The 51860-nt window shown below is 71.3% G+C and carries 48 protein-coding genes (1 of these 48 running past the window's edge); 25 read left to right on the plus strand and 23 right to left on the minus strand.

Annotated elements, in window-relative coordinates; genetic code table 11:
* The 3 genes in view from ACT3T9_RS08165 to ACT3T9_RS08175 are tightly spaced (at most 31 nt apart) and all read left to right on the plus strand, a layout consistent with a single transcriptional unit that may run on beyond the window.
* Window positions 1–968, plus strand: partial view of an alpha/beta hydrolase-fold protein gene (locus ACT3T9_RS08165; RefSeq protein WP_193115774.1) — the 3' portion only. Its footprint begins 325 nt before the window's first position; 968 of the gene's 1293 nt are visible here — the last part of the coding sequence; its start codon lies off the left edge, out of view; it ends in the stop codon at window positions 966–968.
* Between the two features lie 31 nt (window positions 969–999).
* Window positions 1000–1452 (plus strand): hypothetical protein, encoded by a 453-nt coding sequence (locus ACT3T9_RS08170; protein ID WP_193115775.1) that lies wholly within the window; start codon window positions 1000–1002, stop codon window positions 1450–1452.
* Window positions 1449–2366, plus strand: a complete 918-nt coding sequence (locus tag ACT3T9_RS08175) for a hypothetical protein (RefSeq protein WP_444606278.1) — start codon at window positions 1449–1451, stop codon at window positions 2364–2366. Before ACT3T9_RS08170 ends, ACT3T9_RS08175 begins: the two co-directional genes overlap by 4 nt.
* Window positions 2367–2477: 111 nt before the next feature.
* Here the strand turns inward: ACT3T9_RS08175 and ACT3T9_RS08180 are convergent, their stop codons facing one another.
* The 5 genes from ACT3T9_RS08180 to ACT3T9_RS08200 all read right to left on the minus strand — a co-directional run bounded on the left by ACT3T9_RS08180 (window position 2478) and on the right by ACT3T9_RS08200 (window position 9733).
* Window positions 2478–3587, minus strand: coding sequence for a hypothetical protein (locus tag ACT3T9_RS08180; protein ID WP_444606279.1), 1110 nt, complete (start codon window positions 3585–3587; stop codon window positions 2478–2480).
* Window positions 3588–3887: 300 nt separating this feature from the next.
* On the minus strand, window positions 3888–5207 hold the full coding sequence (locus ACT3T9_RS08185) for a hypothetical protein (RefSeq protein ID WP_444606280.1): 1320 nt from the start codon (window positions 5205–5207) through the stop codon (window positions 3888–3890).
* Between the two features lie 34 nt (window positions 5208–5241).
* On the minus strand, window positions 5242–6672 hold the full coding sequence (locus tag ACT3T9_RS08190; protein ID WP_444606281.1) for an MFS transporter: 1431 nt from the start codon (window positions 6670–6672) through the stop codon (window positions 5242–5244).
* Between the two features lie 83 nt (window positions 6673–6755).
* The gene (locus ACT3T9_RS08195; protein WP_444606282.1) at window positions 6756–8057 is read right to left on the minus strand and encodes a M48 family metallopeptidase; all 1302 of its coding nucleotides are present in this window, start codon (window positions 8055–8057) and stop codon (window positions 6756–6758) included.
* 218 nt (window positions 8058–8275) lie between these two features.
* Window positions 8276–9733 (minus strand): aldehyde dehydrogenase family protein, encoded by a 1458-nt coding sequence (locus ACT3T9_RS08200; protein ID WP_444606283.1) that lies wholly within the window; start codon window positions 9731–9733, stop codon window positions 8276–8278.
* Between the two features lie 152 nt (window positions 9734–9885).
* Here ACT3T9_RS08200 and ACT3T9_RS08205 point away from each other — a divergent pair, with 152 nt between their 5' ends.
* Window positions 9886–11028, plus strand: coding sequence for a DoxX family protein (locus ACT3T9_RS08205; protein ID WP_444606284.1), 1143 nt, complete (start codon window positions 9886–9888; stop codon window positions 11026–11028).
* A gap of 36 nt (window positions 11029–11064) precedes the next feature.
* On the opposite strand, the gene manA is transcribed toward ACT3T9_RS08205, so the two are convergent.
* From manA to ACT3T9_RS08235, 6 genes are all read right to left on the minus strand, one after another.
* Window positions 11065–12267, minus strand: coding sequence for a mannose-6-phosphate isomerase, class I (gene manA, locus ACT3T9_RS08210; protein WP_444606302.1), 1203 nt, complete (start codon window positions 12265–12267; stop codon window positions 11065–11067).
* A 2-nt stretch (window positions 12268–12269) separates the two neighbouring features.
* Window positions 12270–13316 carry a hypothetical protein gene (locus ACT3T9_RS08215; protein WP_444606285.1) on the minus strand — a complete coding sequence of 349 codons (1047 nt, stop codon included), beginning with the start codon at window positions 13314–13316 and terminating at the stop codon, window positions 12270–12272.
* Between the two features lie 97 nt (window positions 13317–13413).
* Window positions 13414–15165, minus strand: coding sequence for a pyruvate dehydrogenase (locus tag ACT3T9_RS08220; protein WP_444606286.1), 1752 nt, complete (start codon window positions 15163–15165; stop codon window positions 13414–13416).
* A 117-nt stretch (window positions 15166–15282) separates the two neighbouring features.
* Complete coding sequence (locus ACT3T9_RS08225) at window positions 15283–15798, minus strand: hypothetical protein (RefSeq protein ID WP_444606287.1); 516 nt, start codon at window positions 15796–15798, stop codon at window positions 15283–15285.
* A gap of 65 nt (window positions 15799–15863) precedes the next feature.
* Window positions 15864–17198, minus strand: a complete 1335-nt coding sequence (locus ACT3T9_RS08230) for a hemolysin family protein (RefSeq protein ID WP_441444835.1) — start codon at window positions 17196–17198, stop codon at window positions 15864–15866.
* A gap of 81 nt (window positions 17199–17279) precedes the next feature.
* Window positions 17280–18278 carry a serine hydrolase domain-containing protein gene (locus tag ACT3T9_RS08235; RefSeq protein WP_444606288.1) on the minus strand — a complete coding sequence of 333 codons (999 nt, stop codon included), beginning with the start codon at window positions 18276–18278 and terminating at the stop codon, window positions 17280–17282.
* A 194-nt stretch (window positions 18279–18472) separates the two neighbouring features.
* On the opposite strand from ACT3T9_RS08235, the gene ACT3T9_RS08240 reads away from it, so the two are divergent.
* From ACT3T9_RS08240 to ACT3T9_RS08250, 3 genes are read left to right on the plus strand one after another with little or no spacing between them, the layout of a single operon-like run.
* Window positions 18473–19561 carry a hypothetical protein gene (locus ACT3T9_RS08240; RefSeq protein WP_444606289.1) on the plus strand — a complete coding sequence of 363 codons (1089 nt, stop codon included), beginning with the start codon at window positions 18473–18475 and terminating at the stop codon, window positions 19559–19561.
* Entirely contained in the window at window positions 19558–20313 is a 756-nt protein-coding gene (locus ACT3T9_RS08245) for an ABC transporter ATP-binding protein (protein WP_444592160.1), read from the plus strand. The genes ACT3T9_RS08240 and ACT3T9_RS08245 overlap by 4 nt, the downstream gene beginning before the upstream one ends.
* Window positions 20310–21515: an ABC transporter permease gene (locus tag ACT3T9_RS08250; protein WP_442332768.1), complete on the plus strand. Its 1206-nt coding sequence runs from the start codon at window positions 20310–20312 to the stop codon at window positions 21513–21515. Before ACT3T9_RS08245 ends, ACT3T9_RS08250 begins: the two co-directional genes overlap by 4 nt.
* 58 nt (window positions 21516–21573) lie before the next feature.
* Here ACT3T9_RS08250 and ACT3T9_RS08255 read toward each other — a convergent pair whose 3' ends face one another.
* Entirely contained in the window at window positions 21574–22656 is a 1083-nt protein-coding gene (locus tag ACT3T9_RS08255; RefSeq protein ID WP_444606290.1) for a CAAX protease, read from the minus strand.
* Window positions 22653–23675 (minus strand): class II glutamine amidotransferase, encoded by a 1023-nt coding sequence (locus ACT3T9_RS08260; RefSeq protein ID WP_444606291.1) that lies wholly within the window; start codon window positions 23673–23675, stop codon window positions 22653–22655. Before ACT3T9_RS08260 ends, ACT3T9_RS08255 begins: the two co-directional genes overlap by 4 nt.
* A 219-nt stretch (window positions 23676–23894) precedes the next feature.
* On the opposite strand from ACT3T9_RS08260, the gene ACT3T9_RS08265 reads away from it, so the two are divergent.
* Together ACT3T9_RS08265 and ACT3T9_RS08270 are read left to right on the plus strand one after the other, a co-directional pair.
* Window positions 23895–24317 (plus strand): VOC family protein, encoded by a 423-nt coding sequence (locus tag ACT3T9_RS08265; RefSeq protein ID WP_444600893.1) that lies wholly within the window; start codon window positions 23895–23897, stop codon window positions 24315–24317.
* Between the two features lie 144 nt (window positions 24318–24461).
* Window positions 24462–25148 carry an NADPH-dependent F420 reductase gene (locus ACT3T9_RS08270; protein ID WP_442332849.1) on the plus strand — a complete coding sequence of 229 codons (687 nt, stop codon included), beginning with the start codon at window positions 24462–24464 and terminating at the stop codon, window positions 25146–25148.
* A gap of 26 nt (window positions 25149–25174) precedes the next feature.
* Here the strand turns inward: ACT3T9_RS08270 and ACT3T9_RS08275 are convergent, their stop codons facing one another.
* Window positions 25175–26230 carry a lysostaphin resistance A-like protein gene (locus ACT3T9_RS08275; protein WP_444600892.1) on the minus strand — a complete coding sequence of 352 codons (1056 nt, stop codon included), beginning with the start codon at window positions 26228–26230 and terminating at the stop codon, window positions 25175–25177.
* A gap of 141 nt (window positions 26231–26371) precedes the next feature.
* Between ACT3T9_RS08275 and ACT3T9_RS08280 the strand changes: the two genes are divergently transcribed.
* Both ACT3T9_RS08280 and ACT3T9_RS08285 read left to right on the plus strand, forming a co-directional pair.
* The gene (locus tag ACT3T9_RS08280) at window positions 26372–27655 is read left to right on the plus strand and encodes a sensor histidine kinase (RefSeq protein ID WP_444606292.1); all 1284 of its coding nucleotides are present in this window, start codon (window positions 26372–26374) and stop codon (window positions 27653–27655) included.
* Window positions 27640–28362, plus strand: a complete 723-nt coding sequence (locus ACT3T9_RS08285; RefSeq protein WP_444592156.1) for a response regulator transcription factor — start codon at window positions 27640–27642, stop codon at window positions 28360–28362. The genes ACT3T9_RS08280 and ACT3T9_RS08285 overlap by 16 nt, the downstream gene beginning before the upstream one ends.
* 109 nt (window positions 28363–28471) lie before the next feature.
* Here the strand turns inward: ACT3T9_RS08285 and ACT3T9_RS08290 are convergent, their stop codons facing one another.
* Window positions 28472–29767, minus strand: coding sequence for a mannose-1-phosphate guanylyltransferase (locus ACT3T9_RS08290; RefSeq protein ID WP_444592155.1), 1296 nt, complete (start codon window positions 29765–29767; stop codon window positions 28472–28474).
* Window positions 29768–29796: 29 nt separating this feature from the next.
* A complete protein-coding gene (locus ACT3T9_RS08295) occupies window positions 29797–29973 on the minus strand; it encodes a hypothetical protein (RefSeq protein ID WP_441444848.1) in 177 nt (58 codons plus the stop codon).
* Between the two features lie 415 nt (window positions 29974–30388).
* Here ACT3T9_RS08295 and ACT3T9_RS08300 point away from each other — a divergent pair, with 415 nt between their 5' ends.
* The 3 genes from ACT3T9_RS08300 to ACT3T9_RS08310 are packed head-to-tail and all read left to right on the plus strand — an operon-like array spanning window position 30389 to window position 33013.
* The gene (locus ACT3T9_RS08300) at window positions 30389–31690 is read left to right on the plus strand and encodes a hypothetical protein (RefSeq protein WP_444502380.1); all 1302 of its coding nucleotides are present in this window, start codon (window positions 30389–30391) and stop codon (window positions 31688–31690) included.
* A gap of 37 nt (window positions 31691–31727) precedes the next feature.
* Window positions 31728–32486 (plus strand): glycosyltransferase family 2 protein, encoded by a 759-nt coding sequence (locus ACT3T9_RS08305; protein ID WP_444502379.1) that lies wholly within the window; start codon window positions 31728–31730, stop codon window positions 32484–32486.
* Window positions 32483–33013 carry a hypothetical protein gene (locus ACT3T9_RS08310; protein ID WP_444502378.1) on the plus strand — a complete coding sequence of 177 codons (531 nt, stop codon included), beginning with the start codon at window positions 32483–32485 and terminating at the stop codon, window positions 33011–33013. Before ACT3T9_RS08305 ends, ACT3T9_RS08310 begins: the two co-directional genes overlap by 4 nt.
* Before the next feature lie 18 nt (window positions 33014–33031).
* Here the strand turns inward: ACT3T9_RS08310 and ACT3T9_RS08315 are convergent, their stop codons facing one another.
* The 4 genes from ACT3T9_RS08315 to ACT3T9_RS08330 all read right to left on the minus strand — a co-directional run bounded on the left by ACT3T9_RS08315 (window position 33032) and on the right by ACT3T9_RS08330 (window position 36471).
* Window positions 33032–33454, minus strand: coding sequence for an organic hydroperoxide resistance protein (locus tag ACT3T9_RS08315; RefSeq protein ID WP_441444852.1), 423 nt, complete (start codon window positions 33452–33454; stop codon window positions 33032–33034).
* Between the two features lie 10 nt (window positions 33455–33464).
* Window positions 33465–33950 (minus strand): MarR family winged helix-turn-helix transcriptional regulator, encoded by a 486-nt coding sequence (locus ACT3T9_RS08320; RefSeq protein ID WP_441444853.1) that lies wholly within the window; start codon window positions 33948–33950, stop codon window positions 33465–33467.
* A 144-nt stretch (window positions 33951–34094) separates the two neighbouring features.
* Window positions 34095–35120: an aldo/keto reductase gene (locus tag ACT3T9_RS08325; RefSeq protein ID WP_444606293.1), complete on the minus strand. Its 1026-nt coding sequence runs from the start codon at window positions 35118–35120 to the stop codon at window positions 34095–34097.
* 70 nt (window positions 35121–35190) lie between these two features.
* On the minus strand, window positions 35191–36471 hold the full coding sequence (locus ACT3T9_RS08330; protein WP_444606294.1) for a thermonuclease family protein: 1281 nt from the start codon (window positions 36469–36471) through the stop codon (window positions 35191–35193).
* Between the two features lie 157 nt (window positions 36472–36628).
* Between ACT3T9_RS08330 and ACT3T9_RS08335 the strand changes: the two genes are divergently transcribed.
* Window positions 36629–37117 carry a DUF2087 domain-containing protein gene (locus tag ACT3T9_RS08335; RefSeq protein WP_444606295.1) on the plus strand — a complete coding sequence of 163 codons (489 nt, stop codon included), beginning with the start codon at window positions 36629–36631 and terminating at the stop codon, window positions 37115–37117.
* Between the two features lie 21 nt (window positions 37118–37138).
* Here ACT3T9_RS08335 and ACT3T9_RS08340 read toward each other — a convergent pair whose 3' ends face one another.
* Window positions 37139–37300 (minus strand): hypothetical protein, encoded by a 162-nt coding sequence (locus ACT3T9_RS08340; protein WP_444606296.1) that lies wholly within the window; start codon window positions 37298–37300, stop codon window positions 37139–37141.
* Window positions 37301–37754: 454 nt separating this feature from the next.
* Here ACT3T9_RS08340 and ACT3T9_RS08345 point away from each other — a divergent pair, with 454 nt between their 5' ends.
* From ACT3T9_RS08345 to ACT3T9_RS08355, 3 genes are all read left to right on the plus strand, one after another.
* Window positions 37755–38651, plus strand: a complete 897-nt coding sequence (locus ACT3T9_RS08345) for an ornithine cyclodeaminase (protein ID WP_441444858.1) — start codon at window positions 37755–37757, stop codon at window positions 38649–38651.
* Window positions 38648–39106, plus strand: coding sequence for a GNAT family N-acetyltransferase (locus ACT3T9_RS08350; protein WP_441444859.1), 459 nt, complete (start codon window positions 38648–38650; stop codon window positions 39104–39106). Before ACT3T9_RS08345 ends, ACT3T9_RS08350 begins: the two co-directional genes overlap by 4 nt.
* 229 nt (window positions 39107–39335) lie before the next feature.
* Window positions 39336–39824, plus strand: a complete 489-nt coding sequence (locus ACT3T9_RS08355; protein ID WP_444606297.1) for a DUF4383 domain-containing protein — start codon at window positions 39336–39338, stop codon at window positions 39822–39824.
* A 40-nt stretch (window positions 39825–39864) separates the two neighbouring features.
* Here ACT3T9_RS08355 and ACT3T9_RS08360 read toward each other — a convergent pair whose 3' ends face one another.
* Complete coding sequence (locus tag ACT3T9_RS08360) at window positions 39865–40938, minus strand: erythromycin esterase family protein (protein ID WP_444606298.1); 1074 nt, start codon at window positions 40936–40938, stop codon at window positions 39865–39867.
* A gap of 72 nt (window positions 40939–41010) precedes the next feature.
* Here ACT3T9_RS08360 and ACT3T9_RS08365 point away from each other — a divergent pair, with 72 nt between their 5' ends.
* Both ACT3T9_RS08365 and ACT3T9_RS08370 read left to right on the plus strand, forming a co-directional pair.
* Window positions 41011–41379, plus strand: coding sequence for an ArsR/SmtB family transcription factor (locus ACT3T9_RS08365; RefSeq protein WP_441444863.1), 369 nt, complete (start codon window positions 41011–41013; stop codon window positions 41377–41379).
* A complete protein-coding gene (locus tag ACT3T9_RS08370) occupies window positions 41376–43085 on the plus strand; it encodes a SulP family inorganic anion transporter (RefSeq protein ID WP_441444864.1) in 1710 nt (569 codons plus the stop codon). The genes ACT3T9_RS08365 and ACT3T9_RS08370 overlap by 4 nt, the downstream gene beginning before the upstream one ends.
* A gap of 12 nt (window positions 43086–43097) precedes the next feature.
* Here ACT3T9_RS08370 and ACT3T9_RS08375 read toward each other — a convergent pair whose 3' ends face one another.
* Window positions 43098–45734 (minus strand): FAD/NAD(P)-binding protein, encoded by a 2637-nt coding sequence (locus tag ACT3T9_RS08375; protein WP_444606299.1) that lies wholly within the window; start codon window positions 45732–45734, stop codon window positions 43098–43100.
* Between the two features lie 147 nt (window positions 45735–45881).
* On the opposite strand from ACT3T9_RS08375, the gene ACT3T9_RS08380 reads away from it, so the two are divergent.
* The 5 genes from ACT3T9_RS08380 to ACT3T9_RS08400 are packed head-to-tail and all read left to right on the plus strand — an operon-like array spanning window position 45882 to window position 51364.
* Entirely contained in the window at window positions 45882–46919 is a 1038-nt protein-coding gene (locus ACT3T9_RS08380) for an amino acid ABC transporter permease (protein ID WP_442332130.1), read from the plus strand.
* Entirely contained in the window at window positions 46916–47968 is a 1053-nt protein-coding gene (locus ACT3T9_RS08385) for an amino acid ABC transporter ATP-binding protein (protein WP_442332129.1), read from the plus strand. The genes ACT3T9_RS08380 and ACT3T9_RS08385 overlap by 4 nt, the downstream gene beginning before the upstream one ends.
* Entirely contained in the window at window positions 47965–49023 is a 1059-nt protein-coding gene (locus ACT3T9_RS08390; RefSeq protein WP_441444868.1) for a transporter substrate-binding domain-containing protein, read from the plus strand. The genes ACT3T9_RS08385 and ACT3T9_RS08390 overlap by 4 nt, the downstream gene beginning before the upstream one ends.
* Window positions 49020–49991 carry an LLM class flavin-dependent oxidoreductase gene (locus ACT3T9_RS08395; RefSeq protein ID WP_441444869.1) on the plus strand — a complete coding sequence of 324 codons (972 nt, stop codon included), beginning with the start codon at window positions 49020–49022 and terminating at the stop codon, window positions 49989–49991. The genes ACT3T9_RS08390 and ACT3T9_RS08395 overlap by 4 nt, the downstream gene beginning before the upstream one ends.
* Entirely contained in the window at window positions 49988–51364 is a 1377-nt protein-coding gene (locus tag ACT3T9_RS08400; protein ID WP_444606300.1) for an LLM class flavin-dependent oxidoreductase, read from the plus strand. The genes ACT3T9_RS08395 and ACT3T9_RS08400 overlap by 4 nt, the downstream gene beginning before the upstream one ends.
* Window positions 51365–51860 lie beyond the last annotated feature (496 nt).

Raw genomic sequence — 51860 nt, forward strand, 5'->3', positions numbered from 1 at the left:
AGGTCCCCGCGGACTGGCGTGCGAGCTATGGGTTCGCAGTGCACCGCGGGCCCGGCGAGCCGCCGTGGCGCAGCGCCGGCATGAAGGCACCCGGCGTGGAGGTGGTGCCCGACCCGGGGAACCCGCGCCGGCACCGGGCCGGACGCGGCGGGGCGGCGCGCTCGGTCATCGCGCTCCCCGACGACGCACCCTTCGCGCCGAGCGCCGCGGAGACGGAGGGTCCCGGCCCCCGGGTGCTCCCGCTCGCCTCCCCGAGCGACGGGCCGCGCACCCGGTGGTGGGCCTCGCGCCCGGGGGACGCGGGCTGCGAGGGCCTCGACCCCGAAGCTCCGCTGCCCCTGCTCATCCTCACCGACGGCGCGCAGCACGTGGAGCATCTGGACACGCCGACGCTGCTCGCCCGAGGCGTCGCCGCCGGGGTGCTGCCGCCGCTGGCTGCGGTGTTCGTGGACTCCGGACCACAGCGCGGCGAGGTGCTCGGGGTACCCGGCGGGCATGCCCGGTGGATCGCGGAGCAGCTGGTGCCCTCCCTGCGTGCGTACGGTCTCGGCACGGGCCGGGGACGCGCGCGCGTGCTCGTCACCGCCGATCCCGCACGCACGATCGTCACCGGCTCCAGCTTCGGCGGCCTCACCGCACTCTTCGCCGTGGCCCGCGCCCCGCAGCTGATCGGGGCGGTGATCGCGCAGTCGGTCTCGCTGTGGCGCTATCCCGCGGGCGCCCTGACCGCGCCGCTGCTGCGCGCAGCCGCGCGCAGCACGTCGGGACCGCTGCGGCTGCGGCTCCAGGTGGGCCGGTACGAGGGGGACATGCCCGCCCGCTCCCGAGCGCTGCACGAGGGACTCGTCACCGGCGCCGCGCAGCACGGCACCGCCCTGGACGTCACCCTGGACGCACACAGCGGCGGCCATGACTGGGCCTGGTGGCAGCCGACGATGCTCCATGAGGTCGCCGCGCTGCTGCGCTGAGCACGCCGGGCCTTCCCGATATCCTCGACACGTGCCGCCCCCCGTCCGCCTCGCCCCCGCCGCCATGGCCTGGCGGCTGCTGGCGGTGCTGCTGTGCGTGGGGGTGCTGACGGTGGGCGGGCTGACCCGCTCGAACGATCTGTTCCCCTTCGGGGTCCTGGACCAGTTCTCCTCCGGCACCGACCCCGACGGAGAGGTGGTCAACACCTGCCTGCAGGGCATCCGCGGCGACGGAGAGCCCTTCGACATCCGCTTCGGACCGCGGAGCGTGGGCATCGAGCGGGCCGACGTGGAGAACAATCTCCCGGCGATCGAGTCCGACCCGCAGCTGCTGGCCCCGCTGGCCGCCGAGTACGACCGGCGTCACCCCGAGCAGGAGCCGCTGGATGCGCTGGTGCTGTGCCAGCGGATCACGTCCCTGCAGGGCGGCACCGCCCATGGCGAGGAGGAGCTCGTCGAGGTGGTCCGTTGGAAGGCCCCATGAGCACCACCTCTGCTGCGGCCTCCCGACCCTCGGGGGGCACCCGGCCCCGGTTGCGGTCGATCCTGTTCCCGGCCCTGCCCCTGGCCCGGATCAGGGTGCTGCGGGTGATCATCTACGCCTTCGTGGTGCTGGATGTGCTGACCTTCTCGCGCGATGTCCTCTCCCACGCGAACAACGCCGGGTTCTACACGCCGCTCGCGCTCGCGCGGCTGCTGCACCTGCCGGCGGTGACCACGCCGCTGGCGTACACCCTGCTGGTGCTGATCCTCGCCGGGTGCGCGGCGGCGATCGCGGGCCGGCGGCCGCGGCTGTCCGGCGCCGTGGTCGCACTCGCCTTCTGGCTGTGGATGCTCTACAGCAACTCCTACGGCTACATCGCCCACGACCACATGGCGCTGATGGTCGCGGTGGCGGTGCTGCCCACCGTCGCGGGGGCCGAGAGCACCGGCCCCGCGGGCACGCTTCCCCCGGCTGCCAGTACCAGTACCAGTACCAGTGAAGCGGCAGGCTGGGCGCTGCGCGCGATCCAGCTCGCGGTGATCGCGACCTACTTCTTCTCGGTGGTCCCCAAGCTCCTGTACTCCGGATCGCTCGCGAACTGGGGCAACAGTGCGATCCTCACCTGGGCCTCGATCCGTCGCGGCAGCGCCCTGGCGCACTGGCTGGTGGAGGTGACCCCGTGGGTGTTCGTGCCTGCGCAGTGGGCCGGGCTCGCCCTCGAGGCGCTCTCCCCGGTGGTGCTGTTCCTGCGCGGGAGGGCCCTCTACATCGCCGTCGCGCTCTACCTCGGCTTCCATCTGTCCACGCTGGTGCTCCTGGGGATCCACTTCCTGCCCACCGCGATCTGCTGGGCGGCGTTCCTGCCGCTCGAGCGGCTGCGGCTGCCGGGGCGCGGGGTGCAGCACTCCCGCTGAACCCGGCGCTGCCCGGTCACTCGTCCTGACCGGCCCACCCTTGCCGGGCCAGATGATCGTCGCACGGCTCCCGTCGGCACCAGGCAGCACCTCCCAGGCTGCTCGGCCCGTTCACTGCGGCAGGGGTCTGTTCCCGGCGTAGCTCCAGGCTGCGAGCTCATATCCGCCCTCGGAGCGGTGGATGCTCGCTCCGAAGAGTGCCGAGGTGACGTGGACCGAACCGGGTATCGGCTCCCGCTGCGACGCCGCCGTGCCCACCGGGACGAGGGCCGGCGGGGCCAGGGAATCCGGAGACTCCGCGAATGATGCCGGCTCTGGGGAGGACGGGGAGGACGACGGAAGCGGCACCTGGCCCGCTCGCCCGCTGACGGTGAACTCCGCGACCAGGTTCTCGCCGCGGAACTGGAAGCTGTCCCCGAGCATGTTCATGTACTCGATCTCCGGCTGCTGGGTCACGGTCCAGGAGCCGACCGTCCCCTCCGGCAGATCCACCGCGAACGGGCAGCCGAGCGGGTGCGGAGAGGTGCTCTCGGCGCACTGTGCGATCTCCCTGCGCAGCAGTGATCTCACCCGCGCCTCGGCGGGCAGGGTGAGCCCGTAGTCGATGTCGATCATGCCCGTCTGCCACTGGCCGAGGACCGGCGGCACGTAGATGACGCGGATGCGGGAGGTCAGGGGCGGCTGCGCGGCAGGCAGCTCGATCGCGTAGCTGCCGGGCAGGACATGCAGGACCACGCCCATCCGATTCGCGCCCCGTTCGCTGAACTGCACCTCGGGGATATCGAGCGGCTGACCGTTCAGGAGGATGGAATCGGTCCCGGTCAGCGGGCTGATGCTCAGGATCGGGAGCTGGATGGGCTCCAGCTCCCAGACCACCGGCGAGAACGGGCCCGCGGTGGTCGCGTGCAGGCGCAGCACGGTGCGGTGCTCCTCACGGCGGTTGCGGAGGGTGGCGGTGACCTCGGCTGAGGTGCCGTGCAGGGTGACCCGGTCGATCACGTACTCGGCGATGCCACCGGCTGTGGCCCGGTGGACCGCGGTGTTGATCGCGGTGTCGAGAGTTCCACCCACCGGGCTCACATGGCGGCGCACCGTCTCCATGTCACCGGAGATCACGGCGTCGAGGTACTCCCGCGCCACGTCGTCGGGGCCGTCGTGTCGCAGCAGCAGCCAGGGCAGGGCGATTCCGAGGAGTCCGAGCACGGTGAGCACGGCGATCACGGTCCGGAGCCGGGGCCCTGCGCGCCTCGACCGGTGAGGGGGTCGTATCCCCTCGTCGAGCTGTGACCCCGCGCCGTGCAGGCGGGGTGGGGACGTCTCTGACCGGGCCGCATCGATGCTGCCGGCAACGGTCCATCCCGTACGGATGATCCGACCGGGCGTCTGCTTCCGCTCCGGGATCACATAGCGCTCCGAGGCCAATCTCTCGCGTGGAGGAAGAGTACCGCAGCAGTCCGCAGAGCGCACCGGGGCAGGTCAGATCGGGTCAGATCGGGTCAGATCGGGCCGAGCCGGTGATGCTCAGTCGCAGCTGTCCACGGAGGAGAAGGTGTCCTCGAGATCCTCGATGATGACGACTCCGGCGAAGGCGCCGGTCTCGGCGTCGACACAGTAGGCGTAGCTGAGCGAGCTCGTGCTGCGCAGAGCGACGTCGAGCTCCCCCTCGCCGTCGATGGTGGCGGTGCCCTCGACCTCGAAGGGCACCGCCACCGGCGCTGCGGCACCGGCGGATGCCCCGGCGTGCGGTGTTCCATCGGCAGCTGCCCCGTCGGCCATCGGGGCGTGCGGGGTGAACTCCGCCGTCCCCCCGATGTCCACCATCCACAGGAAGGTATCGCCCTCGAGCACATCGACGCGGGGCGGGTCCGTGAGCCTCCAGGTGCCGTGGGCGGCGGTGGTCGTGGGATCTGCCGCCGGAGCGTCGGGCACTGCGAAGGGGCAGCCCTCGGGAGCCGGAGAGGTATCGGCGGTGCACGCCGCGAGCGCCGCGTCGGCCTGGCGCCGGACCTCCCGCAGACCGTCCTCGTCGAGGGTGTAGTGCAAACCGCGGACGGGCTTGCGCCAGTTCCCGAAGGTGGCCGGGGCCTCGAGGACGAGCGGCGCCGCCTCCAGCCAGCGCCGCGTACCGGGCAGGGAGATCTCGTAGGTCCCTGGCAGGAGCTGCACCGCGGTCCGCGGCGCGAAGGGGTCTCCGGTGGTGCCGAGCTCGGCGACCGGGAAAGGGACGCCGTTGATCGCGATCTCCTTCGCTCCGAAGGGCACGTCGATCACGAACTCGGGCAGCGCCACCGGCGCCAGCTCCCACGCCAGGGACGAGAAGGGACCGGCATCGTGGGCCGTCAGGGTGAAGGTGGCCTCGCTGCGGGTCGCCCCGGTGTGGAGCGAGGCGGTGACCCGTGCAGTGTCGGCCGTGACCTCGATGTGCTGGATCTCGAAGGATTCGAGCTGATCATGCGCCGCACCGAGGACCGGGGCGGTGAGGGCTGCGGCGCTGGCATCCGGGGCGTCCTCCGTCTGGGCGAGCACGGTCTCCAGATCGCCGTCGATCACAGCCTGGAGGAAGGCACTGGTGACCCGCTCCGGCCCTGCGGTGCTGTCGAGCAGCCGCGGCAGTCCGAGGAACAGGGCGAGCACCAGGGCGAGCACGCAGCCGACGGCGAGCATCCGCCGTGAGCGGGCGGAACCGCTCCGGCGGGTGGAACCGTCGCGCGGAGCCGGCGGTCCGGCGGGGCCGAGCGCCCCGGTCGGGCCGAGGCCCGAGATGCCGGCGGTCGCGGCGTCCTCGCCCCAGCCGAGCGGCAGCGCGCGCCCCGTCGCGCGGTCGCGTCCTCGCACCCCCATGCGGTCCTCTCCGCGGGCCTCTCGCGAGGGCCCGCTACAGCGCGCCCTTGCCCGCCTTCTCCCGGGCACGGTCGGCGAAGCTCACGCCCATCGCGGCCAGGGTGAGCGCCATGATAATCACCAGCGCGATGGTGAACGCCTCGAGCCAGGCGGTGCCGCCCAGCGTCAGGGAGAAGATGATGCCCGGGATCATCGCAGTGCCGATCGCGGCGCCGGTGCGCTGGCCCAGCTGCAGGATGCCGCCGGCGACACCTCCGAAGCGCGGGTCCACGGAGTTCAGGGTGAGGGTCTGGTTCGGGGAGATGGTCATGCCCTGGCTGAGGCCCATCAGCATCAGCGGCGCGGCCAACCACCAGAACGGGATCATGCCGTTCTCCACGAAGCCGGCCAAGATCCCGGTGCCGAGGAGGCCCAGGAAGGCGACGCCGAAGCCGACGATCACCATGCGCCGCCCCAGCGTGAGCACGTAGCGGCCGGCGATCTGGGAGGAGAATGCGGCGGCGATCGAGGAGGGCAGGCCCATCAAGGAGGCTTCGAAGGCGGTGTGCCCGAGGTGCATCTGCAGGTAGAGCGGCACGATGATCCACACGCTGGTGGCACCGAGGAAGTACACCGAGACGATGAGGATGCCGTTGCGGAAGGCTTTGTTCGCGAAGATCGCGGTGTCCACCATCGGCGGGCGGCCTGCTCGTTTGTACCGCTGCTCCCACCACCACCACAGGCCCAGCACGGCGATGCCGGCGGGGAAGGACAGCCACACCAGGGCGCTGGTGCCGCGCTCGAGGAAGGGCAGCATCACGCCCAGGATCGCGATGCACAGCAGGAGGCTGCCGATCGGATCGAGGTCCGGTCTGGCCTTGCCGCGCGCCTTGTCGTCAGGGATGAACTTGAACGCGCCGAGGATGGCGATCACGCCGATCGGGACGTTCATCAGGAACATCCAGCGCCAGCCCTGGTCGGGGCCGAGGATCTGGATCAGCAGCCCGCCGATCACGGGGCCGACGGCGGTCGCGACCGCCACCGTGGTGGCCAGCAGCGCGAAGGCGCGGGCGCGGTCCTGGCCGCGGAAGTGCTGCTGGATCAGGGCGACGGTCTGAGGGTTCAGCAGGCCTGAGCCGAGGCCCTGGAGGATGCGGGCGAGGTTGAGCGTCTCCACAGTCCCGGCGAAGCCGGACAGCAGCGAGCCGAGGGTGAACACGCCCACGCCGATGACGAACATGCGGCGGCGCCCGGTGGCGTCACCGGCGCGGCCCGCGGGTACCAGCAGCATGCCGAAGGCCAGCGCGTAGCCGGAGATCACCCACTGCAGACCGCCGGAATCTGCCTCGAGGCTCTCGCCGATCGCGGTGAGGGCGACGTTGATGACGCTCACGGCGATCAGGGCCATGAACAGGGGTGCGAGGAGGACGGCGAGCAGGGGCTTGCGACGCACCGGAGCATTCGGCGCGCTGGGGTCGGGGATCACGCTTCCACTCTATGCATTCAGTGCACTTTTGAGGAGGGTGAGGTGAGGGGAAGGACATGTGCTCCCCGCCCCGGCGTACCGGATCAGGAGGGCGTCTGCGCAGGAGGCGTCGGCGGGCCGTAAGGGCTCTTCTCGGCGCCGTGCGTCGTGCCCTTCGCGTCGGCCCGGTAGGGGCCGTGCGGGATCACGTAGGCGGTGCGGTCCGCGAGCAGCGGAGCGGAGGTCTGCAGGGCCCGCATGTCGGGGCGGTGGGAGTAGTCGGCGCCGGGGAAGCGGCCGAACTGGCCGTCGGCGCCGACGGGGCGGCGGGCGGCGGCCGCGTCGAGCATCGCCAGGGCATCGCCCGGGGTGGGGTACTTCGAGGAGAAGGTGTGCCCGGGTGGGAGCGGCGAGCTGAACATGCTGCCGCCGGGGCGGATCCACAGCGAGCCGGGCTTGGAGCGGTCGCGCAGGGCGTGGGCGCGCCAGGTGGTGACCGGGTGGGTCGAGAGCCAGTTGACGATGTGCACGAAGAGGCTGGGATCGGTCGCGGCACGGTCGGCGAGCTCGTTGACGTTCACCTCGGCGTTCAAGTACTTGCCGCCGGAGAGCACGCCCATCACGCCGGGCGCTCCCGCGGGTGCGTAGTCGTAGCCGTAGTTGTCGGCGGTGAACTCCTGCGCGCGGGAGAAGGCGGTGCCAAGGATCGGGATCATGCTCAGCACGTTCATGAACACGAGGCGGAAGTAGGAAACGTGGCCGGCGGCGAGGTGGCCCACCTCGTGGCCGATCACGAAGCGCAGCGCCTCGGGGTCACGGGTGCGGCCGCCCACCTCGAACATGTCGGAGTGGATGACCACGAAGCGGCGGAACCCGTGGCCGGAGGCGAAAGCGTTCAGCACGCCGCTGCCCATCTGCACGTAGGCGTCCGGGACGCGGCGCATCCCGAACTGCTGCGCGGCCTCCGCGACCATCCGGTAGCCCTCGGGGAACTGGGTGGGGCTCATGCGCACGGCGGTGGCGCGCATCTGCGCGTACATCATGGCGCGCGCGACCCACAGGATGATCGGGATCAGCGGCAGCAGCAATCCGAACTGGATCAGGAGGTCCGCCGCGCCGAGGTCCTCGAGCCAGTCGGGGAGCATCTGCTCCTCGTTTTCGAGGGCGCGCCAGGCGGGGCCGGTGAGGATCGAGGCCCACAGCCCGTAGGCGGTGACCGCGAGCGCCACGCCCACCCATAGCAGCGGCAGCTCCCAGGGGTGGCGGATCCGACGGCGTCCGCGGACTCCGTCCGTGGTCGCGCCGTTGAACAGGCGAGGCCTGCGCGGGCGCTCCGCTGCGGGATGTGCGGGCAGCGGGGGCTGGGTGCCGGGTTGGGGTGCCGGCCCTGGGGGCTGTGTGGTCATATCGGGTCCTTCCACGCGTGAAGACGCGGTACGTCGTTGCGCCCGACGCTATCCCCGCCAGCGACCGTGCGACCACTCAGGAGGGCCTGTTCGCGCAGATCATGGCCGCAGGTCGGAGGCGGTTGAGCCGTTCGACGCCGGGCCGTCGGCCGAACGGCTGATGCCGGGCCGACGTGCGGCGGAGGCGGACCGGCCCCGCGCGGGCGCCCGCCGGGCTGTCAGCGGAAGAGCCGGCGCAGCAGGCGGCGCTTCATCCCCCGGTAGGGCGGGTAGACGAACCTCAACGTGTCCGGGGTGAGCGGTTTCTTCACCACGGGCTTGGCATGGGTGAACGCCTCGAAGCCGGTGCGGCCGTGATAGGCGCCCATCCCGGACTCCCCCACCCCGCCGAAGGGCATGCCGGTGGTGCCCACGTGCGCGAGCGTGACACCGAGGGCGAGCGAGCCGGAGGACGTCTCCTCGGCGAAGCGCTCCTCGACACTGCGGCGCGGGGAGAACACATACGCGGTGAGCGGCTTGTCCCCGGAGCGGATGCGGGCGATCGCCTCGTCCGGGCCGGAGACGGTGAGGATCGGCAGCACGGGGCCGAAGATCTCCTCCCCCATCACCGGATCGTTCCAGTCCACACCCTGCATGATCGTGGGCGGGATGAAGCGGGTCTCGCGGTCCGCGGTGTCGGTGCCGCCGCAGATGGCCTTGTCGTCATCGATCAGGGCGAGCACGCGGTCGAAGTGCTTGGTGTTCACCATCCGGCCGTAGTCGAGGCTGCGGTCGGGCTTGCCGCTGTACATGGCGCGCACGGCTCTGCGCAGGTGCGGCATCAGGCGCTGGATGGTGCGCGGGGTGGCCATCAGATAGTCCGGGGCGATGCAGGTCTGCCCGGCGTTGGTGAACTTGCCCCACACGATGCGGCGGGCGGTGACGGCGAGATCCGCGCCCTCGTCCACGAACACCGGCGACTTCCCGCCCAGCTCGAGCACGGTGGGGGTGAGGTGCTCCGCGGCGGCGCGGGCCACGATCCGGCCCACGGCGCCGTTGCCGGTGTAGAAGATGAGGTCGAAGCGCTGCTCGAGCAGGATCGTGGTCTCCGCGACCGCGCCCTCGACCACCCGCACCCAGCCGGGATCCAGGTGGGTGCGCAGCAGATGCGTGAGCGCGGCGGAGGTCGCCGGTGCCACCTCGCTGGGCTTCACGATCGCGATGTTGCCGCCCGCGATCGCGGCGACCAGCGGCGCGAGCGTGAGGTTCACCGGGTAGTTCCACGGCGAGATGATCAGCGTGGTGCCCAGCGGTTCGCGGCGCAGCTGCCCGGTGGCGGGGGCCAGCATCGCGCCGAGGGAGAGCCGCTGCGGCCGCTGCCAGGTGCGCAGGTTCTTCATCGTGTGCGCGATCTCCTGCGACACCACCCCGAGCTCGGTCAGCGCGCTCTCGGTGCGGGACTTGCCGAGGTCCTCGGCGAGGGCGCGGGCCAGGCGCGGCTCCTCACGGCGCAGCCCCCGTCGCAGCGCGGCGAGCTGGGCGAGACGAGCCTCGAGCGGCCGGGTGGTGCCGGCGTCGAAGGAATCCCGCAGGGCCGTGACCTCCGCCTGGATCCGGGAGCGCAGGGCATCCTCGGCAGGGGTGGACGGGGCAGCGGCGGTCACGTCGGCGGCAGTGTCGTGCGCGTCTTTCGGCATGGCCCCAGCGTAGATCTCGGCGCTGGGCATCGGCAGTACGGGATGACCATCACCCGCAAGGGTCTCGCCAACCCCCGCCATGAGCGTCACCGTCACGGACAATGGTGGGTGATGACGGTCCGACGTCCGGGCCGGCGAGGAGGGCTCTGACGATGACCGTGCTGCTGGCCGCGCCGATCCTGCTGACACTGACGCTGCTGGTCTCCGGCCTGGCGAAGCTCGGTGCACGGCAGGGCACCGAAGATGCGATGACGTCGTTGAGGCTGCCGCTGCGCGCCTTCCACCGCTCGGTCGCCAACCTGCTGCCGGTGGCGGAGATCGTGCTGGCCCTGGGGCTGTGGATCCCCTCGGTGCCGCTGCAGGTGCTGATCGCGATGCTCGTGGCACTGCTGATGGTCACGTACCTGGTCATCATCGCGAGAGCTCTCACCTTCGGCGAACCTGTCGAGTGCTCCTGCTTCGGCACGCTCGCCTCCCCGACCGTCTCTCGCACCACCCTGGGCCGCAACCTCCTGCTCGCAGTGCTCGCGGTGATCACGCTGCTCGCGGCGAGCAGCGGCGTCATGACGATGGCCCTGGTGCAGGTGCCGCTGTCCCTGGTGGGACTCGGGGTCGCCCTGCTGCTGACGATCGCGCTCACCGTCCTCACGCTCGGCGGGTCCGCCGCCGGCGCTGCTGGGGCAGGGCCCGCGTCACGGCCGGAAGGCACGGCGATCGCCGTACCCGCAGGCCGGCCTGCCGAGAAGCGGGCCGACGGGTCCACCGACGAGACGACGGCGGAGAAGACCGACGGGAAGACCGCGGAGATGACCGACGAGATGGCTGAGGAGGAGCTGCTGGACTACGAGCGCGCCGCGATCCCCGGTGGGGTGCTCCAGCAGCCGGGAGGGCGCCTGATCACCCTCACCCAGCTCACCGCTCAGAGCGCCGCACTGCTGGTCTTCGTGTCCGAAGGCTGCGGGCCCTGCGAGCGGGTGCTGGACCACGCCGTCGGCTGGATCGACTCCCTGTCCCCGTTCATGCAGGTGAAGTTCGTGTTCTCGCGGCCCATCGACCAGCTGCGCGAGCGCACGACGCAGCGCGTGGGTGAGCACGCGATGCATGACCTGCAGTTCACGGCGCGCAGCACGCTCGGGGGCAGGACCGCGCCCTCCGCGGTGCTGCTGGGGGCCGACGGGCTGCTCGCCGGCGGTCCGGTCGACGGCGGCAGCGCGGTGATCGAGTTCGTGGAGGCGATCCAGGAGCAGCTGGCCGGCGCGTCCGACGAGGCCGAGCTCAGCCCTCCCACGCCGTGATGCTCCCCGGGGGCGTCGTGCCGGCCCTGTGAGGGCTCACGGCACGCTGGCCTGTGCGAAGCTGCCGGCGCCCCAGGCGCGCAGCGGGCCGTCGGCCGCAGGGACGAAGACCGCCTGGCCGGCCCGCAGGGGATGGCTCCCGGCGGAGGTCACCAGGGTGGTCGCTCCCCCGAGGCCCAGCACGATCCGGGGGCCCGTGCCGGGGATCGGATGCGGCTCGATCGGTGCCCCGGGTGGATCGGCGAGCTCGGTGACGGCGAGCTCGAAGTCGTCGACCGGGGCGTAGTACGCGATCGAGGTGGGATTCTGCCGCTCTGGAGCGACTCGCAGCGGGGGTGTGGCGGTGACGCTGACGCACTGGAGGACCTCGTCGGCATCGATCCGCTTCGGGGTCAGGCCCGCGCGCAGCACGTTGTCGCTGGCCGCCATGATCTCGATCCCGGTGCCGCTGATGTAGGAGTGCAGCGCCCCGGCGGGCACGAACATCGCTTCGCCGGGCTGCAGGGAGACCGGGTTCAGCAGCAGGGCCGCGACCACGCCCGGGTCTCCGGGATGGTGCTGCGCCAGCAGCGTTACGGAGCGGTCGATGCGCGGGGATGGGGAGGCACCAGCCTCTGCCCGGACCCTGCAGGCCTCGACCACCTCATCCACCGCGGAGGCGGGGGGTCGCAGCGAGGTGGAGACCAGGGTCCGGAAGGCGGCGCGCATCCCGTGGGCGGTGGGATTCTCGACCAGCAGGCGGTGCAGCCTGTCGGTGAGGACGGTCCCGAGACCGTCGAGGATCACCGCGGCGCGGCGCGGGGTGCGGAATCCGCACAGCGCGGTGAACGGCGTCAGCGCGATCAGCATCTCGGGCTTGTGGTTCGCGTCCCGATAGGTGCGCAGCGGGGAGTCCAGTGCGATCCCGGCGGCGCTCTCCGCGGCGAAGGACTCCGCGGCATGCTCGCGGGTGGGGTGCACCTGCAGCGAGAGCGGTCGTTCCGCGGCGATCACCTTGAGCAGGTAGGGCAGCCTGCCGCCGAACGCCCGGGCGACATCGCTGCCGAGCATCCGATCGGACTCGGCGGCGAGCACGTCGTCCAACCGGGCCCCACCGGGGACCGTCGCCGGCGCCAGGGGATGTGCGCCGAACCAGACCTCAGCCCAGGGGTCGCCGTCGGCGTCCTGCCCCAGAAACTCGGGCAGCGCCGTCTGCGACCCCCACTCGTAGTGCTGGAGGTGGCCGGTCAGGTCGAACATGCTCACGTGCTGCCCTCGAGGATCTGTGCGATCAGACGGGCGGGCTCGTCGGCTGCGACTGTCGGCGGTGGGGTCGGGTCCTCCCCGAGGGGACGCATCCCGTAGCGCTCCCAGTGCGCGCCGACCCAGGCGGGCGCGCGGGGGGCATGCACCCAGGCCGGGAGTCCGCGCACCGCGGCCTCGAGGATATCCGCGGAGAACACGGAGACCACGGGCCGGTACTGCTGGGACAGAGGGAGCGCGGGGTCCTGGAGCTCGACGCCGCGGCGGCGTAAAAGGCCATGGGCGGCGCGGGCGATCCGGTCGGTCTCCTGCAGGCCGGGCTGGTAGAGCGCGCCGGTGGAGCGGCAGTAGCCGTGGGCGGCCGCGAGTGTGGTGCGGCGCGGCAGCTCGATCGCCGAGAGCTGGCCCAGGAAGACAGGACGCTCCTCGCGCACCGGATCCGACCCCTCCGCGTCGTGGCCCGCCTGCCACAGCCGCTGGGAGCCGACCACCCGCACCTCGACGTCATCACGGCCAGCGCGGTGGAACTCCCCGTCCTCGGCGCTCCAGGCCAGCAAAGTGGTCTGCGGCGGCAGTGGGGGCGCGAAGGGGGTGAGCACGTCATGCTGGATGACGGCGCCGGGGACGTCCGCCTCGCGCGCCCAGGCGTGGAGGCTGCGCCCCACCTCCTGGTCCCAGCCGAGAGTGAGCACCGAGGTGATGCCGAGCCCGTCCAGTACGGCGGCCGGGGTATCAAGACGCCGATGCTGCCACTCGGGCCCGTTCAGCTCCTCCAGGGCCAGGCCGACGGGCGTGATCACGAGCGCCGAGCCCTGCACATAGGGCAGCACTGCGGGGAGCCCGCCGTGCTCGGCCCCGGCCGCGGTGTCGATGCCGAGCAGCGTGCGGGCAGAGCCGTCCCCCTCACGCGTGTGCAGCACATAGCCCTGCGGCGCCGACGCCCGAGATCCGGAGGCGGGCTGGGCGCGGTGGATACCGCGCACCCGGCGCCGGGAGCTGCGCCATTCCTGCCAGCGCTCGAGGCTGCGCGGATGGATCATGGCCATGGTCGGCACCCCCTTCGACTTGCGATCGCTCGCGAGGGACCAGCATTCCACACCGCGCCGCCGGTGACGGGCGGTTACTTACGGTGCGGACTCCTGGTCAGCGCGGCATGTTGCGCAGGTTCGTCGCCGCCATGTCGATCATCTTCCCCACGCCGCCGCCGAGGACGATCTTCGTCGACGCCGCCGCGAATCCGCGGATCTGCTGCGCGGTGATCTTCGGGGGCATCGAGAGGGCGTCCGGGTCGGTCACCACATCGATCAGCACCGGGCCGGGCGTCGCGAGCGCCTCGGCGAGCTGCTTCTTCAGCGTCTTCGGGTCGGTGATGCGTACCGCGCCGATGCCCACTCCTTTGGCGATCGTCGCGTAGTCGACGTCCTCGTGGTCGGTGCCGTAGTCCGGCAGGCCCTCCACCAGCATCTCGAGCTTGACCATGCCGAGGCTGGAGTTGTTGAAGACGACGATCTTGGTGTTCAGCTGATGGAGCTTCACGGTGAGCAGCTCACCCATCAGCATGCCCAGACCGCCATCCCCGCTCATGGAGATCACCTGGCGCTGCGGGAATGCCATCGAGGCGCCGATCGCTTGCGGGAGCGCGTTGGCCATCGAGCCGTGGTGCCAGGAGCCGAACAGGCGACGCTTCCCGTTGGGGGTGATGTAGCGGGCGCCCCAGACGTTGCACATGCCGGTGTCCACGGTGAACACTGCGTCCTCCTCGGCTAGCGTGTCGAGGGTCGCCGCGAGGAACTCCGGGTGGATGGGCGTCATCTTCTCGACGTTCTTCGTGTACGCGGCGACCACCCCGGTGAGCGCCTTGTGGTGGGCCTTGAGCATGCGGCGCAGGAAGCGGGAGCTCTTGGTCCCGGTCAGCAGCGGCAGCACGGCCTGCAGGGTGAGGGCCACGTCGCCGTGGACGGCGAGGTCCAGCGGCACGCGCCTGCCCAGCCGCGACGCCTCCGCATCGATCTGGACGATCGTGGGCGGCTGCTTCCCGTCGGCTCCGGGGAGGAACTCCGGGTAGGGGAAGTCGGTGCCCAGCAGGATCACCAGATCCGCCTCATGCATGGCGTCGTAGCAGGCGCCGTAGCCGAGCAGCCCGCTCATGCCCACGTCATACGGGTTGTCGTACTGCATGAACTCCTTCCCGCCGAAGGCGTGGCCGATCGGGGCCTTGACCTGCTCGGCGAGCGCGAGCACCTCCTCACGGGCGTCGCGCACCCCGGCCCCGGTGAAGAGGGTGACGGTGCTGGCGGCGTCGATCAGCTCGGCGAGGCGGCCGACGGGGGCTGCGGCGGGCTGGACCCGGCCGAGGTCCGTGGCGAGGTCCTTGGTGAGCGGGCCGTCCACCTCCTGGTCGGCGACATCGCCGGGGACCACCAGCACGGAGACGCCGCTCTTGGCGATCGCGGTCTGCACGGCGATGTGGAGCAGCCTCGCGCCGTGCTCGCCGGAGTTGACCATCTCGCAGTAGTGGGAGCACTCCTGGAACAGGATCTCGGGATGCGTCTCCTGGAAGAAGCCGGTGCCGATCTTGCCCGAGGGGATGTGGGAGGCGATCGCGAGCACGGGAGCGCCGTCGCGGTGGGCGTCGTAGAGGCCCTGGATCATGTGGGTGTTGCCCGGGCCGCAGGACCCGGCGCATACGGCGAGCTTCCCGGTCAGGCGGGCCTCGGCGCCGGCGGCGAAGGCTCCGGCCTCCTCATTGCGCACGTGCACCCACTCGATGCCGTCGGTGGTGCGCACGGCGTCCACCACAGGGTTCAGGGAGTCCCCGACCACCCCGTAGATGCGTTCGACGCCGAGGCCACGGAGTTGGGTGACGAGGAGCTGGGCGAAAGTGCTGCGGGCCATGGTGGTGCCTCCAAGGGTGATGAGTCCGGATGGGCACCGTCCGGGGCGCAGTGCCCGACCCCACCACCCTACCCTCGCACCGGCAGGAGCTCGGGTGCAGGCCTGGACGCGCTCGGCTCAGCGCTCGGCGTCGCCGCTGAACTGCTCGTAGGCCCTGAGGATCTCCGTGAGGGAGGGGTGCAGCAGCGCCGGGTCCAGGCTGAGATTCTCACCGGGCAGGCTCACCCGCAGCCGGTCGTTCCCCTCCCCGGTCTGTCGCCTCAGCTCCGCCTCCGCGTAGGGGATCTCGAGAGGCGGGCCGTCCCCGGTGGTGCGGCGCACGCCGTGCGGCGTCACCACCAGCAGGGAGGTGTCCGGCGCAATGGGGATGTCTGCGGTCTTCTTGGCCAGGCCACTCAGAATCCGAGGCATCACGACAGCGCTCGCAAGGCCGTAGGCGCCGCCGATGATCGCCAGCAGCAGGCTGCGGGGCTCCATGACGAACAGGGCGACGGCGACGATGAACGCACCGACGAGAAGGCTGGTGCCGATGAGCAGCGGCTGCATGCGCCGCATCTTCTCGGCGCGTTCCGCCGCGCTCTCTCGGTTGAAGTACACCGTCAGGTCATCGCCGGTGCCGTAGTTCGAGTGCATGGTCCGGAAGTATGCCAGCCGCACCATATGGTCGGAGGCCTCAGTCGCCGACCGGCGCGAAGAGCTCAGTCGCCGACCGGCTCCTCGAGCGAACTCTCGGCGGCCGGTTCCTCGGCGGGGCTGAACCGCACCGTCTGCACCCGGCGCTCGTCGACCTCGACCACCTCGAGCAGCCCTCCCTCGACCTCCACGCTGTCGCCCGCCACGGGGATCCGGCCCAGCTGGGCCATCACGAAGCCGCCGACCGTCTCGTAGCCGCCGGTGTCGGGCAAGGCGATGTCGGTGGCGGATTCGAACTCCTGCAGGATCAGCCCACCCTCGAAGGTGCCGTCGGCCGCGAGGATCCGGTCCAGACCGCCGGGGACGGGCCAGCTCTCCCGGTCGAACTCGTCGTAGATCTCGCCCACCAGCTCCTCGAGCAGGTCCTCGAGGGTCACGATGCCGTCGGTGCCGCCGTACTCGTCCACCACCACCGCGATCTGGTCGGCGTGGGCGCGCATCCGGTTCAGCGCCTCGAGCACCTGGACGGTGCCGGGGATGTGCTCGATGGGACGCACCAGCTCCGACAGCAGCGTCTCGCCCGGCTCCTCGACCAGCAGCATGTCGCGCACATGGACGAAGCCGAGCACGTCATCGACGTCCTCCCCGGTGACGGGGTAGCGGGAGAAGCCGGTCTCCCGGATCTCCTCACGGACCTGCACGACCGACCGCTCACCGTCGAGGAAGCGCACTTGGTGGCGGGGCTGCATGACCTCGACCACCGTGCGCTCGGACGCGTCGAAAACATCGGCCAGGACCCGCGACTCCGCCTGGTCCAGCGCCTCCGAGCTGCGCACCATCGACTTGATCTCCTCCGCGGAGACCGACTCCCGATTGGCGTGAGGATCCCCGCCCAGCAGGCGCACCACGATGTTGGTGGAGGTGGACAGCAGCCAGATCACCGGGCGCATGAGCTTCCCGAAGACACTCAGCGGGGGGCCGACGATCTTGGTCATCGCCATCGCGTTCTGCATCGCCAGCCGCTTGGGCACCAGCTCGCCGAACACGAGCGAGAGGTAGGCGATGACCAGGGTCATCCCGATCAGCGCGACCGTGCCGGCGCTCGACTCGGCGAGCCCCAGCTCGGTGAGCATCGGGACCAGCGAGGGGGCAATGGTGGAGGCGCCATAGGCGGAGGAGAAGAACCCGGCGACGGTCACGCCGATCTGCACGGCGGAGAGGAAGAGGTTGGGGTCCCGCACCATCTCTGCGGTGCGCTCACCGCCGGGGCCGCTCTCCTCGAGCTGCTTGATCTGCGATTCGCGGAGGTTGACGATCGCCATCTCGGTGCCGGCGAACAGGCCGCCGACGAGCACGAAGGCGAAGACCAGGCCGAGGTTCAGGAGCGCTGTCCAATCCATGGGGCAACGCTACCTGGGGGCGGAACCGGGAACTGGGCTGATCCTGCGCGTCTCACCGAATGCGCACACCGTTGCTGCAGTTCACAGCAGCGGCAGCAGCTCCTGCCAGACGGCGCGGAGGATCTCGGCGGCGCTTCGGCCCTCGAGCCGCGAGGTGACGGTCAGGACGGCGTCCTGTTCAGGAAGCACGATGAGCAGCTGGCCCATCGCGCCGTCGGCCCGCCAGGCACCGTCGGGCGTGCACCGCCAGATGCCGTAGCCGTAGTGAACGCTCTCGGGCTCGGCGTCCCCGGTGTCCACCCAGTTCTGCTCGGCGTGCATCGCGTCGATCCAGGCGGCTGGGACCAGCTGCGCCCCGTCGTGCTCCCCGCGCTGGAGCAGGAGCCTCCCGATCCGCGCCAGCTGCCCGCTCTTGAGGTGCAGCCCGCTCGCACCCCAGCTGTAGCCGTCGCGGGTGGTGTGCCACTGGGGGTTGAGGATCTCGAGCGGTTCGAACAGCCGCGGCATCAGCCAGTCGCGCAGGCTCTGCCCGGTGCGCTCGCTGAGCACCCGCGAGAGCAGCAGGATCGAGCCGTTGGAGTACTCCCACCGCTGGCCTGGCTCGGCGACCAGGTCGGTGCTGAGGAACAGGGAGGAGAGGTCGGCGTGATCGCGCTGCTCGTCGAGGAAGCCGAGCACCGGGGAGCCGGAGGTCATGGTCAGCAGGTGGCGCAGACGCACCTGCTCGATGCCGCTGCCGTAGCCGCAGGCCGGGGCGGCGAGATGATCGACCAGCAGGTCCTCGGGATCCAGCAGCCCCTCCGCGGCGGCGATGCCCACGGCGAGCGCCGTCACGGTCTTGGAGACTGAGTAGATGTTCTCTGCGGTGTCCCCGGCGAAGCGGTGGCTGAGCTCCGCATGGCCGGCGCGGTGCAGGTGCAGCGCGCGCACGCCGAGATCCTGCTCGAGGATCCGCTGGCGCAGCGGGAGCAGGAGCAGCTGATCGGGGAGGGCAGGGCTGGCAGTGGCAGTGGCAGCCGGGGTGGAGGTGACGGCAGGGCTGGCAGTGGCAGGAGTGCTGGCGGCAGCGGCGGCGTTCATGGGTCGACCGTACCGCCCGCCCCGTACTCCGGGATCCCGGATCTTCCCCGAATCTCCACCAAAGTCGGTGGTCAGGGTGTTCTGTAGCAGGAAGAATGAGCGCACTGCAGGTGCCGAGCACCTCCTCACGCTGCTCGTAGCACCGCAGTCCCTTCCCCCGTCGGCACCGCCGTCGACCTGAACGAAAGGCGCCCATGGACGCCCTGCGCCGCTATGTCTTCCCCGTGATCTGGATGCTGATCCTCGGTCTGATCGCCCTGGCTCTGGTGAAGATGGCCTTCTTCCCCGCCGGCGCCGATGCCGCGGGCGAGGATCCGCTCGTCCCTGGTGCCGATTTCGATCAGTACGCCGTGGTCAGCGTGGAGACCGCAGACCTCTCCTCCGAGCTCGTGCTCCCGGCGATGGTCCAGCCCGATGCGGGCAGCGCCCTGAAGGCCACCACCGATGGTGAGATCAACAAGATCTGGCTGAAGAACGGCGACGCCGTCGAGAAGGGGCAGCGCATCCTGCAGGTGCGATACGAGGTCGAGCCGGAGATCGTCGACCTCCCCGCGCTGCCAGGCGGTGAAGACGGTGAGGAGGACGGGGAGCTCGCCGCCCCGCAGCCCGCGCCGCAGCCCGCCGCGGCCGAGCACCGCTACGTGAACCTGGTGGCGACCACCTCCGGTGTGCTCAGCGGGATGGAGGTCGCCGAGTGGGATGCGCTGGCCAAGGGCGACACCATCGCGACCATCTCCCCCGGCACCTACTCGATCGTCGCCGACCTCACCCCCGAGCAGCAGCTGTCCCTGCTGGACGTGGAGCTGAATGCGACCGCCGAGCTGCCCAACACTCCGGATCCGGTGGCCTGCACCGCACCCGCCATCACCGAGGACTCCGAGATCGAGGAGCCCGACGCTCCGCCCGCGCCCGAGGTCGATCCCTTCACCGGCGAGGTGATCTCCGGGGGCGATGCTGGGGTCTCCGCCGCACAGCTGGTATGCCCGGTCCCTGCTGAGGCTCGGGTGGTCCCGGGTCTGAGCGTCGAGGTGACCGTGGACCTCGGCACCCGCACCGGCGTGCTCACCGTCCCCACCACCGCCGTGGAGGGCGAGGGCACCGCCGGCACCGTCTACGCACTGGACGAGGCCACCGGTGAGCCCACCCCGATCGACGTGGTCCTGGGGATGCGCGGCGATGGCTCCGTCGAGGTCACCGAGGGCCTCGAACAGGGCCAGGAGATCCTCGAGTTCGCGCCCGGCATCGACGGCGCCGACGACTCGATGAACGTGGAGATGTGGTGAGCGCGCCTCTGCTCGAGCTGCGCGATCTGCGCCGCTCCGTGCGCCTGCCCAGCCGGGAGGAGCTGCACATCCTGCGCGGCATCGACCTCACGGTCGAGGCCGGGGACCATGTGGCGATCGTCGGCCGCTCCGGTTCCGGCAAGACCACTCTGCTGAACCTGCTGGGCCTGATCGACCACCAGAGCGGCGGCGAGCTGCTGTTCGACGGGGTGGACGTCTCCCGGCTCGGGGAACGCAGGCGCGCCCGCATGCGCGGCGCCTCGATCGGCTTCGTCTTCCAGCAGTTCAACCTGTTGGACAAGCGCACCGCGCTCGAGAACGTGATGATGCCGCTGATGTACGGCACCGCTGGCCAGTTCTGGCGGCGGGAGAAGCTCGCCCTGGAGATGCTCGACCGGGTGGGCCTGGCCGACCGTGCGCAGCAGCAACCCTCCCGTCTCTCCGGCGGCGAGCAGCAGCGAGTGGCCGTGGCCCGTGCCCTGGTGCGCAAGCCCCGGCTGATCCTGGCCGATGAGCCCACCGGAGCTCTCGACGTCACCACCGGCGAGGCGGTGATGGCGCTGCTGGACGAGATCGCGCGCGACTCCGACGCCGCACTGGTCACCATCACCCACGACTTGCAGGTCGCCGCGATGTCCCGGCGCTCGTTCCTGCTGAACGAGGGCACTCTGCACGACGTCGGCGGGGCCGACGCTCGCGGGGCGCTGTCGGCGACCGTGGGAATCCGCGCCGGACGGGAGGCGGTGGCATGACCGGCCTGATCGCCTCGATCGTCGAGGCCTACGGCGAGCTGCGCGTGAACAAGGGCCGCATCCTGCTGTCCCTGATCGGGGTGGCGTTCTCCGTCTTCGCGCTGACCGCGGTGATGGGCGGCGGCGGCATGCTCACCAGCGCCCTCACCCAGTCCACCGAGACGTGGGCGGGACGCGATACGACCCTGACGATCTACCCGGCAGGCTCCGCGGCCGAGGTCACCCCCGAGGAGCAGGATGCGGTGGTGCTCGAGCAGATCGAACGGCTCGGCATCGACCAGCGCACCCGCCGCATCAACGACTCGCTGCGCGTGCAGACCCCGCATGGCGTGAAGTCGGCGCAGCTGACCGGGGTGGACCCCGCCTACGGGAACATCTACCGCACCACGGTCGCCGACGGCCGCTGGCTCGCGGACTCCGACGCCCGCCGCCTGGCCCCTGCACTGGTGGTCAACGCGCCGATGTACGAGCAACTGGGACGCCCGGACCTGGGGACCGAGCCGGTCACGATCTACGGACCCACGGGAGCGACCGACTCCGACCAGGCGATCGTGGTCGGCGTGCTCCCCGCGGCCGAGGAGACGGACTGGGGACTGCAGGCGTACGTCGCCGCCGGCAGCATGAGCGCGCTGCCCGGCCGGACCGAAGCCCCGGTGGTCTCCGACTACATCCTGTGGGTGCCGCCGGAGCAGGCCGACGAGATCCGCGAGCGCCTGGGCGCCTCGCTGCGGAACACCGCGGTGGGATCCTTCGAGGTCCATCCGAGCTCGATGTCCGCCGAGGATCTGGGCTTCCCGGTGCTCGCCTATGCGGTCATCGGCGTGGCGCTGGTGATCCTGGTGCTCGGCGCCCTGGGCCTGGTGAACATCTCCCTGGTCACGGTGCGCTTCCGGGTGCGGGAGATCGGGATCCGACGCTCCTACGGCGCCACCGGCGGCCGGATCTTCGTGGGCGTGCTGATGGAGTCGGTGGTCGCCACGGTGCTCGCCGGCGCGGTGGGGGTGACCGGCGCGATCGCCCTGGTGAAGGCCCCGTTCGTCTCCACCTTCTTCAGTGGTATCGGGCTGGTGGAGCTGCCTCCCTTCCCGGTGGAGGCGGTGGTGGTGGGCCTCGGTGCGGCGACCCTGGTGGGTGTCCTCGCCGGCGCCCTCCCCGCGCTGATCGCCACCCGGATCAAGGTCATCGACGCGATCCGCAGCTGAGGAAGGGCAGGCCCGTCAGTCCCCGTCAGTCTTGGGGCAGCGCCGCAGGTGTGACAGGTCAGATCAGCACGGGCCCCGGAGCCGGTGCATCCGCAGCCCGGCCGACGGGCTCGAGCAGGCGCAGCCCCTCGCGTCGGCTGATCATCACGACGATCAATGCTGTGAGCAGCAGGGCCGCGACCGCGGAGGCCGCTCCCCCGGCGAGGGCCGCGTCATCGAGGCCGGCGAATGATCCTGCACTGGCCAGCTCGTCATAACCGGCAGCCGCCCCGTGATCGGCGAGCGCCGCGGCCGAGGTGCCGGGGGCGGCCACCGCGGCGCTGAGCGCCGAGGCACCGGCACCCGCACCGGTGCCGGCGGCGAGCGCGGAGACGATCAGCGAGCCCACGGTGAGCGTGAGGGTGAGGATGATCGACAGCTCGAGGCCGCCGCTCTTCCAGGCGAGCACCGCGGCGGCGAACGCCAGGGCGAGCGCCGGGATCACCACGGCGGGTGTGAGCTGACGGCCGATCAGCGAGACCCCGGCGACGACCACGAAGGGCACCACGGGGCTGCGCAGCCAGGTGCCGACGGCCTGGAGGATCATGCCGCGCAGCGCCAGTTCGAGGCCCACGGCCTGGAGCGGGGCCAGGACCAGCACGATCACCACCACCAGCAGCAGCTGGAGCACCGAGACTCCGCCGCCCGGAGCACCCGCCGACTCTCCGGAGCTGGCGAGATGACCGGCCACCGCGGCGATCGCGACCGTCGCCAGCGCCCCGGCCGCCACCCATGCGCCGAGCGGGCTCAGCAGGTCACGACGGAACCGGGCAGCGACGGACCAGGCCGGGCCCAGAGGCCGCCAGCCGCCGACGCGCACTCCCACGATCCCGGCAGGGAGCCACAGGGAGCCCATCAGCAGCGCGAGCACCGCATCCAGCGGACTGGTGGGATCACCGCTGGTCACGCCGATGGCGACGTTCACGCCGGGCGCGAGGGCAAGCACCAGGATCATCAGCACGAGCAGCACGGAGGCCAGCACCACATAGGCGATGAGAGCCGCGACCACGGTCAGCAGCGGCCGTAACCGGGCCGACCATTCGGGCCGCAGCGTCGCGAGCCGGTGATAAGGGGTCGGACGCTCGGTCCCGAGAAGATTCATGCGGCGTTCTCTGCACTCTCGTGAGGGCGCGCGAGATCGGCGCCGGCGGGGTGGGCGGTGCTGGCAGTGCCGGCGGGGTGGGCGGTGCTGGCGGTGCTGGCGGTGTTCTCAGTGAGGTGCCGGCGGCGGGCCTCGTGGGCGCGGGCCTGCGCGGCATGGGCCTGGGAGGCTGCGGCCGACAGGCCGAGATCCTCGATGCTGAGCGCGTGGGCGAGCGGACCGAAGGGACGGTCGCTGCGGACCCGCCCGTCGGCCGTGAGGTGCACCAGCTCGCCGGAGTCGAGGAGTCGCCAGGCGGGATCGTCGTCCAGGGGTTCGCTCGCGATGACGACGGAGCGTGCCCCGCGTGGGTCCTCACTGCGGGCGCGCACGGTGAGCGAGTCCGAGGACTGCTCGAGGGCGTCATCCCGCGTGTCCACGACAGCAGGGCGATCGAGGATCCACAGCTCGTTGGTCGCGGGCAGACGCACGGCGATGAGCTCCTCCCCCTTCATCACCAGGACGTTCACGGAGTAGACGGGGACATGACCGGCGATCCAGCACAGCGCGGCGGTCACCCCGGTGCGCAGGTCACCGCCGTGGGCGGCCACCTCACCGGTGATCAGTGCGGCCATCCACTCGCTGTCGGTCGAGCCCTGGACGTGGTGAGCGGCGCCGAGCGCGGCGACCCGCTGCCGCATCTCCTCGGTGATCTCCAGGACCCCGTTGTGGGCGGAGATGATGCCGTCCTGCAGGAACGGGTGCGTGTTCTCGTCGCAATGCCCGGTGCCGGAGGAGAGACGCAGATGGGCGAGCATCGCGCGGGAGCGGAGCGTGGTCGCGAAGCCCGTGAACGCTTCCGATGCGTACGCCGCGACGGGGCGCTTGCGGATCCGGGGCTGTCCCTCCTCATCGATCCATCCCAGGCCGGTGCCGTCGGCGTTGAAGCGCGACTGGTTCAGCAGGGAGTAGGGCGCATCGAGCAGCCACAGATCGGCGGTGACGGGGTGGTCGGAATGAAGAGCGAAGAGTCGGCACATGACCCGTCCACTCTAGAACTCCCTGGCTGAGGGTGCAGTGAGCGTCACCACGAGCACCGTGTTCCGCGCACCTCGTCCGTCCCGCAGCGGTGCCGGGGAGCCGCCCGCTCCTCAGCCCGGCAGAAGCATTACCTCCGACGCTGTTCCGTCCGTCGGCCGCCGGTGGCACGATGACCCGCACGAGGGATCGCAGCGCGACCCCGCACCTGAGGAGGAACCGTGCCCAGTTCCACGCCGTACATCTCGTTTCCCGGCAATGCCGCCGAGGCCATGTCGTACTACCAGGAGGTCTTCGGGGGAACCCTCGACGTCATGACGTACGGCGACAACCCCATGGAGGGCATGCCGTTCACCCCTCCGGCGGAGTCCATCGCCCATGCTCAGCTGCAGGGAGGTCTGGTCACGCTCGCCGGTGGCGACGACATCGGCGAGTGCCCTCAGCCGCTGGACGGCTCCGCCTACTCCCTGATGGTCATGCCGAGCTCCGTGGCAGATGCCCGAGCCCTGATCGAGAAGCTCACCTCCACCGGCGCCAGCATCGAGCTCCCGTTCGAGCAGGCTCCCTGGGGCGACCACTACGGGCAGGTCAAGGACCGCTTCGGCGTTCTCTGGCAGATCGACGTCCCTGCCTCGCAGAGCTGAAGCGCCCGCACTGCCGGCCACCCGGGGCTGCGCGAGCTCATGCAGGGTGGGCCCATGCAGGGTGAGCTCAGGCAGGCCCGGCGGGCGAGCGCGAGTCCGGTCACGTCCGGGAAGGTCGCGCCCGCCCGGCGCGTTGCTGGGGGCATGAACTCCTCCCTCCCCCGCACCCTTGGCATCCTCGGCGCTGGCAAGGTCGGCACCGTGCTGGCCCGCCTGGCCCTCGCCGCCGGACACGAGGTGCTGATCTCGGGCTCCGGTGATCCCGCCGAGATCGAGCTGATCACCGAGGTCCTCGCCCCCGGGGCCCAGGCCGTGACCACCCGGGAAGCCGCCGAGCGCGCGGATCTGGTGATCCTCGCGCTGCCACTGGGGAAGCACGCCTCGATCCCCGCCGACGCCCTCCAGGGCAAGCTCGTGGTGGATGCCATGAACTACTGGTGGGAGACCGACGGGATCCTCGAGGAGTTCTCGCATCCCGGCGCCTCGACGAGCGAGTTCGTGCAGGGTCTGCTGCCCGGCGCGACCGTGGTGAAGACTTTCAACCACATGGGCTATCACGATCTCGAGGACCTCGCCGGCCGTGCCGCACCCCGGGCCGCGATCGCGATCGCGGGCCCCTCCCCGCAGGCCGAGACCGTGGGCGCGCTGGTGGAGGAGCTGGGCTTCGATCCACTGCTGATCGGCCCCCTCGCCGAAGGGGTGCGCCTGCAGCCGTTCAGCGAGGCCTTCGGCAGCAGCGGCGACGCCGCGACGTTGCAGGAGATCGTGGACCGCTTCCCTCAGACCGAGCACGGGCGCGAAGTCATGGCGGCCCTGGGAGAGCGGGTCTGAGCTGAGACGCTCCGAGTCACGACGTTCTACGCCGCGAGGGTCTGCACGCTGCCGCGCTGCGGCTCCCACAGCCCGAGGCCCTCGCGCCGGGAGTACCACCACCAGATCCCGGCCGAGAGCAGCAGCATCGGCGCCATCGCGAGCACGAAGCCGAGCAGGCGGACCTCCCCCTGTTCGGTGAAGCCGGGGATCAGCGGGGCGATCGCGAACAGGGTCCAGTTGTTGGCGGCGTGCAGCAGGATCGGGATCTCCAGCCCTCCGGTCTTCCAGGCCAGCAGCCCCATCACGATCGCGAAGACGGCGATGTCGATCTGGCCCAGCCAGTTGTAGCCGTGGCCCAGCATGAACAGCGGCACCGGGACCAGGATCCCGATCAGCGGCCATCGCAGCCAGGTGCCGAGGAGCTGCATCGGCAGGGCCCGGAACGCGAACTCCTCCCCCGCGCTCTGCAGCGGGGAGAGCAGGAGCGCCAGCAGCCAGGCGATGATCACGCCCGCCTCGAGCGGCGGCATCACGATCGCCTCGCGCTCCAGGATCAGGTTCAGCACCAGGTTCAGCAGCACGTACACCGGCACCACCACGAGCGCGGCGCGGCCCAGCAGGCCCCAGCGGAACCGTCCTGTCACCGAGAGCGCGATCCCGGCGCGACCGTACCCGGCGAGGGTTCCCACCAGCACCGCCGGGACCAGCAGTGCGAGCATGCCCAGGCCCATCAGCTGCTCGACGGGGTTCAGGGGATCCATCAGGGTGGCGCTGGGCGCCAGGTTCGGCCAGATCACGCTCGCGATCACCAGCGGCACCAGCAGCTGGAGGTTCATCACGACATAGGCCGCGAAGGCCACCACGATCGTCACCAGGGGACGCCACCAGTAGCGGCGGTGCGGGATCGCACGAGCGGCGCGATGGTAGGGCTGCGAGATCGCACCGGAGCCGCGCTGGGAGATCTGAAGGCTCGCAGGGGCAGTGCCGTGGGAGACGCGAGTGTCCATCGCCGGCAACGGCCCCGCGGTGCTGCGGAGCTCGCTGGCAGCAGCAGGAGGGGAGGACGGCGGGGACGGGGGAAGCAGAGCGTGCTCGTTCATGCCTCGATCCTGTCTGTCCCGTCGGCCGCTCCGCATCCGCCCCGCGTCGGGGCCGCCCTGACCGATCGACCGACCCTGCCGGCCACGCCATCAGCCGCGCGGACGATCCGTCAGCCGCCTCCCGCTCTCTACGCTGGCTCCATGACCCTCCCCGTCCTGCACCCCTCGGCCGCACCCTCGGTGCGCAGCCCGCACCAGTGGGCGATCGCGGTGGTGCAGAGCCTCGTCGGCACGGCGCTGGGACTGCTGCTGTTCCTGATCAGCTTCGGGTCACTGCTGATGGAGTTCTCCGACCAGCCTCCCGGCGGCCTGGTGGCGCTGTACGCCGTCGATGCGCTGGTGGGGATCGTGGCGACCCTGGCGATCGGGCCGCTGCGTTTCCTGCGGCCGGGGCGGCTGCACAGCGCGGCCCATCTGCTGCTGGCCGCTTCTGTCGGGCTCAGCGTGTGGTCGATGCCGGCCGCGGCGCTGGCCCTGTACCGGATCGGGCTGCGACGCCGCACGGTGCTCGATGTCGGGGCGGTCCTGCTGGTCGCGGGCACCTCGCTGGCGACGCTGAGCCTCGATGCCCGGCTCCGAGGCGATGAGCCGGATGTCCTCGTGCTCTCCGCGGTGGGGGTGATGGTGGTGCTCGCGCTGATCCCGCTGCTGATCGGCCACGTGGTGGGAACGCGCCACGAGCTCCTGACCTCTTGGCAGGAACGGGCGGCCTCGGCGGAGCGGGAGCGGGAGACCGCCCAGCGGGAGCGCGCCGCCGCCGAGCGGGAGGCCACCGCCCAGGTGCGGGAGCGGGAGGCCGACGTCGCCCGGGTGCGCGCCGAGGAGCGGGCGGCGCTGGCCCGCGACATGCATGACAGCATCTCCCACCACCTGGCCACGATCGCCATGCATGCCGGCGCCATGGCCTACCGCGAGGACCTCTCCCCGGAGGCGCTGCGCCGTTCCGCGGGGACGGTGAGGGACGCCGCGCAGCAGGCGAACCGGGAGCTGCGCACGGTGCTGACGGGGCTGCGCAGCACCGAGGGTGATCAGCCGCTGGCCACCGCTCCGACCCTGGAGGGCATCGTCGAACGATGCCGGGAGGAGGGGCGGGAGGTCGCGCTGCGCTGGGAGGGCCTGACTGCGGAGGATCTCCTGGCCCGCGACCGCAGCACGGTGGTGGCGCTGGCCCGGATCCTCGGCGAGGTCACCGTGAACGCCGCCAAACATGCTCCGGGCACCCCGCTGCAGGTGGAACTCCTCCGCTGTGACCAGCGGGTGGTGCTGCGGGCCCGGAACCCACTGCCCTCCGCACCGGTGGCAGCGGCGACGTCGACCGGTCACGGGCTGCTCGGGGTGCAGGAGCGGGCACGCCTGCTGGGCGGCGAGGCGCGGTACGGCGCGAGCGACGGGATCTTCGAGGTGGAAGCATGGATGCCATGGTGAACAGTGCCGAGGATCAGGATCATGCCGTCGAGCGCGGGGTGCGGGTGCTGCTGGTGGACGATGAGGCGCTGATGCGCGCCGGCCTGCGGCTGATGATCGACGGTGCGCACGGCATCGTGGTGGTCGGGGAGGCGACCGATGGCGAGTCAGCCCTCGAGCAGATCCGCTCCCTGGCCCCCGATGTGGTGCTGATGGATATCCGCATGCCCCGCATGACCGGGCTCGAGGCCCTGCAGGTTCTCCGCACCGAGGGCAGCGCGGCCAGGGTGGTGATGCTGACCGCCTTCGACACCGACAACTTCCTGCTGGAGGCGCTGCGCGCCGGTGCGGTGTCGTTCCTGCTCAAGGATTCCCCGCCCGAGGAGGTGGTGCAGGCGGTGCTCGACGCCGCCGGCGATCGACCGCGCTTCTCGCCCGAGGTGCTCACGCGCCTGGTGCGGCTCGCCGCCTCCGGCACTGGCGGTTCCGCCGCCGCGGAGGTCGGGACGACCGACGGCACCGAGACCGCCCCCGCTCCTGCGGGCATCACCGAGCGTGAGTGGGAGGTGGCGCGGCTGGTCGCCCGTGGGCTCGCCAATCAGGAGGTCGGAGAGAGCCTGTTCATGTCGGTCGCCACGGTGAAGACCCACCTCGGCAGGCTCTATCACAAGCTGCAGGTCACCAACCGGGTTCAGCTCGCGATCCGGGTGCTCGAACTGGGTGGCTGACGGGGGCCGGCTGGGGTCGGAGATCAGAGGTCAGAGACGACCGTGGCTGCGGCATCAGCGCGTCGTCGACGCAGCATCGACGCAGCACGGACGCAGCGGCAGCCCCGCGTCAGCGCAGGTCGTCGCGGCCGCGGTCGCTCAGCTGGGCGACCAGTCCAGCGAGCCGCTGGGCGTCGTCGTCGGCGATCACGAGCAGGGCATCCTCGGTGTCGACGATGCTGATCCCCTGCACTCCGACCAGCGCGACGAGGCGGTCCGTGGATCCGTAGACCGTCGCCGTGGAGGACAGCGCGGCGACGGCCTGGCTCCCCAGCACCCGGACGTCGGAGTCTGCAGCGCCGACCGCACGAGCGCCCAGCACGGGGACCCGACCGTCGGCCGAGGCGGAACCGCTCGCGCCGCCAGTGGCAGCACCTGAGCCGGGGCCGTTCTCCCGCAGCTGCCGGGCGAGCGCCGCGAAATCGCCCACGTCATCCCAGCCGAAGGTCGCGGGCACCACGGCCACCTTGCCCGCGGCGGCGAGCGGCTCGGCGAGCGCGTGATCGATCGCGATGCTGGTCAGACGCGGCCAGGTCTCGGCGAGCACCCGGTCGTAGTCCGCCGTGCCATGCACTGCGGCGATCTCCCGCACACCGGCGGCGAGACCAGGGATCTGTGCGGCCAGCTCGTCGAGCAGCACCCGGGCGCGCACCACGAACATGCCGGCATTCCAGAAGAACGTGCCCGCGGTGAAGAACTGCTCCGCGGTCTCGCTGTCGGGCTTCTCGACGAAGCGGGACACCGGCCGAGCACCGGTCGCATGCAGGGCCGCGGCGCCACCGTCCGTGCCGCCGACGGGCCCGGCGTCCCCGCCCTGCTCGATATATCCGAAACCGGTCGCCGCATGAGTGGGCTGGATGCCGAGGGTGACCAGGTAGCCGAGCTCGGCGGCACGCCGTGCCGCTGTGACCGCCTCGCAGAAGGCCTGCTGATCGGTGATCAGATGATCCGCCGCGAACGACCCGATGACCGCGTCGGGCTCCTCGCGCTCCACCAGCGCGGCAGCCAGCGCGATCGCCGGCATCGAGTTGCGTGGGGACGGCTCGACGAGGATCCGTGCCGAGTGCGTCGGGTCGCCGCTCTGCGCCTTGTCCTGCGCCTCGCCCTGCCGCGCGCCTTGCACGCCATGCCGCCCCCGGGGGATGCCCACCTGCTCCTGCACCGCAGAGACATGAACCGCGCCGGTGACCACGATCGGCGAGCGGTCGGCGAGCGGCACGAGCCGCTGCACGGTCTGCTGCAGGAGCGAGGACCCGCTGCCGGTGAGGTCGAGCAGGAACTTGGGACGAGCGCGGCGCGAGAGCGGCCAGAGCCGAGTACCGGCACCGCCGGCCGGGATGATCGGAACGAAAGGAGCCTGCGACATGCGGCGAGCATATCCAGGCCCCGACGGGCTCACAGACTGGTCACGAGCGCCACGATGGCGACCACCAGTGCGGCCGCCCCCAGCCACATCACCCACGGAGGGATCCCTCCGGGCTTGGCGGTGACGTTGGTGATGTAGATCGAGATGACCCAGGCGACGCCGAGCACCGCCGCGAGGACCACCAGCACCACGGTCAAGGCACTCATGCCTCCACCCCGTATTCCCAGTCGGGCACTGTTTCCTCCGTCATCCCAGTCCTGCCTGCATGGAAACCCGCAGTCTATCCGGGGCAGCAGTCTATCCGGGGCAACTGCCTCGGCAGCTGCCTTCGCAGCCGCCCCGGAGACGGTGCGGTGCACGGCGCCCACGGGCGCTCGGAGGCGAGCTCTCGAGGGCAGGAGTTCACGATCCCGAGAGACCGCCGCCACCTCTCGAGCTGCGCACTGACCGCCCCCCCCTGGTCGATGCGGCCGGCCCTGTCACGGGGCCGGTCGCATCGACATCGGCTCACCAGGCGCTCTCGTAGGGCCCGGGAGCAGAGCGGCATACTGTCAGCGCCTCGCCTGCTCTGGTCACCCCGCAAGCTCGCGGCACACTCCCGCCGATGAAAGGCCGCCTCCGATGACGACACCCCCGTCCCGCACGCTCCTCGTCCTCATCGCCGGACCGATCGCCGCGGGCAAGAGCGCCGTCTCCCGGGCTCTCGCCAAGGCGCTGCGAGCCGACGGGCACCAGCTCGCGCTGGTGGAGCTGGACCAGATCGCGGACATGGCGCGGCCGACGCTCCCGGACTGGGCCGACGCCCACCGCATCTTCGCCTCGGTCACCACCCAGTGGCTCGACGCAGGCCTGGACCTGGTGATCGCCGAGTCCGTGAGCAGCCGCAGCGAGTTCGATCTCGTGCTCAGAAACGTTCCCGCGGGAACGCCTCTGCTCACGGTGGTTCTCACCTGTGCTGTCGAGACCGCACTGTCCAGGGCTTTGACTGACCCGACCCGCGGGGTCTCCCGGCAGGAGGGTCTCCTGCGCCGCGTACATGCCGAATGGGCACAGCAGAAGCCGCTGATCCCGGCCGACGTCGTACTCGATACCGCCGCTGTGCCGCTCGCCGAGAGCGTGGACCGGATCCGTGCCACGCTCACTGCGCATCTGCCACGAACCGACCGGCAGAGTTCGGTCGACGAGCTGATCGCCGAGGCAACCGCGGCAGACGTGGACGGCTGGGGCTTCGGCTGGCTGGACGGCCGCGCCGCGGAGGAGCGTCCGGACTGGGGCTACGCCGGGCTGCTCGCCGAGGCGGTGGCCGGTGCCGAGCTCGCGATCGATCTCGACACAGGGGGCGGGGAGGTGCTCGGGCAGTGCCCGCGCCTCGCCGCTCAGCAGCACGTCACCGAGTCCTGGCCGCCGAATGCCGCGCAGGCCCTAGCACTGCTGGGCCCGCGCGGGGTGCAGGTGCATGAGACCGAGCCCGGCGCCCGGATCCCGTTGCCCGATGGCACCGCAGATCTGATCACCTCCCGCCACCCGGTGCGCCCGGACTGGCCGGAGATCGCCCGCGTACTCGCCCCGGGAGGCGAGTACCTGGCCCAGCATGTCGGCCCGGGCTCCGCCTTCGCGCTGATCGAGCATTTCGTCGGGCCCACCACCGAGGCTCAGCGCCGCGGCCGCCACCCCGAGGACGAGACCGCCGCGGCGGAGGCCGCGGGACTCGAGGTCACCGTGCTGCGCACCGCGCGCCTGCGGATGGAGTTCTTCGATGTGGGGGCCGTGGTGTGGATCCTGCGGAAATGCGTGTGGTGGGTGCCGGGCTTCGACGTGGACCGCTACCGGGAGCAGCTGCTGGCGATGGACGAGATCATCCGCCGGGACGGCTCCTTCGTCGCCCACTCCACGCGGCACCTGCTCCGGGCGCGGCGGCGCTGATCCCTCGGTGCGGATAGCGTGAGCAAGTGTGGAGACCATGACACCGACCTGTTCCGTCGTCGTGCCCGTCCGGAACGACGCGCGCGAGCTGCGCGGGCTGCTGAGCGCCCTCGCCCAGCAGACGGAACCGCCGCTGGAGATCGTCGTGGTGGACAACGGATCGAGCGACCACAGCGCCGCCGTGGCACGCTCCGGGGGCTGCACCGTCCTGACGCACCCGGTGCCGGGCATCGCCGGGGCGGCGGCGCTCGGGTACGACGCCGCTCGCGGTGACCTGATCGTCCGCTGCGATGCCGACAGTCGGCCCCCGCCGGGATGGCTCGCCGCGCACCGGCGGGAGCACACCGCCGCGGCCCCCGGCACGGTGATCGTCACCGGGCCGGGCCTGTTCCGCCTTCCTCGGCCGTGGGCGGGGCTCGTCTCTGCCGTCTACGTCGGCGGATATCTGCTGCTGACGGCGGCGGCGCTGGGTCACTTCCCGGCGTTCGGCACCACGATGTCGATGCCGCGGTCCTGGTGGGAGCAGGCGCGGGAGGGGGCCTCGCGCAGCGCGGAGGTGCACGACGACATGGACCTCTCGTTCCAGGTGCGGCCGGGCCAGAGGGTGCAGTTCTCGCGCGAGGTCGGCGTCACCATGTCCTCGCGGGCACTGGCCCTGGACCGCGGCCAGCTGCTGCGCTGGCGCCGGGCCGCGCTCACCCTCCGTCGCAACTGGCGTCGAGAGCGGCCGTGGGAGCGCTGGGTGGCACGGTGTCGCGGGTCCCTCACCGTCACCGCGGCGCGGCCCGGCAGATGAGCGGCCGCGCAGCGGGCGTCGCCCGATCGGTGGCGCTGCTGCCGGTGCGGTGGTCGGGGTTGGCACTGGCCCTCGGCTTCGCCCTCACCGGCCATTGGGTGGAGGTGGCGGTGTCGATGCTGGTCGCGCTCGCGCAGGTGGTGGCGTGGCGGTCGGGCTTGCCGATCCGCTGGGAGATCGCGACCTCGCTGGCGTGCCTGGTCGCGGCGATCAGCTCGTTCCTGCTGCTGTACGAGAGGCTTCCGTGGTGGGACCTGCCCGTGCACGCAGCACTCACCGGCCTGCTGGCCGTGCTGGTGGCGCGCGTGCTGCACCGTTCGCGGCCGCCGGCGGCGAGGGTGATCACCACCGGGGCGCTGCTGGCGGTGGTGTGGGAGCTGATGGAGCTGGCCGGTCACCACTGGGTGGACCCCACCGTCCACGTCACCCCGGCGGACACCCTCACCGATCTCCTGGCAGGGTTCGCGGGGACCATGGTCGCCGCACTGCTGTGGAGCCGACGCGCGGCCGTCACGGAGAATTCATGACGGCCGCCGGGGCGCGCTTCAGTCGTCCGAGACGGTGACGGTCACCTGGATGTTGCCGCGGGTGGCGTTCGAGTAGGGGCACACCTGGTGGGCGGCGTCCGCGAGCTCCTGCGCCTGCTCGTGCGCGAGGTTCGGGATGACCACCTCGAGCTCGACGGCCAGCTGGAAGCCTCCGTTCTCGTCCGGCCCGATCTGCACCCGTGCGCCGACGGTCGAGTCGGTGACATCGGCCTTGTTCTGGCGTGCGACCAGGGTCAGCGCGGAGTGGAAGCAGGCGGCGTAGCCGGCGGCGAACAGCTGCTCGGGATTCGCGCCCGCGCCGGTGCCGCCCATCTCCTTCGGCGTGGCCATGTCGAGATCCACCGCACCGTCCACAGTGCGGACGTGACCGTCGCGGCCGGAGCCGGTGGACAGGGATTCTGCGGTATAGAGGGCCTTCATGGGATCTCCTTCATCGATTCCGGCCGGGGCCGGGTGGTTCCTCCGGCGGGGACGCCGGGGGCTCGGTGGCGGCGACGGTGTGCATCGTCCGGGTGAGCGCCTGCAGGGTGTCGATCAGCTCTCGCGCCGCGGCGATGCTGCCGAGCCCGGTGCCTTCGGCGATGCACGCCGGGACGTGGGCGAGCTCATCGCGCAGCTCGCCGCCGCGAGCCGTGAGCACGACGCGCACCACCCGCTGATCCACCTCGCCGCGCGTGCGCTGCACGAGACCGGCGGCCTCCATGCGGCGCAGCATCGGCGAGAGCGTCCCGGAGTCGAGCTGGAGGGTCTCCCCCAGCGCCGAGACGGTCTTCTCCTCATCGCTCCACAGCACCACGAGCACCAGGTACTGGCCGTAGGTCAGGCCCCAGGGCTCGAGCAGGGCCCGATACGCCTGGGTGGTGGCCCGCTGGGCCGCGTAGAGGGAGAAGCAGACCATCTCATCCGTCGTCGCCATGTGGAAAGAATTGCACACAATTAAGTTGTGCACAATCTTTTAGGCGCGACTGTGGCCACCGCCGCGCCACCGCGCCACCGTAGGCGGCGCCACCCGGGCGCGGCGCCGCCGGCCCGCGCGGCGCTCGGCCCCCGGTGGAGCGGGTCAGCGGCGAGAGCCCGGGGGCCGTCCCGGGACGCTCTCGCTCGGCGCCAGCGCACCCGAGACCTGGTGGGGGACGTACGGCGCCTCGAGCGCAGCGATCTCGTCGACCGTGAGCTCGAGGTCGAGCCCGCCGAGAGCACTATCGAGATGGCTGATCTTCGTGGCGCCGATGATCGGGGAGACCACCGGATCCTTCGCGAGCAGCCAGGCCAGTGCCACATGCACGCGCTCGACGCCGCGGTCCTCGGCGATCCGCGCGACGTGCTCGACGATCGCGCGGTCCGTGTCCTCTGTCGAGTCGTACTTCGTCTGCGCGGTGGCGTCGGTGCGGGCGCGTTCGGTGTCCGCGTTCCAGTCGCGGGTGAGGCGCCCGGCGGCGAGCGGGCTGTACGGGGTGGAGGCGACGCCCAGCTCCCGCAGCAGCGGCATCATCTCCCGCTCCTCCTCGCGGTAGAGGAGGTTGTAGTGGTTCTGCATCGAGATGAATTTCGTCCACCCGTTCACCTCGGCCACGTGCTGCGCCTGCAGGAACTGCCAGGAGAACATCGCCGAGGCGCCGATGTAGCGCACCTTCCCGGAGCGCACCACATCGTCCAGGGCGCGCATCGTCTCCTCGATCGGGACCGTGTAGTCCCAGCGGTGGATGATGTAGAGGTCGATGTAGTCGGTGCCGAGCCGCCGCAGGCTGGCCTCGACCTCGGCGAGGATCGCCTTGCGGGAGAGACCGGCGCCGTTGGGCCCGTCGTGCATGCGACCGTGCACCTTGGTGGCCAGCACGATCTCGTCGCGCTTCGCGAAATCCACCAGCGCCTTACCGAGGATCTCCTCGCTGCGGCCGATCGAGTAGACGTTCGCGGTGTCGAAGAAGTTGATGCCGACGTCGAGGGCGTGCCTGATGACGGGGCGGGCCGCATCTTCCTCGAGCACCCACTGGTGGATCCATCTCTCGGGGTCCCCGAAGCCCATCGCGCCCAGACAGAGGCGCGAGACGTCCAGACCGGTGCTGCCGAGCTTCACGTACTCCATGGCGTGCTCCTCCTGCGGTGCGGCCCGGGCACCGAGCGCCCGATGCACCCATCCTCGCACCGAGAAGCGGTCAGCTGCACTTCCGGAAGGTCTTCCCTCCGGGCATGCCGTATCGCTTACCCGTGTACCCGCCGGCGTCGGCGTGCGGGATCTCGGGCCCGTACGGGACGCAGCTCGAGCTCGACGGGGATCCAGATCCGTTCGAGCCGCCCCGGCCCGAGGACTTCCCTTCGGAGGACGAGCCGCCAGAGGACCCAGAGCTGCTGCCGGAACCACCGCCCGAGCTGGACCCTCCGGACGAGGAGCTCTTCGACCCGGAGTTCGAGCTCTTCCCGGCAGGCTGCTGCGCGGTCGTGGAGGCGACGGGCCGCTTCGGCTTCTCCCGCTCCTCGCGCTCCTTGCGCTCCTGTTCCTCCCGTTCCAGACGCTCCTGCTCCTCGCGTTCCAGGCGCTCCTGCTCGAGGCGCTCCTCCTCCTTGCGACGCTCCTCCTCGAGGCGCTCCTGCTCGATCCGCTCCTGCTCCTCGTCGTAGGCGATCTTCAGCTCGTCGAAAGTGGTGTGTGCGGACTCCGCCTGCTCGCGCAGACCGCCTGCGTCCTCACGCAGATCCTGGAGATACGACTCGAGCAGCGGTCCGGCCAACACCGCATTGCCCAGGCCGGGCAGACCGCCGACGTCGAGGCCTGCGATGAAGACATCCAGCTCCTCGAGCACGCTCGTCGCGCCGGCGAGCGCATCGCCCGGGTCGCCCTCCACCGTCGTCGGCACCTGATCCACAGCGGCGCCCTGGGCCTGAAGCTGCGAGGGAAGGGTGCACTCGATCTCCGCCGAGAACAGACCCACCTGACTCTCGCGTGCCTCCAGCGATGCCTTCTCCACCTCGGGCAGGAAGCGATCATTCGGGGCGAAGTAGACCGGCACTCCCAGCCCTGCCGCAGCGATCTCCGCGTTGATCAACGATTCCGATTCATAGACCGTGGCCAGAGTGCGGTCATAGCGGTCCAGGCGCTCCTCGTCGTACTCGAGTTCGATCTCCGTTCCAGCGGGCAGCCGCTCGGTAAGAAACGCTGTCGCCTCGGGCCCGAGGCACTGGACCTCTTCGTCCGGGTGCTTGGTCTCGGGGGTGTCCACGTTGAGCAGCCGAACGGTGGTCTCCTCGCCATCGATGAGCGCCACGAGGGTGTCGCCATCGATCACCCGCACCACCTCACCCCGACGGTCGCCGTCCCCGCCGAACGCAGCGAACGCCGTCGCGCCGACGAGAACGATGCCGATGAGGGCCGCACCCCTGACCGCCCACCAGCGGACACCCCTGACCGGACTCAGCGGCGCACCGCTGTGCATGCCCATGACCACCTGTGACGCTCCTTAGCTCACCTGACAACTCCTCCCGTGAGCATCCCCCAGGTGGCTGACTTTGGGACACGTGCCGGCCGTAAGTACCCGACCTCACACTCGTGACATGGCAAGCTGTCCGCCGCCCCTCCCCACAGGAAGCAGCTCCACGATGCCCACCTCGCACGATCTCGCCATCCCACTTGGTCACGCCCGGATGCTGTTCGCAATGCTCTCGACCCCGAAGCTGCGCCGCGGTCTCGCCCAGCTGCTGGCGGGCGATGGACCTTCGGAGGATCCTGCGGTGCGTGGGCCGCTCTCCCGGCTCGGCTGGCTCGCGAGCGACGGCGAGGCCGATGTGGCGACCCTGCGCGAGATCACCGAGGCGCTCGGCGTGATGCGTTCCGACGAGGCGATCCTCGCGGCAGGCAGGCTGGAGGGGATCCCGGTGAAGACCGAGGAATCACGCGCGGTGAGCAGCCGGATCGCGCAGATCGTGTTCGAGCGCGTCGGGTCGGAGCTCACCCTCACCGAGGGTGAATTGAACGCCGCGATCGCAATGTTCGCCGCGGATGTCGCCCTGGTGCGGCGGGATGCGGTAGATGCGGGAGTGCTGACTCGTTCCGCCGACGGCGCTGCCTACCGTCTCACCGCCGAGTGACCGCTGGTCGTGCCCCGCGGGTCAGTCGCCGAGGTTCTTCTTGACCAGGTGGATCGCACTTCTGATCAGCGGCAGGCCGAAGAGCACGACGACCCACAGCATGCTGATGTTGTAGCCCATGGCCCTCATGGCGATGATCGCGAAAACCGCTACGCCGATGAAGGGGACGAGCATCGCGATCACCCGGCTGATCGTTCCGCGAGTGCCCCGGGTACTCCCTTCGCTCGACGTCCCGGTGAAGCTCGATGTCCAGGGAGAGTTCTGACCGCGGCCTTCCGAGTTCGCAGCATCTCCGGTGGCATCTCCGAAACGAGGCGCCATCGACTCCGCATCCTGCGCGCCGTCTCTTCCATGGGGGTTCGGCTCCGCTGCGGGCCAGGAGTCCCGAGCGCCCCGGGGGTTCTGCGGGACGTCGGAGGAGAAGTCGGAAGAGAAACCTCCGGAGTCTCGCCCTCCGCCCGGTGTTCCACCGCCGCTGCGCTCCCCTCCACCCAGCCAGGACGGGTCCCCACCCGGTCCGTGATCGTCGTTCCCCCATCGATTCGTCATGCGGATACTGTAGGCGCCCGGGCCGCTCCCCGAGCTCGCATCTCGGTGTCCCACTGCGCGCTGCGGGCGTGCGCGATACGGTCGACGGATGCCCCATCTCAGCGATGACCAGGTCCGTGATCTCCTCCCCTCCCCTGCGCGTGCGGTCGAGCTGATGCGCGAGACGCTCCTCGCCCTGGCCGATGGCTCCGCCTCAGTGACTCCGAAGTCCCAGGTGATCCATGAGCAGGGTGGGTTCGCGAACGCGATGCCCGCGGCCTGGCCGGAGCGCGGGCTGCTGGGAATGAAGTGGGTGGTGGTCACGCCCTCGAACCGTGCCCGCGGCAAGGACATGATCGGTGGCCTGATGGTGCTCTCCGGGGCCGACGGCACCACCCGCGCCACGTTGGATGCCGCCGAGCTGACGGCCCTGCGCACCGCCGCGGTCACCGGTGCCTCGCTCGCCCTGGACGGGCGGCCGATCACCTTCGTCGGCACCGGCGTCCAGGCCCGCTCCCATGCCCGGGTCATCGAGGCGCTCGGTCGCGGCCCGCTCACGGTCTGGGGACGTCGCCCGGAGGCCCTCGAGGAGCTCACCGCCTGGTGCGCCCAGCACACCCCGGACCTCGAGCTGCGCACCACCACCGACCGCGCTGCCGCCCTGGACGGGGCGGGCGTCGTGATCAGCGGGCTGCCGATCGGGCTGACGGGCACCGCGCTCGCCCCCGGCGAGGTCGCCCCCGACACCACCCTGCTCCCCGTGGACTACGCCTCGGTGGCGGGCGCGGAGATCTCCCGCACGGGCACCGTGGTCGCGGACGATCCGGCGCAGTTCGAGGCACTGCGCCCGCTCAAGCACGGAGCGGACTACCCGCACGCGACCGGTGCCACCGGCGATCTGCTGCGCAGTGGTCGGCCCGAGGGACTGCTCGTCGTGCAGAACCTGGGCTCGGGCCTCGGCGACGTGGTGCTCGCCGACGTCGTCGCCCAGGCGGCCGGCGCATGAATGCACTGAGCATCCGCCCGCTCACGGAGGAGCTGGTCGAGGCGATGTCCGTAGCGAAGCCGGGCTGGGGTTCCGCCGCTCCGGCCTGGCTGGAGAGCATGCGCGCGGGTCGCAGCACCCTCCTGGTCGCGGTCGACGGCGAGGACCCGGTCGGGGTGGCGCAGCTGGTCCACGACGAGATCCCCGAGGCCTGCAACGTCGGCGTCCTGGAGTCGCACCGCGGCCGGGGCATCGGCGCGGCGCTGATGCGCGAGGCCGAGCAGCTCGCTGAGCCAGCCGGGCGGCTCCGCCTCGGCGTCGGCACGGACAACCCCGACGCCCGCCGGCTCTACGAGCGGCTCGGTTATCGCGGGCTCGGCGAGCTCGTCACCACGACCTACGACTACATGGACGACGAGGGCGTGCGCCGCACCGCCACGGAGACCGACGAATGGATGGAGAAGGACCTGAGCTGACGCGCGCCGCGCCTCCCGCCGCGCGGCGCCATCGCCTCTCCGTCCCGTCACCCCTCCGTCCCGTTGCCCTTCGTCCCGTCGGCCCCTTCCACGCCGTTCGACACGGGCGTACTCTGAAATCCACAGCGTCGAGCGGATCACCCGCTTCCCAGCCGTGCGGTCGGTGCGAGCACCGCCCCGGCCGACCCGTCGGAGCTCCTGCACGGAGCACACGAACGGAGGGACAGACATGTTCATCGACGGCCCCGTCCACCCACCCCTGACCCGCGCGGACGACGACCCCGCGCGCGCACCCGTGAGGTGGGCCGCGATCATCTGCGGGATGTTCTTCCTCGCGATCGGCTTCGCAGGATTCTTCCCCGGCTTGACGTCGAACTACAACAACATCGAGATGGGCTACGGCTCCGAGGCGATGGTGCTGGGCATCTTCCAGGTGTCCGCGCTGCACAACCTCGTCCACCTGCTCTTCGGCGCCGTCACCATCGCGCAGTCGAGATTCTCGTACTCGGCGCGCCGGATCCTGCGCATCGGCGGCGGCCTCGCCGCAGTGCTGTGGCTCTTCGGCCTGCTCGTCGACCCGAACTCGTACTCGAACTTCCTGCCGCTGAACCTCGTCGACACCTGGGCGTACTTCGTCCTGGCGATCGTCATGATCGGGCTCTCGTTCCTCTCCGGCGACGTCACGCCCGCCACAGCGAAGGCCGACCACCGCTCCTGAACGTCGGCCATGGGCCGACGACGCGCGTGCTCCGACGCCCCTACCGCAGCACGGCGCGCGTCGCCGTGGCATCCGCCGTGCTGCCTGGCAGGTGGATGAGCGCCGAGAAATCGGTGGAGGCTCTGCGCACCTCGAAGGTGTCCCGCACGGCCCGTGAGTCAGTGAACAGGGACGTGTCCACCTGCCAGCCGATGAACCGGCGGGGGCCGGGGTGCACGAACTCCTCGCTGGTCACGACGGCTCGGCCGAGCTCGGCGAGCGCGCGGTCGGTGGTGTCCGCGTGGACCGGCGGCAGCGGCACCGCCGCGTAGTCGTCTCTGCCGGTCGAAGGGTCCACAGCCCGGCATTCACCCTCGCCGCACAGCATCCCCACTGGCACGTACCGCTCCCCGAGCGCCTGGTCGATCAGGTGCCCCATCGTCGGTCCGCCCCAGCCCTCGGGGTTCCGGGCGAGGTGCTCGTTGTGCGCCCAGAGCACGGTGATCCCGTGGCGGGGCAGGTTCTCGAGCAGGGTGTCGGCCATGTGGGCCTCGCGGCGGTGCAGCCGGGTGAGGTCCGGCGCGAGCAGGTACGCGTCGGCGTGACGGCGGAGATTCTGCGCGAGCGCCGCCGTCTGCGGATCTCCGTCGGCCTCGAGCGTGCGGCACACCTGCACCAGCGCGCTCACCCCGTCGGCCGTGAGCGCATCGCGAGCAGCGACCGCGCGCAGCGCCGGCGCCTGTGCACCCCTCTCGAGCAGCGCGCGAGCCGTGCGATAGGGCTTGGAGATGTCGACGCCGAGGAACCGGGGCGGCTGCGCTGCGGGGAGGGTCGCGATGATCTGCTGCAGCGTGCGCAGGCCCTCACGGATCGTCGTGGTGTTCCAGAGCGAGCTGCCCAGATCCCAGGCGGCGTCGAGGTCTCCCCCTCCGCGCAGCGCGGCATCGACCTGCAGGCCCACCGTGAAGGACTCCTCGAACGCGAGCATCGCGAGGCTGCCCGACCGGGCCAGCTCGTGGATCACCTCGAACTTCAGGGCGAACGCCTCAGCGGTTCCGTGCGTGGGCTCCCCCAGCCCCAGCACCGCGTCCTCCGCGAGGCCCGAGAGGAGTCTGCTGACGAGGGAGGCGCTCATACGGACAGCTTTCCATCACGTTGGTCACCATCGCGTGCGACCCGCACTCCCCCGCGATATGATGATTTCCTCATGCCACTATCTCAGAGCCAGCGTCCCCTCTACGAGGTCAAGGCCAACCTGTTCAAGGGGCTCTCCCACCCGTTCCGCATCCGCCTGCTCGAGCTGCTCGCCGACGCCGACGAAGTCAGCGTCGCCGCGCTCCAGGCCGAGACCGAGCTCGAGGCCTCCCACCTCTCCCAGCATCTGGCCGTGCTGCGTCGCCACCACCTGGTGACCTCCGAGCGGCGCGCGAGCCACGTCTACTACCGCCTGGCCGATCCGCGCATCCGCGAGCTGCTGGCGGTGGCCCGCGCCCTCCTGCTGAACATGCTCAGCGAGGACCGTGCACGGCTGGATGCCGCCCAGAGCCTGCCCGAGATCAAGGCGGCACAGCGATGACCGCCCCCGCCCTCTCCGCGCGTCTGCGCACGGCATTGGTGCGCTCCCGCGGCCTGTGGCCCGCCCGCGAGGACTACCGCCTGCTGCCGAAGACCTGGCGGAAGGACCTGCTCGCGGGCGTGACCGTCGGCATCGTCGCGCTGCCGCTCGCGCTCGGCTTCGGCGTCAGCTCCGGCCTCACCGCGGAGCAGGGGCTCATCACCGCGATCGTCGCCGGACTGCTCGCCGCCGTGTTCGGCGGCTCGAACGTGCAGGTCTCAGGGCCGACGGGGGCCATGGTGGTGGTCCTGGTCCCGATCGTCGCCAACTACGGCGTGGGCGCGATCGCGGCCGTGACCCTGCTGGCCGGGCTGATCGTCACGGTCACCGGACTGCTGCGCCTGGGGAAGGTCGTCTCGATCATCCCGTGGCCGGTGATCGAGGGGTTCACACTCGGCATCGCCTGCATCATCTTCATGCAGCAGATCCCGCTGATCACCTCCGCGGATCCGGCCGCGCCGGGCGAGCACAGCTCGAACGCCCTGGTCGCCGCCGCGCAGTCCCTCATCGCCGCGGACCCCGCCTACCTGCTGTGGGCACTGGGGGCGGTGGCGATCGTGGCGGCCTGCATGGTGATCGCGCCCCGGATCCATCCCTCGATCCCCGGCTCCCTCATCGGGATCGCCGTCGTCGCACTGCTGGCCGTGCTGATCCCCGGTCCGCTGGCCACGATCGGCGCGATCCCCGCGAGCCTGCCCGCCCCCTCGCTGCCGCGCATCGATCCCGAGCTGCTGGGCGTGCTGCTGCCGGCCGCCGCCACCGTCGCGGCGCTCGCTGCGATCGAGTCGCTGCTCTCCGCGCGGGTGGCCGGCTCCATGGCGGACACCGGCGCCTTCGACCCCGACCGCGAGCTGGTGGGACAGGGGATCGCCTCGATCGGCGCGTCCCTGTTCGGCGGCATGCCCGCGACCGGCGCGATCGCCCGCACCTCGGTGTCGATCCGCGCCGGGGCCCGCACCCGCGCAGCCTCGATCGTGCACGCGCTGGTGCTGCTCGCGGTGGTGTACGTCGCGGCCGGACCGGTGGGGATGATCCCGCTGGCGGCCCTGGCCGGGGTGCTGTTCATGACCGCGATCCGGATGGTGCGCCTGGCCACGGTGCGGGCAATCATGACCTCCACCCGCTCCGATGCCTGGATCTTCGCGATCACCGCATTGATCACCGTGTCCTTCGACCTGATCGTCGCGGTGCTGATCGGCGTGACGCTCGCAGCGGTCGTCGCCCTGCGCGCCGCCTCCCGCTCGACCGGCGTGACGCTCGAACCGATCCGCGCAGAGCAGCCCAGCGAGCTCGACACCTCGATCGTCGCAGTCCGCTTCCAGGGACCGCTGTTCTTCGTCTCTTCCGAGCGGGTCTTCGAGACGGTCATGGGAGTGGGCGAGGTGACCGTGGTGATCCTGCGGCTGGCCCGCCTCGAGCGGGTCGACGCCTCCGGCGCCCAGGTGCTGGCAGAGCTCGTGCGCGGGCTCGAGCGGCGCGGCATCACGGTGCTGATCAAGGGGGTGCAGGACAGCCACAGCTCCCTGTTCCGCCAGGTCGGAGTGCTCGCGGCACTGCGCCACCACAAGCACCTGTTCGTGGACTTCGACAGCGCGCTCGAGCACGCGAGATCGCACGTGGAGCGGGCGCGCGCCGCGCAGCCGCCGTCCGCCGTCGCGGGATCCTGAGGCGGCAACCTCTCAGGCGACGCGCACCAGCTCCCGGCGGAGCCGGCTCAGCTCATCCCGGGTGCTCCACCCGCTGAACAGACCGGCTCCCGGCTCGAGCTCGCGCCCCTCGGCGAGGGTGCCGACCCGCACGGGCTCGTAGCCGATCAGATGCAGCAACCGGCCCACGGCATCGGCGGCTCGCTGATCGTCGGCCGCCACGGCGATCGCCCGCCGCTGTGGATCGCCGTCCTCGCGGCCGTGGTCCTCGACGTCGTGATAGCCGATGTGGTTCAGGGTCTTCACCACGTGCGCCGCGGGCAGGCGGGCCGCGAGCAGCTCGCTCGTGGACAGCAGTCCGTCGAGGTCGCCGAGCTCGGCGCGGGCGGCCGCGACCGCGGCGGCGTCCGCCTCGCCCCAGGGATTGGTCGCGTCGATCACCACGACGTCCTGGAATGCGGCGGGCTCGAGGGCGAGGGCGACATGCAGAGGCACCGTGATCGCGACGACGTCGCAGCTCAACGCGAGGACGTCGGGGCCGACGTGCCTCGCACCGGGCAGCCTCGCGGCGAGCGCGGCAGCCGGGGAGCGCCCGGCCACGGTGACCTCGACACCGCGGCGCAGGGCGGCGCGGGTGAGCGCGCAGCCGATCTTGCCCGGGCCCAGCACCCCCAGGCGCGGAATGCGCGCCGTGCGCGGGACGGTCGCCCCGGCGGACTCCACCGCCGGCTCCACCGCCAACTCGACGGCCGGCTCCACGGGCGACTCGAGGGGCGACTCGATGGAGAGGGTCGCCGTGCTCGGCCGCGCCGTCTCGCCGTGGCGCAGCGCGCCGTGACGCAGCGCGGCATCCAGCAGATCGCGGGCGAGGGCATCGTTGCGACGGTGGCAGGGGGCGTTGGTGCGAGGGCGGGCGAACGCGCCGACGGGCAGCTCGGAGGTCCAGGGGCCGACGGCCCACAGCCGAGGCTGCGCCTGGCCGTCCGGTCCGATCACCCGGTGGTGGGAATCGACCTCGAGCGTGCCGGGTGAGGCGGCGGACTCCTTGCCCACCGCCGTCCCACCGCCGGTCACGAGGTCCCGCAGCAGCGGATTCGTGGACTCGGCCAGGGACGGCTCGGGCAGGAAGGCGTCGACCAGGGCGTCGGTCGTGACGCGCACGCCCGCCCCGCCGCGCGCAGTGAACAGGCCGGAGGCCTCGTCGGCGCTGACCCTCACCTGCGGTCCCAGGAAGTGGACCACCCCGGCACGCTCGAGCGCGAGCAGCTGGTGCAGGCGGTGCGGCGGGGGCCCGGAGTCGACGAAGCTGAACAGTGAGTGCCACCAGCGCGGGTAGCCGCCGGCCTCGCCGCCGCGGAGCCGTGCGGCGGGCAGCTGATCCACGAGCACGCCGTGCAGGCGCAGCAGCAGCTGGAACAGAGCCCGGGCGGAGCTGACGTCCCCGTGGGTGCGGGAGCGGAGGTCGTGCTCGATGTGACGCACCACGGCGTCGCGGGTGACCCGCGGATGGGCATCGCCCTCCAGCCAGGACAGTGGACGGTCCAGCCAGTCGAGGGGCTCCTCACCAGGGGCTGCGAGGGGCGAGGCCGGCACCCAGCGGTGGATCTCTGCGGCGATCAGCGGCACCACGTCGGCGCGGAAGTCGAGGAGGCCGTCGGCGTCCTCCCGCTCGCGCAGCGCCTCGGGGGTGACATGCACGAGGTCGCCGAGCCCAGCGGGCTCGCCCTCGTCGCGGACCTTCGAGTGGTAGGGCACCCCACGGCGCGATCCCACCCAGAGCCGGGGCTCCCGGCCCGAGGGGACATAGTTCAGGCGCCCGTGCTCTCCCGGTCGCGGATCCGGCGTGAACACTCCCCCGCGCCCCTCGGTGAGCAGCGCCATCAGGTCGATGAAGGCCAGGCCCATGCCACGCACGATCACGTCATGCCCGGGGGCGAGGAGGTCCAGCTGCGCGTCGGAGGCCTGGGACGGCGCGAGATAGGTGCCGCCGTGGCGGCGGGCGAAGGAGGACAGCTGGTGCCGGACGGCCGACGGGCGCGCATCGGTATGTCCCGCGGCCAGGAGCAGCAGGTCCGCGCGCAGCGGGTCACGGTCCTCGAGCTCGACCACCCAGCCCGCTCCGTCGACCGCGGCGGTGGGGCGCACCACCGTGGGACGGACCGCGGGAGGGCGCACCGCGGTCGCCGTGGTGCGGTGCACGGTGACCGTGACCGCCTGCGGCAGTCGTGTGAGGACCTGTCCGAAGAACCATTCGAGGTAGAGCGCCTGCACACGCCGGCTCGGGAAGTCCGCGGCCTGCAGCGCCTCGATCTCGGCGAGGCGCTCGGTGCCGGCGGTGGGTGCCTCGATGGTGCCGCGACGGATCCCCTCGGCCCACTCCGCGAGCGAGGGGCCTGCCTGGACGGGGCCGGCGCAGTCGACCGTGTCATCGGGATAGATCGAGACGTCCGCCGCGCGCGAGTTCATCAGCAGCAGCGGGCTCTCCGTGGCCCGCCAGATGCGTCCGGCTCCGGGCATGTGCGGATCCACGATGTCGACCTGCAGCGGGGCGTGCGCGAGGGTCTCGCACAGCGCGGCATTCGCGCCGAGCCGCTCGAGCACGCCGATCGCTCGCGGTCCGCCGCCGATGATCGCCAGGCGCGTGCTCGCTGCCCTGATCGAGGAGTTCATCCGTCGGGATCCCTTCTGAGGTGCTTCTGTGTCATACCGTGACGATCCATAGCCGCCGCCTTGCATGTTCATTAGATTGGCTTATACCGTCGGGTCCTGCAAGCCCGGACCACGCTCCGGTTCACGTTCCGTCACGGAAGGCACCTCATGACCTCGTCCGTCGTCTCCCCTGAGACCGCACGCCGCACGCCCCCGGCCACCCACGCCGCCGGGCATGCCCCGGCGAGGGGACCGCACGAGATGTCGTGCCCGAACGGCCAAGCACCGCCCGAAGACCTCTCCCACCTGCGGGTCGTCCCAGCCCGGCATCCTGGCCGCGTGGTGCTCGCGGTGGTCGTCGGCCTGGTCGTCGCCGCCGTGCTGTACTCCTTCGTCACCAACCCGAGGTGGGAGTGGGGCGTGGTCGCCCAGTGGTTCTTCGCGGAGTCGATCATCCGCGGACTGCTCGAGACGCTGAAGCTGACCGTGCTCGCCGGCGCCCTGGGCTTCAGCCTGGGACTCCTGCTCGCCCTGATGCGCCTGTCCCCGTCGGCCCTGATCTCGGGTGTGAGCTGGACGTTCTCCTGGGTCTTCCGCTCCACCCCGCTGCTGGTGCAGCTGCTGCTCTGGTACAACCTCGGCTACCTGTACGAGCAGGTGCGGCTCGGGATCCCGTTCACCGATGCGACCTTCTTCGAAGCACGCACCAGCGACCTGATGACGCCGATGCTCGCCGCGGTGCTGGGCCTGGGCCTGCACCAGGCGGCCTACTCCGCAGAGCTGATCCGCGGCGGCATCCTCTCGGTGGACCAGGGCCAGCTGGAGGCGGCGAGCGCGCTCGGCATCCCCGCCCGAGACCGTTCGCTGCGGATCGTGCTGCCGCAGGCGATGCGCGCGATCCTGCCGCCCGCCTTCAACGAGATCATCGGCCTGGTCAAGGGCACCTCGATCGTCTACGTGCTCGCCCATGCGGAGCTGTTCTTCACCATCCAGCTGATCTACGGCCGCACCCAGCAGGTACTGCCGATGCTGCTGGTCGCGACAGTCTGGTACGTGGTGATCACCTCGGCGCTGTCCGTCGGCCAGTACTACATCGAGCGCCACTACTCCAAGGGGGCGGTGCGCACCCTGCCACCCACCCCGCTGCAGTCGCTGCGCGCCCGCCTGGCCCGCTTCCGCCCCACCCCGACGGGAGCCCCCGCATGAACCTGCTGACCCGACTCCCCCGCCGCCGCAGGCCCGGCCCCGCCCCGGCGCTGAGCAGCGCGCCGCGCAGCGCGCCGATCTCGGTCGATTCCGAGCCCGGATCCGCCGATATCGGCTCAGAACCGTCCGATCTGGCCGATCTCGATCTCGCCGATCTCGACCGTCGGGCCGTCGACGCGGCGGACACCGCCGCACCCGGCCACCGGCGCGGCGGACTGGTCGAGATCCGCGGCGTGCACAAGTCCTTCGGGGACCTCGAGGTGCTGCGCGGCATCGACCTGCGGATCGAACCCGGCTCCGTCACCGTGATCCTGGGCCCCTCCGGCTCCGGGAAGTCCACCCTGCTGCGCACCATCAACCACCTCGAGCCCGTCACCGAGGGCCTGGTCAGCGTGGACGGGGAGGTCATCGGCCACCGTCGCGAGGGGAACCGGCTGCATGAGCTGCACGAACGGGAGGTGCTGCGCCAGCGCACCGCGATCGGCATGGTGTTCCAGAGCTTCAACCTCTTCGCCCACATGACGGCGCTCGCGAACGTCGCCGAGGCGCCCCGGCGCGCTCTCGGGGTGCCCCGGCGCGAGGCCGAGGCGCGCGCCCGGGAACTGCTCGCCCTGGTGGGGCTCTCCGACAAGGAGCGTGTCTACCCCCGTCAGCTCTCCGGCGGGCAGCAGCAGCGGGTTGCGATCGCCCGGGCCCTCGCTCTGCGGCCGAAGGTGCTGCTGTTCGACGAGCCCACCAGCGCACTGGACCCCGAGCTGGTCGAGGAGGTGCTGGCGGTGATCCGGTCACTGGCGCGTGCTGGCACCACGCTGGTGATCGTCACCCACGAGATCTCCTTCGCCCGCGACGTCGCCGACACCGTGGTCTTCATGGACCACGGCCGGATCGTCGAACAGGGACCACCCGCGGAGGTCCTCGACCACCCACGCCACGAACGCACCCGTTCGTTCCTGCAGCGGGTGCGCACCGGCGAGGGCGTCCCCGTCGCCGCAGCTGCCCTGCCTGACCTTCCTGACCTGCCCCACCATCATCCCGAGGACCACTCATGACCCATCGCTCCCAGCCCCACCGCACCCCGTCCCGCTCCACGCTGCCTCCCCGCACCCCGTCCCGCCCCACGCTGTCACGCCGCACCCTGGCAGCGTCTGGCCTGCTGCTGCCCGCCGCCCTGCTCGCGGCCTGCTCCGATCCCGCTCCTGCCGCCATCGCTGGCAACGACTCAGGCTCCGGCTCTGCGGCGTCCGACGGCGGCGGGGCGAACGCGGGAGGCATCGACACCTCCGGCACCCAGGAGCTGATCCGCGCCACGGCTGATGAAGAGATCGCCGCCCTGCTGCCACCTGAGGTCGCCGAATCCGGCGTGCTGCGGGTGGGCATCAATGGCACCAGCGCCGCACCGCTGTCCTTCCTCGCCGATGACAACCAGACCTACATCGGCTCCGAGATCGACATCGCCCGCATCGTCGCGGACAAGCTCGGCCTCGAGTTCGAGCTGAAGCTGACCACCTGGGAGAACTGGCCCCTCAAGCTCGAGGCCGGAGAGTTCGACGTGGTCCACGCCAACATCGGCGTCAACGCTGAACGGCTGCAGAAGTTCGACTTCGCCTCCTACCGCGCGGCCTACATGTCGTTCCTGGTCAAGAAGGGCGCGGACTTCTGGCTCGAGGACGCCGACTCCCTCAGCGGACGCATCATCGCCGTCGGCAACGCCACCAACCAAGAGCGGATCCTCACCGACTGGAACGCCGAGCTGGAGTCGGCGGGCAAGGAGCCCGCGGAGCTGAAGAACTACTCCACCGACGCCGACACCCTGCTCGCCCTCGGCTCCGGACGCGTCGACGGCTACATCTCCCCCTTCGCCTCGCTGAGCTTCATCGCGGCACGTCGTGATGACTTCGAGCTGCAGGGGCGGATCAATGCCGGTTGGCCCGACGAGACCCTGGTCGCCGGAACCTTCGCCGGCGGCAGCGGTCTCGCCGCCCCGTACGCGGCGGCGCTCAACGCCCTGATCGCCGACGGCACCTACGGCAAGGTCCTCGAGCGCTGGCAGCTGAGCGAAGAAGCGCTGACCGAATCCCGCGCCCACACGAAGGAGAACCCGTGAGCACCACCACCCATGAGCTGCCCGGGCACCCCGCCGCAGCCTCCGACCGGGCACTGCCCGTGCTCGCCGTCGACCTCGTCACCGATCCCGCCCTGCTGGGCGGCCTCGCGGACCTGGCCCGCGGCCTCGAGAACTCCGGCATCGGTGCCCTGACCCTCAGCGACGGCGGCCTGCACCCGATCCATGTCGCCTCCCATCTCGCGCCGCTGACGGAGCACATCGGCCTGCTGCCACGCACCGACGCGGTCTACGTCGAGCCGTTCCACCTGGCCACCCAGCTGATGAGCCTCGATCACCTCAGCCACGGCCGGGCCGGCTGGCTGCTGAGCGCCGAGACCGACCCGGGGGTGGCCGCGACCGTCGGCCGCGCCGTGCTCGACCTCGACGCCACCGCCCGCGAGGCGGCCGACGTGCTCGAGGCCGCGCGGCGCATCTGGGACTCCTGGGCACCGGACGCGGTGGTGCGCGACGTCGAGCGCGGGCTGTACGTGGACGCCTCGCGCCTGCAGTACGCCGACGTCGAGGCCGAGACGTTCTCGGTGCGCGGCCCGGCGATCACCCCGCGCTCCCCGCAGGGGCTGCTCCCGGTGCTGGTCGCCGATGCGGATCGCGCCGCCGCCGGCGAGCGCGTGACGGCTGAGCTGGCCGACGGGCGGGTGCTGGACCTGGACGTCTCCGGCGGTGCGCTCTCTGGCGCCGTGAGCACTCTGATCCGGGAGGACACCACGCGCACCTCCGACGCCGCCTCGGTGCGGCTGGTGCGCCTGGTGGGCCTGGACCTCGCGGCCGATCCCCTGGGCACGGTCGCCGAGCTCGCCACCGCCCTGCGCGCCGAGGGCCTGATCGCCCCGGGCCCCTCCTCCGGGCAGGACCTGCGCACGCAGCTCGGGCTCGAGCCTGCACCGTTCCGTCCCGATCCCGCACGGCGCGGCGACCGCGCCCGCCTGTCCCGCGAGGAGTCCGCATGACCACCGCCCCGTCCCTTACGCCGACTGAGGCTCCGCTCTCTTCGGAGGCCGCCGCGCTCGCCACCGGCCCGGCCGAGCACCCGCTGCACCCCGACCACACCCCCACCGGGCAGCTCGCCTTCGGCGCGTTCTTCCAGGGAGTGAACTCCTCGACGATCTGGCGCCTGCCCTCCAGCGGCGATCAGGTGGCATGGGAGTCCTTCGAGGCGCTGGTGCGCACCGCGGAGCGTGGGAAGTTCGCGGCCTTCTTCCTCGGCGAGGGCCTGCGGCTGCGAGAGCACCGCGGGGTCCCCTTCGAGCTCGACGTCGCCGGACGCCCCGACGCGCAGACCCTGCTCGCAGCCCTCGCCGCGGTCACGGAGAGGATCGGGCTGGTCGCCACCCAGAACACCACCTACAACGATCCGGTGGATCTGGCCCGACGCCTGCAGACCCTCGATCTGCTCTCCGGCGGCCGGGCGGGCTGGAACATCGTCACCACGGACAACGCCTGGACCGGGGAGAACTTCCGCCGCGGCGGCTACCTCGCTCACGCGGACAGATACGTCCATGCCGAGGCGTTCGTGCAGATCGCCGAGCAGTACTGGCGCGGCGAGCAGATCACGCACGACGGCCCCCACTACTCGGTACGCGCTCAGGGCGAGCTGCCCCGCTCCCCGCAGGGCCAGCCGGTGCTGTTCCAAGCCGGGGCCTCCCCCACCGGGCAGGACTTCGCCGCCCGCACGGCGGACGTCATCTTCTCCCCGCACGGCTCCCTCGAGGCGGCGGTCGAATTCCGCCGCAGCATCGTCGAGCGCACCGTCGCCGCCGGCAGGGACGCGGGCTCGGTGAAGATCCTCCCAGGGGCGGAAGTGGTGCTCGCCCCCACCGAGGCCGAGGCCGAGGCGAAGATCCGCTGGGTGCGCGACCTGCAGATCGGCCCCGAGCAGGCCATCGCCCTGCTCGAGCAGTACTGGGGCCGGGACCTCTCCGCCTTCGATCCCGACGGGCCGCTCCCGGACGTGCCGCCGGAGGTGGTCGAGTCCGGGGTGACCCGCGGGGCCGGCTTCCAGTTCGCCAAGGCCGAGGAACTCACCCGCGCCTGGCGCGAGGAGGCCGCGGAGAAGGGCCAGTCCATCCTCGAGTTCGCCCGCACCAAGGCCGGCGCCCGGCGCGGCACCTTCAGCGGCAGCTACGACGCGGTCGCCGATCGGCTGGTGGAGTTCGGACGCCTGGGGGCGATCGACGGCCTGAACATCACCCCGTGGCTGATCCCCTCCGGGCTCGACGACATCGTGGACCACCTGATCCCTCGCCTCCAGGAGCGCGGGGTCTATCCGGCCGACTACGCGGGGGCCACGCTGCGCGAGAACCTGGGGCTGCCGCCAGTGTGAGGGGCTAGGTGGGCGGGGCTGTGCGGATGGGGCTGTGTGGATGGGGCTGTACGGATGAGGCCCCGTGGATGAGGCCAGGTGGATGGGCCCTGCGCATCGAGTCGTGAGTTCTGTACCGAAAGGCTGCGTTAGAGGCACAGAAGTTACGACTCGATGCCCCGGCGGCCCCTACCCTCACCGTCCAACTTCCCCGGCCACGCCAGCGCATAGTGCCTCGCAACAAACCGATCACGAATTATTTCGACGCCAGATTTTCCTCTGGTCGGGCACCGAATGTCGGTTCTGCGCGAGACACTCATGAGGATGTGGCAGCACGAAGCCGCCCCCTAGCCCCCGGAGCACCGAATGACGAATGAGATCGAAGTGATCAGCGACGGCGATGGACTCGCCGTGCTCGGTGCTCCCGGGGACGTCGACGCCTTCTTGACGTCATTCGGTTTCGAGTCCCGCGAGCTCGAGCTCCACCGGCTCGGCCCGTCGTATAAAACCTCTGCAG

Source organism: Brachybacterium sp. AOP29-B2-41, assembly GCF_052378395.1.
In the GTDB taxonomy this organism is placed as follows: Bacteria; Actinomycetota; Actinomycetes; order Actinomycetales; family Dermabacteraceae; genus Brachybacterium.

Bases quoted from the DNA above. Each gene is read 5' to 3' on its own strand.
- ACT3T9_RS08175 (WP_444606278.1), top strand. From the start codon at position 1,449: ATGAGCACCACCTCTGCTGCGGCCTCCCGACCCTCGGGGGGCACCCGG.
- ACT3T9_RS08185 (WP_444606280.1), bottom strand. From the start codon at position 5,207: ATGGGGGTGCGAGGACGCGACCGCGCGACGGGGCGCGCGCTGCCGCTC.
- ACT3T9_RS08195 (WP_444606282.1), bottom strand. From the start codon at position 8,057: ATGACCACACAGCCCCCAGGGCCGGCACCCCAACCCGGCACCCAGCCC.
- ACT3T9_RS08200 (WP_444606283.1), bottom strand. From the start codon at position 9,733: ATGCCGAAAGACGCGCACGACACTGCCGCCGACGTGACCGCCGCTGCC.
- ACT3T9_RS08205 (WP_444606284.1), top strand. From the start codon at position 9,886: ATGACCGTGCTGCTGGCCGCGCCGATCCTGCTGACACTGACGCTGCTG.
- manA (WP_444606302.1), bottom strand. From the start codon at position 12,267: ATGTTCGACCTGACCGGCCACCTCCAGCACTACGAGTGGGGGTCGCAG.
- ACT3T9_RS08215 (WP_444606285.1), bottom strand. From the start codon at position 13,316: ATGGCCATGATCCATCCGCGCAGCCTCGAGCGCTGGCAGGAATGGCGC.
- ACT3T9_RS08220 (WP_444606286.1), bottom strand. From the start codon at position 15,165: ATGGCCCGCAGCACTTTCGCCCAGCTCCTCGTCACCCAACTCCGTGGC.
- ACT3T9_RS08225 (WP_444606287.1), bottom strand. From the start codon at position 15,798: ATGCACTCGAACTACGGCACCGGCGATGACCTGACGGTGTACTTCAAC.
- ACT3T9_RS08230 (WP_441444835.1), bottom strand. From the start codon at position 17,198: ATGGATTGGACAGCGCTCCTGAACCTCGGCCTGGTCTTCGCCTTCGTG.
- ACT3T9_RS08235 (WP_444606288.1), bottom strand. From the start codon at position 18,278: ATGAACGCCGCCGCTGCCGCCAGCACTCCTGCCACTGCCAGCCCTGCC.
- ACT3T9_RS08240 (WP_444606289.1), top strand. From the start codon at position 18,473: ATGGACGCCCTGCGCCGCTATGTCTTCCCCGTGATCTGGATGCTGATC.
- ACT3T9_RS08250 (WP_442332768.1), top strand. From the start codon at position 20,310: ATGACCGGCCTGATCGCCTCGATCGTCGAGGCCTACGGCGAGCTGCGC.
- ACT3T9_RS08255 (WP_444606290.1), bottom strand. From the start codon at position 22,656: ATGAATCTTCTCGGGACCGAGCGTCCGACCCCTTATCACCGGCTCGCG.
- ACT3T9_RS08260 (WP_444606291.1), bottom strand. From the start codon at position 23,675: ATGTGCCGACTCTTCGCTCTTCATTCCGACCACCCCGTCACCGCCGAT.
- ACT3T9_RS08270 (WP_442332849.1), top strand. From the start codon at position 24,462: ATGAACTCCTCCCTCCCCCGCACCCTTGGCATCCTCGGCGCTGGCAAG.
- ACT3T9_RS08275 (WP_444600892.1), bottom strand. From the start codon at position 26,230: ATGAACGAGCACGCTCTGCTTCCCCCGTCCCCGCCGTCCTCCCCTCCT.
- ACT3T9_RS08280 (WP_444606292.1), top strand. From the start codon at position 26,372: ATGACCCTCCCCGTCCTGCACCCCTCGGCCGCACCCTCGGTGCGCAGC.
- ACT3T9_RS08285 (WP_444592156.1), top strand. From the start codon at position 27,640: ATGGATGCCATGGTGAACAGTGCCGAGGATCAGGATCATGCCGTCGAG.
- ACT3T9_RS08290 (WP_444592155.1), bottom strand. From the start codon at position 29,767: ATGTCGCAGGCTCCTTTCGTTCCGATCATCCCGGCCGGCGGTGCCGGT.
- ACT3T9_RS08295 (WP_441444848.1), bottom strand. From the start codon at position 29,973: ATGAGTGCCTTGACCGTGGTGCTGGTGGTCCTCGCGGCGGTGCTCGGC.
- ACT3T9_RS08300 (WP_444502380.1), top strand. From the start codon at position 30,389: ATGACGACACCCCCGTCCCGCACGCTCCTCGTCCTCATCGCCGGACCG.
- ACT3T9_RS08305 (WP_444502379.1), top strand. From the start codon at position 31,728: ATGACACCGACCTGTTCCGTCGTCGTGCCCGTCCGGAACGACGCGCGC.
- ACT3T9_RS08310 (WP_444502378.1), top strand. From the start codon at position 32,483: ATGAGCGGCCGCGCAGCGGGCGTCGCCCGATCGGTGGCGCTGCTGCCG.
- ACT3T9_RS08315 (WP_441444852.1), bottom strand. From the start codon at position 33,454: ATGAAGGCCCTCTATACCGCAGAATCCCTGTCCACCGGCTCCGGCCGC.
- ACT3T9_RS08320 (WP_441444853.1), bottom strand. From the start codon at position 33,950: ATGGCGACGACGGATGAGATGGTCTGCTTCTCCCTCTACGCGGCCCAG.
- ACT3T9_RS08325 (WP_444606293.1), bottom strand. From the start codon at position 35,120: ATGGAGTACGTGAAGCTCGGCAGCACCGGTCTGGACGTCTCGCGCCTC.
- ACT3T9_RS08330 (WP_444606294.1), bottom strand. From the start codon at position 36,471: ATGGGCATGCACAGCGGTGCGCCGCTGAGTCCGGTCAGGGGTGTCCGC.
- ACT3T9_RS08335 (WP_444606295.1), top strand. From the start codon at position 36,629: ATGCCCACCTCGCACGATCTCGCCATCCCACTTGGTCACGCCCGGATG.
- ACT3T9_RS08345 (WP_441444858.1), top strand. From the start codon at position 37,755: ATGCCCCATCTCAGCGATGACCAGGTCCGTGATCTCCTCCCCTCCCCT.
- ACT3T9_RS08350 (WP_441444859.1), top strand. From the start codon at position 38,648: ATGAATGCACTGAGCATCCGCCCGCTCACGGAGGAGCTGGTCGAGGCG.
- ACT3T9_RS08355 (WP_444606297.1), top strand. From the start codon at position 39,336: ATGTTCATCGACGGCCCCGTCCACCCACCCCTGACCCGCGCGGACGAC.
- ACT3T9_RS08360 (WP_444606298.1), bottom strand. From the start codon at position 40,938: ATGAGCGCCTCCCTCGTCAGCAGACTCCTCTCGGGCCTCGCGGAGGAC.
- ACT3T9_RS08365 (WP_441444863.1), top strand. From the start codon at position 41,011: ATGCCACTATCTCAGAGCCAGCGTCCCCTCTACGAGGTCAAGGCCAAC.
- ACT3T9_RS08370 (WP_441444864.1), top strand. From the start codon at position 41,376: ATGACCGCCCCCGCCCTCTCCGCGCGTCTGCGCACGGCATTGGTGCGC.
- ACT3T9_RS08375 (WP_444606299.1), bottom strand. From the start codon at position 45,734: ATGAACTCCTCGATCAGGGCAGCGAGCACGCGCCTGGCGATCATCGGC.
- ACT3T9_RS08380 (WP_442332130.1), top strand. From the start codon at position 45,882: ATGACCTCGTCCGTCGTCTCCCCTGAGACCGCACGCCGCACGCCCCCG.
- ACT3T9_RS08385 (WP_442332129.1), top strand. From the start codon at position 46,916: ATGAACCTGCTGACCCGACTCCCCCGCCGCCGCAGGCCCGGCCCCGCC.
- ACT3T9_RS08390 (WP_441444868.1), top strand. From the start codon at position 47,965: ATGACCCATCGCTCCCAGCCCCACCGCACCCCGTCCCGCTCCACGCTG.
- ACT3T9_RS08400 (WP_444606300.1), top strand. From the start codon at position 49,988: ATGACCACCGCCCCGTCCCTTACGCCGACTGAGGCTCCGCTCTCTTCG.